Below are 55,254 nucleotides of genomic sequence, written 5' to 3' on the forward strand. Positions count from 1 at the left end.
TGGAGGACCACACCACCACCGACTCCACCCTCGCCATCGCGCGCGAGCTGCGGGCCGACTTCCCCTGGCTGGGCGTCGTGCTCCAGGCCTACCTGCGCCGCACCGAGGCCGACTGCCGCGAGTTCTCCGGCCCCGGCTCGCGCGTGCGCCTGTGCAAGGGCGCCTACAAGGAGCCCGAGTCGGTCGCCTTCCAGGGCAAGCACGACGTCGACCTCGCGTACGTCCGCGCGCTCAAGGTCCTGATGGCCGGCGAGGGCTACCCGATGATCGCCTCGCACGACCCCAACATGATCAAGATCGCCGGCCAGCTCGCCCAGTGGAACGGCCGCAAGCGCGACTCCTTCGAGTACCAGATGCTGTTCGGCATCCGCCCCGAGGAGCAGCTGCGCCTCGCCGGCGAGGGCAACACCATGCGCGTGTACCTGCCCTACGGCCAGGAGTGGTACGGCTACTTCATGCGCCGCCTCGCCGAGCGCCCGGCCAACCTCACCTTCTTCCTGCGCGCCATGGCCACCCGCGGCTGACCCGCGCGCACCCGCACGACGACGGCCCGCACCCCCGGTGGAAGGGGGGTGCGGGCCGTTTGTCGCGTTTCCGGGACTTCTAGAGGAAGTCCTTGGTGTCCAACTCGAACTCGAACGGGGCGGGGAGGGCGAGCGGTTCGCCGAAGGCTGCCAGGTGCACCTCGGTGTACTCGTCGCGGTGGGGATTGCTGAAGAGGCTGACCTGGGCCCGCTCGCGGTCGATCAGGAGGTACAGCGGGATCGCGGCGCGGGCGTAGCAGTGGCGTTTGGCGATGCGGTCCTGGTCGGGCTTGCTGGAGGTGACCTCCGCGACCATCGCGACGCCGTCGGGCTCCATCCAGGGCGGCGCGCCGCGGAAGAGGCGGAGTTCCCTTGGAGCGAAGGTCGTGTCCGGAATGACGTGGTTCTTCGGGCAGAGGCCGCCGCTCACCAGACGGAGGCCCTTATGGCCCGATGCCTGCATGTGGACCTGGGACTTTGCTTTCACCTGGTCGATCAGCAGGTCGATGTAGTCCTCGTGGTTGCCGTCCGGCGGTGGTGCCACGATGATCTCTCCCTCGATGAGCTCGGCTCGGAAGCCTTCGGGGGAGTGCAGGCTCAGGAAGCTCTCCAGCAGGATGTCAGCCTGCGATGGGGAGTCCGTGATCGGTTGCTCATGCGCCACAGCACTCATGATGCCCCTCCTTCAGATATGCGTCACGCTATTCGGTGCTCGACGGAGTTATGCCGTGCACGGTTGGTTTTCACTCGATGGCGTGAGTTTGAGGCCTGGCATAGCATCCCGATGCTGATGAACTGGGGCTTTGGCGGGAGGAGTTGGGGATGCTGAAGGAGTTCGCGGGGTTGTCGACGCCGTTGGTGGCGGATGCGTGTGTGCGGTTGGGGGTGGGGCTCAGGGCGGCGCCGGTGGGGGTGGCGGCGGTGGTGGCCGGGGGGCGGGTCGCGGGGCGGGTGCTGCCGGTGCGGCACTACGGGAGCGTGGACGTGTTCCTGGAGGCGTACGGGGCGGCCCGGGACGGTGACGTGCTGGTGATCGACAACGGCGGGCGGACCGACGAGGCCTGCATCGGGGACCTCGCGGTGCTGGAGGCGCGGGCCGCCGGGATCGCCGGGATCGTGGTGTGGGGGCTGCACCGGGACACCCCCGAACTGGTGGAGATCGGGCTGCCGGTGTTCAGCTACGGCGCGCTGCCGCTGGGGCCGGTTCGGCTGGACGGGCGGGAGCCGGAGGCGCTGGTGACGGCGCGGGTCGGGCCGCACCTGGTGGGCGCCGGGGACGTGGTGTTCGGCGACGCGGACGGGGTGCTGTTCGTCCCGGCCGACCGGGCCGGGGAGGTGCTGGAGGCGGCCGCCGCGATCGCCGGGACCGAGCGCGCGCAGGCCGGGCGGATCGCCTCCGGTGACACGCTGCGCCGGCAGACCGCCTTCGACGAGTACCTGGAGCGCCGCGCCGCCGACCCGTCGTACAGCTTCCGGCAGCACCTGCGGCGGGTCGGCGGGGCGATCGAGGAGTAGCGAACTCCCTTACAGCGACCGGTGCATGACGTGCAGGCCGACGTAGCCGTCGACGGGGTGGTGGAAGGCTTCGGGGACGGTGCCGACGATGTCGAAGCCGAGGGATTGGTAGAGCTTCACGGCGTGGTGGTTGTTGGCGACCACGGCGTTGAACTGCATGGCGCGGTAGCCGTTGGTACGGGCCCAGTCGAGGGTGTACTCGACCAGGGCCCGCCCGATGCCGCGGCCGTGGTGCGCCGGGTCGACCAGGTAGCTGGCGCTGGCCACGTGCGCGCCGTTGCCGGGGCGGTTGCGGGTCATGTTGGCGGTGCCGACGACCGTGCCGGCCTCGTCCACCGCGACCACCGTGCGATGGGGCGCGGCGAGCATCCACCACTCCCGGCCGAGGTCGGAGGAGAGGTCGAGGGGGTAGGGGAACGTCTCGCCGGCGGCGATGACGGTGTGGAAGAAGGGCCAGACGGCAGGCCAGTCCTCGGGGGTGGCTTCGCGGATGAGCATCCGCTCAGCATGATCCGCGGCGGGAGGGGCCTGCCACTGGTTTTCGACTGGTTCTCGGTACGTGACCGTTTGCGGTGCGGCTGGTCAGCTCAGGACGGCGTCCTCGACCAGGGCGGCCGCGTGGGCCTGGCCCTTGGCGTTGGGGTGCACCAGGGCGTAGCGCAGCGGGATGATGCTGGTCAGCACTCCGTCCAACCAGTGGTCCTGGTCGCACACGCTGTGGCCGGTGGTGGAGGGGTAGAGGTCGACGAAGGCGTCGCCGCGGGCGGCGGTCCGCTGGGCGATGATCGCGTTGAGCGGTTCCAGGATGGCCGTCCGCGCCCAGGCGAGGTCGCCGGTGGTGAAGGTGGCGAACTGCTCCAGGTTGCCGTAGGTGCAGCGGGTGGCGTCCTCGGGGACGAGGTGGGGGTAGCCGACGGTCAGCAGCCGAGCGGACGGGGCCTTGGCGTGCAGGGCGCCGAGCATCTGGTCGAAGTCGCCGCGCAGTTGGTTGAAGCGGTCGGGCAGGCTCGCGTCGAACTTGTCCTTGCAGGGCGTGCCCTGGCCGAGGACCGCGGCGCCGAGTTCGATGCAGCCCTTGAGGATCTCGGCGAAGCCGAGGGTGTTGCCGCCGATCTCGACGGTGATCACGTCGGCGCCCGGGGAGACGGCGTCGATCTGCGACGGGACCGGTGGGAAGGGGGCGCCGGGGTTGGTCCCGAGCGGCGGGAGCGGGCGGCCGGGCGGGGCTTCCTTGGTCTGGTAGACGTCCTTGACGGTGGCGCCGGCACAGCTGACGTTGCGCAGCTCGACCAGGGGGCCGAGGCCGCGGCGGATCAGCTCGGGGTAGGAGCCGGTGGTGCGGGCGCAGCCGTCGCGGGGTTCGGTCTCGTCGCCGGCGGCCTCGACGAAGCCGGCCGTGTAGGAGTCGCCGAGTGCGGCCCAGGCGAGCGTCCGGACGCGGCCGGCCGGTTCGGCGGCGGCCTGGGCGGCGGACGGGGTGATCAGGCCGGCGGTGAGCGCGACGGCGGTGCCGGCGACGGCGAGGCGGGACAGGAAGCGTGGCACGGTCTCTCCCTCAACGAGTGCGCGGGAGAGCGCGATTCACCCCCCTAGAGGTAGATCGAGTCGGCGGGTGGACGACTTGATCCCTCAGGAGGGTGAATTCGCGTGTGCGGCCGTGACGTTGGACCGATCGGCCCTGGGCGTCGGGGTGGGTCGGCGAGGGGTGGGGCGAGACGGTTCAGAGCAGGGCGGCGGACGGATCGACCATCGCCCGGGCGGTCTTGGCGTCGACGTACTCGCCGAGCGCGGTCATCACCCACTCGCCGGACGACTGCCGGACCAGCTTGCACATCACCACGCCGGTGTGCGGCTCGGAGTGGGTGAGGTCGAAGCGGACCAGCTCCTCCTCCGTCCGGGCGTCCAGCAGGCGGCAGTAGGCGTTCTTGACCTCGGTGAACCGCTGGCCGGAGAAGGAGTTGACGACGAAGACCAGGCCGGTGACCTCGGCCGGCAGGCCGTCCAGGTGGACGGTGATCGACTCGTCGTCGCCGGCTCCGCCGCCGGTGAGGTTGTCGCCGGAGTGGGCGATCGCGCCCTTGAAGACGGTCAGCTTCATGAACCAGGCCGTCTCCAGCTTCTTGCGCTGGGCGTCGAAGGCGAGGCAGGAGGCGTCCAGGTCGACGCTGCGGCCGCGGCCGGCGGGCTCCCAGCCGAGCGCCATCCGGACCGAGGAGAGGAACGGACGGCCGTTCTTCACCAGGGAGACCGAACTGCCCTTGACCAGGTTGACCCGGCCCTTGTCCAGGGTGACCTTGGCGGGGGCGGACGGGGCCGGCGGGGCGACCGGGGGCGCGGGGGGCGCGGGCGGGGTGGCGGCGAGGGCGATCCGCGGGTCGACGGGGGGAGCCGGGGGAGCGACCGGAGGGGCCGCGGGGGGAGTGGCGGGGGCGGGGGCCTGGGCGGCCGGGGCCGGGGAGTCGTCGACGGAGACGCCGAAGTCGGTGGCGATGCCCGCCAGGCCGTTGGCGTAGCCCTGGCCGACCGCTCGCACCTTCCAGGCGCCGCCGCGCTGGTAGACCTCGACCACGATGAGCGCGGTCTCCTGGCCCAGCTGCGGCGGGGTGAAGGTGACCAGGGCCTGCCCGGTGTCGGCGTCGCGGACGGTGGCGGTCGGCTCCATCCCGGCGAAGGTGGAGGACTGGTCGGCGGGGCTGGCGGTCACCACGATCTTGGTGATGCCGGCCGGGACGGCCAGGGTGTCGACGGTGATCGCGTCCGGCGCTCCGGCGGCGGCCGGGCGGTGGCTGACGCCGGGGCCGTGCGGGGCGTTGAAGAAGACGAAGTCGTCGTCCGATCGCACCTTTCCGGCGTCGGTCAGCAGCAGACCGGAGACGTCCAGCGCCTTGGGCGCGGTGACCTCGACAGTCACCCGCGCGGCGGTCAGCGGGGCGTTGCCGCCTTGGGTCAGGACGGTGGACACGGACTCCTCCTCGGGTGCGGAACGGCGGCCGGCCGGGGCCGCTGGGACCGCCGGGCCGGGTGCTGCCCACAGTAACGAACGGGCGCGTCGGGATGAGCCCGGCCGGTGCGGTGACCTGTCGGATCGTCGGACGGTACGGCCGGGCGGCGGGGTTGGGCGGCAGGCCCCGGCAAGGCCGTACGGTGGCAAGGCGGCAAGGCGGCGGGTCAGTGCGGCCGGAGGTCAGCGGGGCGCGAAGGCGGTCGGCGTGCCGGGGCGCGGCGGGAGCCCGGGTGCCTCGGGCACGACCGGCGGCGGTGCGACGGGCTGCGGTGCGACCGGGCCGAAGGCGCCGAGGGCGGCGACCGCCCGGGGCCGGTCGATGCCGAAGGCGGCGGCACTCCAGCTCTCCGCCGCGGCGGCCTTGCGGACCGGGCCGGACGAAGCGGGCCGACCGGACGGGAGCGAGGGGCCGGATGGGCCGGTGGGCCCCGAGGGTTCGGCGGTGGGGCGGGTGCCGCGCACGCCGAAGGCGTAGTGGCCGGGCGGGACGTCGGTGCCGGCCGGGGTGGTGAAGCGGTAGACCAGGGTGCCGCGCTCCTGTTGGGCGGTGACGACCGCGCCGGGCAGGTCGGTCCAGGCGGTGCCGCTGCCGGGGGCCAACTCGCCTGGGGCAAGCCGGAATTCGGTCTGGAGTGCGGTGAGCGGCTCGGTGACGGCGAGGTCGAGCTGGTGCCGGAGGCCGTCCCGGTCGAGCGGTGTGACCGTGGCGACGCCGGTCAGGGCCTGGTCGGTGTCCGGCTCGGTGTCCGGGCCAGGGGCGCCGGCGGTCGGGCCGTCGGTGCCCGGGGCGATTGCGCCGGGCGGCGGCGGCGGTGCGGGCTGGGCCGGGGCGGCCGGGCGGGGTCCGGGTGCGTGCGGCGTGGTCGGCGAGGGGGAGGGCGAAGAGGGGTCGGCCGGCTGCTCGGCGACGGGCGCGACGGGCTGGGCCGACGGCGAGGGCGCGGCGGCGGCGTCGGCCGGCGTGGCGGGCTCGCCGGTGCCGGCCGGCCGGGCGCCGGGGCCGTGGTCGGCCATGGGTTCGGCCGCAGCCTGTCCGCCGGTGGGCTCCGGGAGCGCCGACCGGGTGCCGGGTGCGTGGGGAGAGGCGCTGGGCGAGGCGGCTGCGGCGGTCGTGTCCTCCGCCGCCCCGGGGTGGTGCGCCGAGGGGCTCGGTGCGGGCGGCCGGCCGGTGGCCGGGAGGTCGGCGGGGTTCGGCGCGGTGGGGTTGGGCGCGGTCGGGGCCCGGTCGGCGGCGGCCTCGGCCTGGTCGCCCGCGGCGGGGGTGGGCGGCGGGGTGGTGCCGACGCGTGCGACCCCGGCCCGCCGGCCCACGCCCTGCTGCTCGTTGAGCAGGAGGGTGGTGGCGATGCTGATGCCGACGACGGTGGACATCGCCATCGCGGCACCGGAGAAGCGCAGGGTGGGCAGCCGGAACCGGCCGCCGAACGGGCGTGGCCGCCCGTGCCGGCCGTGCCGTTCGGGCTCGTGCCGAACGTCCCGCGCAGTGTCCTCGCGCGCAGCCACCGGACCCCTCCCTCCCCGAAGTCGCCGTCGCGGTCGCGGTATTCTCCCATGCGCTGCCACCGGGCCGGCATCGGCCGCCCGGGGTCGGTCGGCCGGGGTCCGGGTGGGGCCCGCGCCGGGAGGGGGAGAGCGTACCAGCGGCTCGTCGTGGCCTGGACGGTTTTGATCCATTTCGTGGACACCCGTTCGACGGAAGGAAGTTGACGATCCGTCTGATAAGTCGGCGATGGCGGCCGGGCTGCCCGGACAGGGATTAATGCAACCTCCTTGCAACCCTTGCCCGCCCGGACGGAAGTGGCCCAGGCTGAGGTCATCCCACGCCGTCCCGGAGAGACCGTCATGCCGCCCGACCCGCTGTCCGCAGCCTCCAGTGCACCCCTCGCCGCCACCCCCACGGGCGGCGATGGGGACGGCTCCACCGCCGCTCCGGCGGCGGTGGAGGAGGTGCTGATGCTGCGGATCTCGCTGGGCGAGGAGGTGGTCGGCGAGGTGCGCACCCGGTTCCGGTTCGAGGCCGCGCGCCCGTACGAGGTGCTGCTGACCTTCCATCTGGGGCGGCCGGACGAGGCCGACTGGGTGTTCTCGCGCGAGCTGCTGCGCGACGGCCTGCAGGCGCTGAGCGGCCAGGGCGACGTCAAACTGTGGCCGGCGTACTGCCCGTGCCACGGCTCGACGCTGCACCTGGCGCTCGAATCACCGCACGGCAGCGCCCTGCTGGAGGTCTCCAAGCCCCGGGTGCAGGCGTGGCTGGACCGTACCTACGCGCTGGTCTCCGCCGAGGCGGAGCGCGTCTGCGGCCCGACCGACGCCCAGCTGGCCGCGCTGCTCGCCGGCGGCTGAGGCCCGGTCGGGGCACCGGCGGGCCCGCGCGGCGGCGGGACGGGCGCCGCGCTCGGCAGCCGCACCGTCCCCGCGGCCAGCCCGGCCCGCAGCCGCCGGACGGCCGGGGCCGAGGAGGCCGGCAGCAGGTCGTACGGGTCGTCCGGCCCGTCCACCGTGACCAGCACCGACTCGGCGATGCGGTACGGCCGGTGGGCCAGCAGGCCGCCCAGGTAGCGGCGCAGCCGGGACAGCTCGGCGCGGACCGTCACCGTCCGGCCCGGGTCGCCGAACAGTGCCTCCGCGAGCTGCGCGGCCGTGCTGCCCTCGCGTCCGGTGGCGAGCAGGAGCAGCAGTTCGGCGTGGCGCGGGCTGAGCGGGTGCGACCAGCTGCCGGCCGCGCCCCGGACGGTCAGCTCCGGGCGGTCCTGGCGGCGCAGGTCGAGCCGGAGCCGGGCGCCCTCGGCCTGCTCGGCCTGTTCGGCCGTCACCGTGCCGGAGCCGTCCGCCTCGGGCGGCCGGACCGGTCGCACCAGCCAGCCGTCCGCGAGCGGCTCCAGGGCGCATTCGCCGAGGCCCGGCACCCAGTGCACGGCGGCGGTTCCCCAGCCGCCGACCGGCACCCGCAGCCGGCCGGGCGGCGGCAGCCCGGCCGCGGCGGCGGTCCACCCGGCGGAGTCCACCACCAGGGCCGGGCCGGCCACCCGGGCGAGCATCGGGGCGGCCAGGGTGCGCAGTTGGTGCAGCGCCTCCAGCCGGTGGGCGCGCAGCTCGGTCTCGGCGAGCCGGGCGGCGGTGGCGGTGAGCTGCAGCAGGTACGGGCGGACGTTGCGGGCCGGGCCGCTGAGGTTGATCGCGCCGACCAGCCGCCCGGTGCCCGGGTCGTGCACGGGGGCGGCGACGCAGGTCCAGGAGTGGTGGCTGCGCAGGTAGTGCTCGGCGGAGTGGACGTGCATCGGGCGCTGGGCGCGCAGTGCGACGGCGATGCCGTTGGTGCCGACGCTCTCCTCGATCCAGCGGGCGCCGGTGAGGAAGCCGATCCGGTCGGCGCTGCGGCGCAGGGCGTGCTCGCCCTCCTGCCACAGCACGTGGCCCTCGGCGTCGGCGATGGCGAGGATCAGCGGACTCTGGCCGACCGGCTGGAGCAGGGTGTCGCGCAGCACCGACAGGACCGCGTCCAGGCCGCTGGTGCGGCGGCGCTGCTCGATCTCGGCGGGGCCGAGGTGGACGGCGGCGGCGCCGGCGTCGGGGTCGAGCCCGAGGCGGCGCAGCCGGGCCCAGGAGTCGCCGATCTCGGGGCGGGGTTCGAGCCGGCCGGGGGAGCCGGGGTCGGGGTAGGGGGGCTGGACGAGTTCGCGGGCGGCGGCTTCGGCGAGGGTGCGGTCGTGGACCCTGGCCAGCTCGGCCGCGCTCGGCGCGGTGCGGCGTTCTGGTCGTCGGGACTGCCGTCCGGTCTGCCGCACTCGCGTTGCTCCTCGCCGCCGTTCGAGGCCGCGCCGGGGTCGACGCGCTGACGAAAGCGTACGGGGGCGGTGAGGGTCTGGGGACGGGGTCTGCCAACTCGGCATACCGGACGGTATGACCGTGGACATGCCGAGGTGTGATGACTAGCGGGGGGCCTGGTGTTGGCCTGGTGTGAGCCCGACGCGGGCCTGGTGCGAGGCCTGGTGCGGGACCTGATGCGGGCCTTGCGTGGGCCTGGTGCGGTGCTGGTGCGAGGCCTGATGTGGGCCTGGTGCAGGCTCGGCGGTCAGCGTTCCGCGCCGGTGCCGCGCTGGGCCGCCTCGACGGTGTGGTGCAGGTCGGCGGTGGCCTCCAGGGAGGCGGCGGTGCTCAGCGCCAGGCAGGCGGCCAGCGCGATCGCCACCGCGCGCAGTCGGGTGCCGGTGGCGGTGGCCGCCGGGCGGGGCTGGAGCAGGGCGGCGACCCGGCGCGGGACCGGCCCGGAGTGGGCGGCGGGGACGAGTCGGGGCCGGGCCGGCCAGGGGGAGCGGCTGGCGGCCAGGGCGGCCCGGCCGACCGCGCGGGCGGTCACGGTGCGGTCGCCGACCCGGGCGGCCGCCACCTCGTCGGCCCAGCGCTCCAGGTGGTACCCGAGGGGCGCGCGCAGCGGCCGCAGCGCCGGGTGGAGGTCGGCGGCGTGCTCCGCGAGGGCGAGGAAGACGTGGTGGCGGGCGGTCAGGTGGGCGCGTTCGTGGGCGAGCAGGGCGGCCCGCTCGGGCCCGGTGAGGATGCGCAGCATGCCGGAGGTGACCACGATCCGGCCGGGCTCGCCGGGCCGGCCGGGGAGGGGCAGGCGCCCCGGCAGGGCGAAGGCGTCGGCGCGCTCGTCGTCGAGGACGGCGAGCGGGTGCTCGCCCGGCTGGAGCAGGGTGCGGGCGCCGGCCAGGACGGCCTGCGGGGTGCGTGCCCGGCGCATGGTGGCGTGCCCGGGGCGCGCGTCCGGATGCCGGCCCTCGGCCGGCGCGGGGCAGGCCGTCGCGGCGCAGGCCGGGAGGGCGGCCCGGGCCTCGCGCAGTTCCAGCCGGTGGCGGCGGGCGGTGCGGACGGCCTGGGCGGTCAGCGCGGCGAGCACCAGGCCGGCTGCGGCGGCCGCCACCGGTGCGTCGGGTGCGGCGGCGGTGAGCCAGGGCAGCGACAGGTGGCCGATCGCGGCGACCGGCGGCAGCTGGAGCAGCCCGGCGGCGGCGAGCAGGCCGAGCGAGCAGAGGGTGCCGCCGGCCAGCACGGCGGACGTCCCGGCGAGCATCCAGGCGGCGGCCCGGGGCGGCAGCGCGTCGGCGAGGCGGCGGGCCAGCGGGGCGGCCAGGAACGGCAGCAGCAGCGGGGCCCAGACGGCGATCATCACGATCCGGCCGCCCCGGGGGTGCGGTGGCCGGGGGCGGGGGCGGTGCCCGGGAGGGGGCCGAGACCGGGGGTGCCGCCGTCGGTGCCCGGGGCGGAGCCGAGGCCCGGGGCGCCGTCGCCGAGCAGGTCGCGCAGCAGCTGCTCGTCCTCGGCGGAGAGGTCGGAGACGAAGCGGGCGAGCACGGTGGAGCGGTCGGCCTCGCGGCCGAGCTCGGTGTGCATCCGGCGGGCGGCGAGGCCCGCGGTGTCCTGGACGGTCGGGATGTAGGCGTAGGCGCGGCCGGCCCGGGTGCGCTCCACGGTGCCCTTGTCGTGCAGGCGGGCGAGGATCGTGGCGATGGTGGTGCGGGCGAGGTCCCCGCCGAGTGCCGACTGGACGTCCTGCGGGGTCATCGGCTGCCGGGCCGACCAGAGCGCGGCCAGCACCTCGGCCTCCAGCTCCCCGGCAGGCCGGCGGGCGGACGGTACGTCGGACATGGCGGCGCTTCCTCCAGGTTTCGTCTACAGTCATGTAGACCGTCTACGTCACTGTAGACGGTCGGGGCGGGTTCCGCTGTGAACCGCCCCCCAACGTACGGGAGGTCCGCCAGCCTTGCTTCAGTTCCTCGCCGATCCGGCCGCTCACCTCGCGGTGAACCCGCTGGACGCGTCCTCGCTGCTCGCCGCCTTCGGCGCACTCGGCATCGCCGTCGTGCTCTTCGCCGAGACCGGCCTGCTGGTGGGCTTCTTCCTGCCCGGAGACTCGCTGCTGTTCACCGCCGGCCTGCTGTGCGTGCCCGGCGCCACCAAGGGCCCGCAGCTGGAGCTCTACCAGGTGCTGCCCGCCGCCCTGGTCGGCGCGCTGGCCGGCGCCCAGGTCGGCTATCTGATCGGCAAGCGCGGCGGCCGCGCGCTGCTGCGCCGCACCGAGCGCAAGAGCCTGCTGCAGGGCGTCGAGCGGGCCGAGGAACTGCTGGGCAAGTACGGCCACGGCAAGGCGATCGTGCTCGCCCGCTTCATCCCCGTGGTCCGAACGGTGCTGAACCCGCTCTGCGGAGTGCTCGAAGTGCCGGTCCGCTCGTTCACCTTCTGGCAGGTGACCGGCGGCGCCCTCTGGACGGTCGGCGTCGTGCTCGCCGGGTACGGGCTCGGATCGTCGATCCCCAGCATCGACAGATATCTGCTCCCGATCATCGGTCTGGTAGTAGTTGTCTCCGTGCTCCCCATTGTTCTCGAACTGTTCCGCGCCCGTAAGGCGCACCGTCACGGAGGTGACAAGTGACGTCCTCCCGGGCTCTCGCCGTCTACGACGGCAGCGGCATCGACGGCAGCCTCTACACCCGGGTGAACGGGTGGGCGCAAGCCGCCCCGCACTGGCTGGACGAGCTGATCAAGGTCTGGTCGGCGCTCGGCCTCGGCCTGTTCGCGGTCTTCATGCTCTACGCCTGGTGGCGGGCGCGCGGCGCCGACTCGGCCGTGATGGCCAAGGTGCTCGCCTCGCCGGTGATCGTGGTCGTCGCGTACGGCGTCAACTCGGTGCTCAAGGGCATGGTCGAAGAAGTCCGGCCGTGCGCCCAGATCCCCGGCAGCATCTCGCTGGAGACCTGCCCCGGTGCCGGTGACTGGTCCTTCCCCAGCAACCACACCGTGATCGCCTTCGCCGCCGCCACCGCACTCTGGTTCGCCGACCGGCGGCTCGGCTGGATCGCCGGGATCTTCGCGGTGCTGATGGGCGCCTCCCGGGTCTGGGTCGGCGTGCACTACCCGCACGACGTGGCCGTCGGCGCGCTGGTCGGCCTCCTGGTCGCGGTGGTGCTGGCGCCGCTCGCCGGCCGCTGCGGGCCGCTGGTGGACCGGATGCGGGCGGGTGCGCTGCGCCCGCTGCTCGGTCCGGGCGCGGTGCCGGCGACGGTCGGTCGCCACGCGGCGTACGGGACGCGGCAGTACTGACGGCGACGGCCGACAGTACTGACGACGGGTGTCGGCAGCGCTGAACGGCGGGTGCCGGCAGTACTGGCGGCGAGACCCGACAGCGCTGATTCCGTAGCCTCCCCGTAGCCCGTCCGACCCTTGTCTGGCCGGGGTGGCGGGTAGAGCATGTGAGCCGGGCGTGGGGCCCCTTCGCGGGGAACCCGCCCGGCTCAGTCGTGCCGGGGCGCGGGAGCGCCGGGCGTGCCAGCGGAGGGAGTGCCAATGCCGTACCGACTCGACATCACGCAGGGGGACTGGCCGGGCGAGTCGCCGCACAAGGGCGTCGAGGGCCTGCTCGCCGAGGCCATGGTGCTCACCCTCGCCACCGCCGGCCACGAGCACGGCCCGCACGCCAACCTGGCCTTCTTCGCGTACGACGACGACCTCGTCCTGTACTTCGTCAGCGAGCGCTCCACCCGGCACAGCCACCACCTCGCCGAGGAGGCCCGGGCCGCCGCCACCGTCTTCCTGCCGCCGCCGGTCTTCGGCGAGCAGCTGCGCGGCCTGCAACTGACCGGCGGCGCGAGCGAGGCCTGGGGGCGGCAGGCCGAGGCGGCGCTGGCCGCCTACCAGGGGCGGTACCCGTCCTTCGCGCAGGACGAGCAGGTGCGGCGGCAGTTCCTCACCGGGGGCGGGGCGGCGGCGCTGTACCGGTTCCAGGTGGAGGAGCTGACGGCGGTGGACGAGCCGAACTTCGGGCGGCGCAACTACCTGCGGGCGCGGGTGCTGCGGCCGTAGGCCCTACCCGGTCCCCAGGGTTGTCTGTACAACTTTTCGGGTGATTCATCTGCGGGACGCTACCGGGACGCCCCCAGGACACCTGGGCGCACCAGCCTGGCCGCATGAGAGTCATCGTCGTAGGAGCAGGCGTGCTCGGCACCATGCACGCCTGGCAGGCCGTCGAACGCGGCCACGAGGTCGTCCACCTGGAGCGCGAGACCGAGGCGCGCGGCGCCTCCGTGCGCAACTTCGGCCTGGTCTGGGTCAGCGGCCGCGCACAGGGCGAGGAACTGGACACCGCGCTGCGCGCCCGCGAACTGTGGGAAGGCATCGGCGCCCGCGTCCCCGACCTCGGCTTCCGCGCCAACGGATCGCTCACCGCGATCCGCACCCAGGCCGAACTCGCCGTCGCCGAACAGGCACTCACCCTGCCCGACGCCGCCGCCCGCGGCTACCGGCTGCTCGACGCCGACCAGACCAGGGCCGCCAACCCCGCCCTGCGCGGCGAACTCCTCGGCGCCCTGTGGTGCGAGCGCGACGCCGCCGTCGAACCCCGCACCGCCCAGCCCGCGCTGCGCGCCGCCCTCCAGGCCACCGGCCGCTACACCTTCCTGCCCGGCCGCGAGGTCCGCGACGTGATCGGCGAGAACGCCGTCCGCGACGACCACGGCGACATCCACACCGGTGACCTCGTCATCCTCTGCACCGGCGCCTGGCTCGGCGGCCTCGTCCGCGAACTCGCCCCCTCGCTGCCCGTGCGCAAGGTCCGGCTGCAGATGATGCAGACCGACCCGCTCGGCGAGACCCTCACCACCTCCGTCGCCGACGGCGACAGCTTCCGCTACTACCCGGCCTTCGCCGGCACCGCCCTGGACCGCCTCCGCGACACCCAGCCGCAGCCCGACGTCGCCGCCGAACACAAGATGCAGCTGCTCATGGTCCAGCGGCGCGACGGCGGCCTCACCATCGGCGACACCCACGAGTACGACCAGCCGTTCGGCTTCGACGTCGTCGAGGACCCGTACGACCACCTGGTCGGCGTGGCCGAGGACCTGCTCGGCCGCCCCCTGCCGCGCGTCCGCCGCCGCTGGGCCGGGGTGTACGCGCAGTGCGTCGACACCACCCGGGTCGTCCACCGCGAACAACTCCGCGACGGCGTCTGGCTCGTCACCGGCCCCGGCGGCCGCGGCATGACCTGCTCCCCGGCCATCGCCGAAACCACCGCCGAACTCGCAAACCTGTAAGGGTAGTTGACATGTCCTTTGATATCCGCCTGGTCGTCCTCGACATGGCTGGCACCACCGTGGCCGACGACGGCCTCGTCGAACAGGCCTTCACAGCCGCCGCCCGGACGCTCGGCGTCGAGGCCGGCAGCCCGGGCTTCGGCCCCATGCTGGACCACGTCCGCGCCACCATGGGCGAATCCAAGATCTCCGTCTTCCGGCACCTCTTCGGGGACGAGGACAAGGCCCAGCGGGCCAACACCGCCTTCGAGGCCGCCTACCACGACCTCGTCGACGCCGGGCACTGCGCCGCCCTGCCCGGCGCCGCCGACGCCATCGCCGAACTGCGCGGCCAGGGCCGGAAGGTCGCCCTCACCACCGGCTTCTCCCGGGCCACCCAGGACCGCATCCTCACCGCCCTCGGCTGGCAGTCCGTCGCCGACCTCACGCTCAGTCCCGCCGAGGCCGGCCGCGGCCGTCCCTACCCGGACCTCGCGCTCACCGCGCTGCTGCGGACCGGAGTCGAGTCGGTGCGGCAGATCGCCGTCGCCGGCGACACCGGCTACGACATGCTGACCGGCGTACGGGCCGGAGCGTCCGTCGTCGCCGGCGTGCTCACCGGCGCCCACGACGAGGCCCGGCTGCGGGCCGACGGGGCGACGCACGTGCTCGGCTCGGTCGCGGAACTGCCCGGACTGCTGGGCTGAACGATCCCCCGGTGAGCAGGAAGTCGGCCCGGCCGACTTCCTGCTCACCGGGGTCAGGTCAGGACACCGGCCCGGCCGCTCCGCCGCCTCGCCGCCGGGCCGACTCGCGGCCCAGCCAGGCGACGGCGAGCATCAGGGCGGCCGTCAGCCCGACGGCGAGCCCGAGATCCCGGGGAAGACTGATGTCCCCCGGGCGCTGCGGGTCGGCGCGGCCGGCCGGATCGAAACGGACCGTCACCCGGTCGCCGACCGCGAGCGCGCGCAGCCCCGTCGACAACTCGCCGCCGGGCAACGCAGTACCGTCCTCGGCCGCGAGGTCGTACATCGAGGACGGGTGCTTCCCGGCGAGACGGTCCGTCTCCCCGGTGACCCGGGCCGTCACCGTCTCGCCGGACAGCCGCAGGATCACGTCGTCCCGCGCCATGGCCACGGCCCCCGTCGCCAGGCCCGCGAGGAGAACGGCGAACAGCGCCACCCAGCAGCCCACCCACCGCCCCAGCAGCCGCACCAGACCCACCACCCAGGCCACCACCAGCACCAGCCCGAGCAGCGACGCGGCGCCCCCGCCGAGGTAGGTGCCCGCGAGCACCAGCCCGAACGTCCCCACGGGGACGCCCAGGACCAGGACAGCGCTCAGCACGGTGGCCCGGCTACGGTCCCTGGTCGTACCCATGACTCTCCCCGCGTGCGTCCGATCGGGCTGGAAGAGTACGACGCGTCCCCTCGCCCCCGGACACGGGGGCTGGCCGGGCGGGAGGGGGACTTCCTCGGGGCCGAGGGAGAAGCAGGCGTGGGCCTTCTACAGGCATGGCGCAGGGCAGCGAGCATCGAGCCAGAGCGCGGCCCGTCGGAAGTACTCCTTCATGAGCGCCGCGCGAGAAAAGGCCCTCCGCTCCCCCTCCCGATAGGCCGTCCACTGGATGGCTTTGAGGCGGTCGACCATCAACTGAACATTTTCCGTGCTCACTTGAGATCGCTTTCGCGCGGAGTGGGGATTCAGTGGCATCGAGCCCGTAGCGCTTTCAGTGGTCGAGTGATCCGTCCGCTGACGGCGGCGACGTTCTTCAGGACACTGTGTGCACCACGGGGTCGGAGGGGTCGTGTGGCGGTGTGGGTCTGCGTGTGGACCAGAGCAGGGTGCCGCCGATCAGGGCGTTGCAGGCGAGGAATGTCAACAGGTAGGCGGTGGAGTCGACTTCGCCGGGGAGTTTGGGGGCGACCTGGCCGGCCGGGTCGATGCGGACGGTGATGACGTCGCCGGGTTTGAACCGGGTGGAGCTCTCTTCGAGGTCGCCGCCGGGGATCTCGCCGGCCGGGTCGGTCGAGGCGAGGGCGTAGGCCCGTCCGGAGCCGTGGAGCGAGTCGGTCGTCTTCTCGTTGAGGACCACGGCCTGCACCGTCCGGCCCGATCCCAGGATCAGGTTGGTCCAGGCGACGGAGCCCGACAGGTAGGCGACGAAGGCGACGGCGGCGATGCCTGCGCCCCAGGCGAACGCCTTGCGCTGGAACGCGGGGTTGCTGTCGGCGTCGCGCCGTAGGGCGAGGGCGAGCAGCATGACCACGGGGTAGGCGAAGCCCACGATGGTGGCGACGAACGAGTTGACGTACACGTTCAGTGCCGTGACGCCGATGAGGATGGCGGTGGAGAGGGCGATGAGGGCCAGTGTGCCGCGGAGGCGGCGGAGCCCGTCGGGCGGGGCCGAGTTGGTGGTGGTCGTCATCCGAAGGCCTTTCGGATGTTGTCCCACTGGTCCGGTGGCAGCGCGTCGGCGCTCTCGTCCCGGGGTGGGTGGAAGGAGATGCCGCGGAACGCGGTGGCCAGGAGCGGCAGCCACTCGTCCCAGTGGTCGAGGTCCTCGGTGGTGAAGACGGCGGCGACCACGTGCGGGCTCCACGGGTGCGGGATCAGCAGTTCGAGCTGGCGCACCGTGTTGACGGTGGAGTCGGGCACGCCGAACACCGCGCCGGGCACCGGGACGGCCAGGTCGCGGGCGGCGAGCGCGGCGCGGCCGGTCGGCAGGTCCACCACGCCGACGTCGGCGTCCGGCCAGGCCTCGGCCAGTTGTTCGGCGATTCGGGCGGGGTAGCTGCCGGGCGCGCCGAGGTCCTGCGGGCGGACGAAGACGGTGAGCATGCCGTGGATGGGTTCGCCGTCCTCGGCCCGGACGAGGCAGCTGGAGACGTGGACCGCGCCCTCGCGCAGTTGGGTCTGCAGCGCGGTCTCGGCGGCGATCACGGCGCTGAGCTTCTGTTCGGGCCGGGCGTCGGGGAAGGCCGCGTCCAGGCCCTCCGCCGTGCGGGCCATCCGGTCGCCGAGGTCCTCGTCGAGGTCGAGGGGGGTGAAGCCTGCGGGCAGGGTGAGCCAGAGCGGCGGAATCCCGGTGGTCTCAACGGCCATAGCCGGCCGCCCATCCGCCCATGCCGAGCAGGTTGCCGACGGCGGACACGGTGCCGATGACGGCGGAGCCCTTGCCGCCGGCGGTGCCGACGCCGACGGACCCGATGACGTTGTTGCCGCCGGTGGTGTAGTTGACGGCGTCGGTGAGGCCGCCGCTCGGATTGTCCTGGCTGAGGGCGTACGCCGTCGGGACGTTGAGCCCGAAGGTGGTGGCGGCCTGGACGCCGTCGGAGACGTTCATCGCGGTGGCCTTGGAGACCCCGAGCTTGATGGCGGGCTTCTCGATCGCGGTGGTGAAGATCGGGTTGGCCGGGTCGACGGCGCGGGCGGCGGCCCGGACCTCGGTCGTACCGGCGCTCATGGCGCCGCGTACGCTCCCACCGGCGGCGCGCGCCCCCCGGGTGGCGTTCAGGCCCTTGGCCGCTACGCCCACCCCGGGGATCGCGCCGATCACGTCGCCGCCCAGCGTCAGCCAGTTGCCGATGTTCTTCTGCGGCGGCCACAGCTTGCCCTCAAGGGCGTACTTGGTCGCGTGCGTGCCTGCGGCGGCGGCGCTCAGCAGGAGGGCCGGCAGCGCGAAGGCGGGGAAGAAGATCGCCGCGACGCCGCAGAGGCCGGCGGCGACGGTGAGCATGTCGGCGCCGTGGTTCTTGAGCCAGGTGCCGACCTTGCTGAGCCAGCCGGGCTCCGGCGGCGCCTTGCTGTCGGCGGCCTTGCGGATGGCGGCCGCGGTCTTGTGGGCGTCGGACTTGTGGCCCCCGGCGAGTTCGTGGGCCTGCTTCTGGAGCTCGGTGAGGTCGTTGGCGGCGCTGCCGACGAGTGCGGCGGCCGCGTCCAGGTGGTCCTTCGCCTTGGCGTAGCGCTGTTCGGCGGCGGCGAGGCCGGCGTCGTCGGGGAAGGTCTGGCCGGCGAGTTTGAGGTCGGGGGCGGCGGCCGCGGCGGTGTGCGCCTGTTCGGCCTGCTCCTTCTGCTGCTTGGCGGCGACCGCGGCGCGGGCCAACCCGGCGGCCTTGGGCTGGTGTTCGGTCAGTGCCGTGTACCAGACGTCGAGGGCCTGGTAGGCGGCGGTGATCGAGTCGGCGGCGTCCTGGAGGTACGTGGGGAGCTTGCCGAACTGGCCGGCGAAGGCCTTGGCGGCCTCGCCGGTCCACTGGCCCTGGTTGGCGGAGAGCTGCGAGAGCGTGGTGTGGACGTCGGTCAGGTGCTGGCCCACCCGGCGCAGGCTGCCGCTGAGGCCGGTGACCGCGGCGGTGTCGCCGGGGGTCGGGTTGAAGCCGAGGCCGGACCAGTCCGGCGTGGGGGCGGTCACGACCGCCCCTGGGGGGTGAGGGCCTTGGTGGTGTCCTGTTCGGTGCTGTCGTAGCCCTGTTGCACCTGCTCCAGGCCGTCGTCAAGGATCTTGACGCACTCGCGGACCTTCTTCAGCCCGTACTCCCACGTGCCCTGGAAGTGTCCGCAGGCCTCGTCGAGGAAGTCGTAGCCCAGTCCGCTGCGACTCGCTTCCTTGAGCGCCTTGAGTCCTTGGTCGAGTTCGTCGCCGCAGCCTTTGAGGTCCTTGGCCAGCTTGGCGAGGAACTCGGTGCTGACCGTGAAGTCGGCCACTGCTCCCCCGATGTGTCGATGGCGTGACCGGCCGAGCATAGCCGCAGTCGGTGCGCGGGCGATCTGTTGTGACGGGCGCTTCACGTTGCGGTGACGGGATCTTGACGATGCGCCAGCGTGCGGCGGCGTCGGCGGCGGCCGGGAGGCGGCCGGGCGGCGTCGGGGTCAGCGGCGCCAGAAGCCGCGCTTCTTCGGGGCGACGAGCTTCGCCACCGCGGCGACGAACAGTTCGGCGACGGGGGAGGGGCCTTCGCCGTGGTTGAGGTGGCCTTCGGAGGACCACTCGCCGAGGACGGTGCCGGGGCTGCCGTCGAAGGGGTTGAGCGCGTGCTCCAGGGTCACGTAGCGGACGGTCTTGGCGCCCTGGGGGTGGACGGCGGCGACGAAGTGGGCCTCGGTGGCGCCGGTCGGGGTGGGGAGGGTGACGAGCAGCAGGGGGTGGCCGTCGGCCCGCAGGTGCCGGCAGTCCAGGCCGTGGCTGGGCAGCCGGTCCTCGGGCGGGAGGGTCTGGCCGAGGTTGTCCCAGATGCCGGTGAGGACGGGCAGGAGGCTGCCGCCGGCGTCCGGGACGGTCAGCCGCGGGCCGAATTCGAGGACCTGGCGGGCGAGCTCGCGGTGGACGAAGCGGTAGTGGTGGGGCCGTGGTTCGGTCATGGGGCCCACGGTAGCGAACCACTCGGAGCGGGCGGTCGGCACATCCGACTTCCCGCTCCGAAAGGGCAGTTGACCAGCACCGTGGGTCGCGGTGGCGGCCCGTCAGTGACTGTTCTTGAGGTTGAGCACGACCACTCCGACGATCACCAGGGCGATCCCCAGCCACTGGAGGCGTCCCAGTGATTCGCCGAAGGCGACCACGCCTATTCCGGCGACCGCCGCCGTCCCGGCCCCCGACCAGACGGCGTAGGCGACCGAGACCGGGATGTGCTTGAGCGCGCGCCCGAGCAGCACGAAGGACAGCACGTAGCCGACCGCCACCCCCAGGCTCGGCCAGAGGCGGGTGAACCCCTCGGTGAGCTTGAGGCAGCTGGTCGCGCAGACCTCGCTCAGGATGGCGAGGGAGAGCAGGAGATAGGGCATGCCGGTCAAACGGCCCGGGCGGCGCCGAGCTTCCCCAGCAGGGCGAGGTCGGCCTGTTCCAGGCTGGCGAGCAGGGTGATCCGGCCGCCGTCGGGCATCGGCGTCGCGGTGGACGGCACGGCGAGCACGGCGCAGCCGGCCGCGGCGGCGGAGGCGACTCCGGTCGGGGTGTCCTCGACGGCGACGCAGGCGGCCGGGTCCAGGCCGAGCCGTTCGGCGGCGGCGAGGTACGGGTCCGGTGCGGGCTTGGTGCGCGGGGTGTCCTCGGCGGCCAGGGTGACGGCGAACCAGTCCCGGCCGATGGCGGCGAGGACCAGGTCGACCACCTGGCGGGGGGAGGCGGAGACCAGGGCGGTGGGCACCTGCGCGTCCCGCAGGGAGGCCAGCAGGGCGAGCGCGCCGGGGCGCGGGACGGTCTCGGCGGCGACCTTGGCGGCGAAGGACTCGCCGAGCCGGGCGGCGAGTTCGGCCTCGGTGAGGTTGGTGCCGCTGACCTTGTGCAGGTGGGCGGCGGTGTGCTCGACGGCCTGGCCGAGCACTTCGGGGGCGTCCTGGTCGGTGAGCGCGTGGTGGAGCTCGTCGGCGAGTTCGGCGGCGGCCTGCCACCAGAGCTGCTCGGTGTCGACCAGGGTGCCGTCCATGTCGAACAGGACGGCGGCGGGGCGGGGGGCCTCGGGCGCCGGAGCGCCGGGGGCCAGGGGGTCGGGCGTCACGGAGGATTCGGGCGTCAGGGCGGAGTCGGGCGTCAGGGCTTCAGGCATGGCGGTACCTTCGGTGGTTCATCAGATGGTGCTACGCAGATGGGGTTCGAGGCTCTCAGACGGTGCGGCGGTCCACCAGCACCGGACGCTCCGGCAGCAGGAGCTCGGCGCGCGAGCCGGCCGGCAGCGCGGCGGCGGCCTCGGTCGGCAGGTCGGCCTTGACCTCGGTGCCGTCGTCGAGGCGGACGGTGAGCCGGGTGACGGCGCCCAGGAAGGACGCGGTGACCACCAGGGCCGGGCCGGTCTCGGACGGGGTCAGGGTGACGTTCTCCGGGCGGACCAGCACCTGGAGCTCGCCGTCGGCGGGCAGGTCGCCGTCCACCGCGTGCCGGCGGCCGAGCACCTCGACGCCGTCGGACGTGCGGGTGCACGGGATGCGGCTCATGGTGCCGACGAACTCGGCGACGAACGCGGTGGCCGGGCGGCCGTACAGCTCGGACGGGGTGGCGCACTGCTCCAGCCGGCCCGCGCGCAGCACCGCGACCCGGTCGGCCATCGACAGCGCCTCCTCCTGGTCGTGGGTGACGAACAGGGTCGTGATCCCCAGTTCCTGCTGGAGCCGGCGGATCTCCTCGCGCAGCTGGAGGCGGACCTTGGCGTCCAGCGCGGACAGCGGCTCGTCGAGCAGCAGCACGCGCGGCTGCAGGGCGAGCGCCCGGGCGAGCGCGATGCGCTGCTGCTGGCCGCCGGACATCTGGTGCGGGTAGTGCTCGGCGCGGTGCGGCAGGCCGACCAGCTCCAGCAGCTCCTGGGCGCGCTTGCGGCGCTCGGCCTTGCCGGCGCCGCGCATCCGCAGCCCGAAGGCGACGTTGTCCAGCGCGCTCAGGTGCGGGAAGAGGCTGTACGACTGGAACACCATGCCCGCGTCGCGCTTGTGGGCGGGGATCGCGGTGATGTCCTGCCCGTCGACCAGGACCTCGCCGGAGTCGTGCTGCTCGAAGCCGGCCAGGATGCGCAGCGCGGTGGTCTTGCCGCAGCCGGACGGGCCGAGCAGGGCGAGCAGTTCGCCCGGGTGGACGGTCAGGTCCAGGCCGTCGAGGGCGGTGGTGGCGCCGAACGAGCGGCGCAGCGAGCGGAACTCGACGGTGGCGCCGCCGGGGGCGAGCGCGGCACCGGCGACGGGGGCGGAAACCGTGGTCATGGCTGGTGACTCCTGGAAAGCGTGGGGTGGTTCAGGACCGTGCGGCCAGGGCGCGGGACGGCCGCGCGGCGGGGTGTCTCAGGCCCGCGCGCCCTTGCGGCCGCGGCCGACGGCGGACATCAGCAGCAGGACGAGCCAGACGATCAGCAGGCTGAGCATCGAGACGGCGACGGACATCTGGCCGTCGCTCTTGCCGTTGGAGTTGATCCACACCGAGAAGGGGGCGAAGCCGAGGATGGAGGCGGTGGTGAACTCGCCGAGCACCAGGGCGACGGTGAGGACGGCCGCGTTCAGCAGCGCGCTGCGCAGGTTCGGCAGGACGACGGTGAACACCGCGCGCAGCCAGCCGGCCCCGCAGTTGCGGGCGGCCTCGACCAGGGTGGCGACGTCCACGCCGCGCAGCCCGGCGTCCAGCGCCCGGTAGGCGAACGGCAGCGCCATCAGCACGTAGGCGATGACCAGGACGATCGGGAACTTCGGGTCCTGGATGGCCACGATGGTCTGGAACAGCGGGGTGTCCTGGAGGTAGTCCGGGCCCCAGCGCAGCACGCCGATGATGCCGGTGGTGAGCGCGACCACGGGGACGACCAGCGGCATCGAGCACATCACCTCGATCACCGGGCGCAGCTTCGGCGCACCGAGCCGGGCGGCGAGCATCGCCGGGACGAGCAGGAGCAGCAGCACCGCCACCGTGACGCCGGCCAGCTCCAGGCTCAGCACCAGGCTGTCCAGGAAGCCGGGCGCGTTCAGCAGCTCGGTGTAGGCCCGGAAGGTGGTGCCGCCCTTGTTGTCGTCGACGCTGAAGATCACCGAGGAGGCCAGCGGTACGGCGAAGTAGACGCCGCAGAGCAGCAGGACGAGGCCGCGGCCGAAACGGATGCGATTGATCAGGCGAGCCACTTGGCACTCCGGCGCTGAAGGGGCAGGTACACGGCCATCACCAGGCAGGCGACCACGATCATGTCGAGGCCGAGGGCGAGGGCGAGGTTGCCCTGGCCGACCAGGACGTTGCCGGACAGCGCGTCGCCGATCTGCATCGAGATCAGCGGCACCGAACTGCCCACCATGGCCTCGGCGGTGGCGTACGCGGCGAAGGAGGCGCCGAACAGCAGCACGAAGCCGCCGAGCAGCGAGGGCACCAGGACCGGCAGGGCCACGTGCCGCCAGTACTGCACGACGGTGGCGCCGTTGTTGTACGCGGCCTCGCGCCACTGGGTGCGCAGGCCCTCCAGGGCCGGGGTGATGGTGATGACCATCAGCGGCACCAGGAAGTACAGGTAGACCACGGAGAGGCCGGTGAAGGTGTAGAGGTTCCAGCCGTGGCTGGTGAGGCCGAACTTCTTGGTGACCTCGCCGGCGTTGCCGAGGGTGGCGACGAACATGAAGGCGAGCGGCACGCCGCCGAAGTTGGCGAGCACGCCGGAGGCGGAGAGCACCGCCTCGCGGAACACCCGGAACCGGGAGGTGGCCACGGCCTGGGCCAGCGGCAGGCCGACCACGGTGGCGATCAGCGCGGTCAGCAGGGAGAGCTTGACGCTTCCCCACAGGGCGGTCCAGTAGGCGCCCTGCAGCGAGCCGGTGAGGTTGTCGGTGGTGAAGGTGCCGCCGCCGTCGGGGGCGTCGGGCGAGGTGGTGAACGCGCCGATGGCGATCGCGACGGCGGGCAGGCCGAAGCCGACCAGGAAGAACAGGAGCAGGGGGAGGGCGGCCAGCCAGGCGCGGCCGCGGCCGGCCCGGGGCTTGCCGGGGCGGGGGGCCCTGGCGGTCTTGGCGGTCTCGGTGCTCTTGGCCGTGGTGGCCGTGGTGTCTGCGGTGTCGGTGGCCTTGGCCGTTGTGGCGTCGGCGGTGGCGGGGGTGGTTGCTGCGGGGCCGGGGGCGCCCCCGCCGCTCTGGGCGGCGGAGGCGGGGGCCGGCACCGGGGTGGGAGCCGTGGTCATCGTCAGGTCAGCCCGCGATCGCCTTGGCCCAGTTCTCGGTCACGGTCTTCTTGGCCGTGTCCGTCTGCTCCTGGGTCGGGAAGGTGGTGAAGGGCTTCTCGACCGGCGGGAGCTTGGCGGCGCCCGCGGCGTCCAGGGTGCCGGCCGTCTTCATGGCGTCGAACAGGGCCGGGGTGGCGTAGCCGCCCAGGAAGCCGTTCTGGCCCTCGGCGCTGTACAGGTACTCCTCCCACAGGCGGGCGGCGGCCGGGTGCGGCGCGTCCTTGTTGATCGCCTGGTTGTAGTACTGCGCGTAGGAGCCGTCCGAGGGGATGGTCACCTGCCAGTCGATGCCCTTGCTCCTGAACTTGTCGGCGTAGCCGGCGTTCAGGTACGACCAGTCGATGCTGATCGGGGTCTCGCCCTTCTCGATGGTCGCCGGGGTGACCTCGACCGGGTTGAAGTTGCCGGCCTGCTTGACCTTGGCGAAGAAGTCGATGCCGGGCTGGATGTTGTCCAGCGAGCCGCCGTTGGCGAGCGCGGCCGCGTAGACGGCGCCGAACGCGGCACCGGCCTTGGTCGGGTTGCCGTTCAGGGCGACCATGCCCTTGTACTCGGGCTTCAGCAGGTCGGCGAAGGTCTTCGGGCAGGCGGATACCTTCTTGGCGTCGCACGCGATCGACATGTAGCCGCCGTAGTCGTTGTAGTGCAGGCCGTCGGCGTTCTTCATGGTGGCCGGGATCTTGTCGAAGTCGGTGACCTTGTACGGGGCCAGCAGGCCCTGCTTGGCGGCGCTGAGCGCGAAGGCCGAGCCGAGGTCGACGACGTCGGGGGCGCGGTCCTGGCCCTTGCGGGAGGTGATCGCGTTGATCTCGTCCTGGCTGGCGCCGTCGGGGTTCTCGTCCTCGATCTCGATGCCGTACTTCGCCTTGAAGTCGTCCATCAGCTTGCCGTAGTTCGCCCAGTCGCGCGGCAGCGTGATGGCGTGCAGCTTCCCCTCCTTCTTGGCGGCGGCGATCAGGCCGTCCATCCCGCCGAAGTCGGCGACCGAGGTGGCGGTCTTGGCGCTCTTGCCGCCCGCGGCGTCGCCGGACTTCGCGGTGGAGGAGCCGGCGGAGCCGCAGGCGGTGAGGGACAGCGCGGCGGCGGTCAGGACCGCTGCGAAGGCGGCGGAACGGGCGCGGTGCACGGACACGGGTCAGTCTCCTGATCGGGTGTACTGCAAGGGGGTGAGCTGCGGTGGGGTTGTCTGATCGGGGGATCGTGCGAGTGGCCGTTCGGAGCCGTTCTGAGGTGCCCGGTGCCGTTCGGAGCCGCCCGGAGCCGTTCGAGGCCGTCCGAGTTGACTAGCCAACTTCGCTGACGGACGTAAGTACGCCGGAGTCCGATGACGGGAAGGTGAACGGACGGCCCAGAACCGGGGTCGGCTGCGGGAACGGTCGAATCCGGCCATCGGAGCGTGATCCGTTCGGTGCGATGCTTCAAAGGCGCAGCGGGATAAGGTCGGGCTGTCCGTGCCGGTACGGCTGCGCAGGACACCGCCCCAGGAGGGACATTGACTGACGTGGCACTTGAGCCCGGGCGCCCCGCCGAGCGCGCTCCCGGCGCCCTGTACCGGAAGGTCGCCGCCGACCTGCGCGAGGCCATCACCACCGGCGCGTACGGCGAGGCCGGCCGGCTGCCCGCCGAGGGCGCGCTCGCCGAGCAGTACGGCGTCTCCCGCGGCACCGTCCGCCAGGCGCTCGCCGTCCTGCGCTCCGACGGGCTGGTCACCTCCCGCCGCGGCACCCGGCGCGTCGTGCTCGGGGGCGCCCGGGTGCAGAGCTTCTCCGAACTGCTCAGCTTCACGCACTGGGCGTACTCGATGGGCGAGGAGCCCGGCGGCATCCTGGACTCGCTGGTCCGCCGCCCCGCCGACACCGCCGAACGCGAGCAACTGCGCCTGGAGCCGGGCGCCGAGGTGTATGTGACCGTCCGGCTGCGCACCCTCTCCGGCACGCCCGTGATGGTCGAGCGCACCATCTACCCGCCGCGGGTCGGCGAGATCGTCGCCGAGCTGCCGGCGGACGTCGTCTCGCACACCGAAGTCCTGCGCGAGCACGGCATCCTGTTCACCGACGCCGACCACACCATCGACATCGTGGCCGCCAACGCCGAGGACGCCCGGCTCCTCGGCTGCCGCCGCGGCGGCCCGCTGCTGCGCGAACGGCGGCGCACGACGGACCCGACCGGCACTCCGGTGGAATGGTCCCAGGACCGCTACCTGCCCGGGACGGTGGCGTTCAGCATCCACAACTCGCTGGCCGCGTCGGCGCTTTCGCGGCACGCCCGGGAGGGTGACTGAGCCCGGCCCTCTTCCCGGGCGTGCCGGCCGGTGCCATCAGTGCATGAGCGCGGCGAGCAGCGGGCGGTAGTGCTCGAAGCCGGGTGTCGGCGCCCCGGCCGCCTTCGCCTGCTCGTCCCAGCGGCGGACGGCCACCGCGTCGGCGGCGCCCGGGAGTTCGGCGAACGCGGCGGCCTGCCGCTCGTCCATCGGGCCGCCCTGGACGGTGAGGGTGTACTCCGAGGCCTCGGACAGCCGCTGCCGGTAGTCCGGTTCCACTGCGCACAGGTAGCGCTTGGCGGCCACGTGCAGCCGGACCGGCTCGGTCACCTCCGGGCCGAACCACCGCGCCAGCCAGTCGGCGCCGGTGTCGCTGTGCCAGTTGTCCTGACCTTCCATCAAATTCCTTCCGTGTAGCGCCCCGTGGAAGTGGCCGACGTCGTGCAGCAGTGCGGCGGCGACGAGGTGGTCCGGCGCCCCGGCCGCCTCGGCGGCAGCGGCGGCCTGGAGCATGTGCTCGGCCATGGTGACCTCCTCGCCCAGGTACTCCCCGGCGCCCTCGCCCGCGAACAGCCCGGCGATCGCGTCCAGCGCGGCGGCGCGCCGGTGCAGGACGGCGAGGGTGCTGCCCAGCGTGTCCAGGTCGGCGTAGCAGCCCTGGAGGTGGCGGTGGCCGTCCTGCTGGAAGGCCGTACGGGCGTGCAGCAGCCGGGTGTTGTCGAAGACCAGGCAGTCGCCGCGGTCGAGGCGGAAGGCGAGCTGGAGCTCGGGGCGCAGGGTGATCGCGGCGAAGCGGCGGTACGCGGCGTAGAAGGCCGTCAGTTCGCCGGAGCTCCCGCGCAGGGTGCCGATCGAGCGGTTGTTGAACCGCACCTCGCGGATCCGGCCGAGGGCGTCCACCTCGATCAGCGGGCGGTCGGCGCGCAGTTCGGTGCGGCGGTCGCGGAAGACGAACGGGACGGGCGTGCGGGTGAGCGTCTCGAAGTCCGCCGGCGCCTCGTCCCGGAGGAGCACCGCGGCCCGGAACCCGTCCACCAGGCCGGAGTCGCCGCCGGTCGCGGAGTTCTCCAGGCAGTGCAGGAGCTGGAGCGTCGGCACCGGGTCCCGGTACGGGTTGTCGGTGTGCGGCGCGATCGCGACGCTGGTGAACGCCAGGTTGTTCGGATCCGGCTCGACCCGGACGTCGAACAGCTCCCCGTAGTTGGTGACCCGGACGTAGCCGAAGCTCTCGGCCACGGTGAGGACCTGCCGCTCCACCGCCGGCACCCCGCGCAGCACCGCGAAGCCGCTGCGGCGCACGGCGGTGAGGACGGCGGCCTGCTCGGCGGGGTCGGCCAGGTACGCCTCCCACCGCGCCTCGGGGATCCCGTGTGCGAAGTCCGCCGCCGCCCAGAGCCGCTTGCCCTCCTCCGTCCGCCCGTCGCCGTCCCGCTCGGCGTCGAGCCACTCCAGCGGGTACCGCGAGCGGTGCCCGTCCGACCAGAGCACCTCCAGGCCCCCGTCGGTCTCCGTGCTCGCGGCGACCGCCAGGTCCTGCGGCAGGTCGTCGATCTGGAACAGCTTCTGCCCGTTCCTGGGGTCCCGGCACTCGGCGCACGGGCAGTTGTCGCGCAGCCAGTACGGCGGCAGCTCGGTCACGGTGGTCTCCTCCTCGGCGGCATCCCGGGTGAAGTTGTATAGCCAACTTCACCCCTGGCCGGAGCCTGCCTGCCCCCGGTGAGATCGGCGTGCCGCGCAGATGAACGCTGCGGGAACTGTGCCGGGAGCCGATGGCCGAAACCTTCCGCTCCGAGTGGGACCAGGTCCTGTCCGGCCGGTACCGCAGGGAGAGACGGAGCGGCCCCCGGGACCGGGTGTCCCAGGGGCCGCTCCGCGCGATCGGGCCTCGACGGCGCCGTGGTGTCAGCCCTGGACGGCTGCCGTCCAGGCCGCCTCCGCGGCGGCCAGGGCCGGGGCCGGGTCCGCGTCCGTCGCGGTGGCGAGGGCGGTGAGGCAGGCGCGGACGGTGGGCAGGGCGGCGGCGGGGCCGTAGTGGTTGACGCGGAGCATCGACGCGGCGAGGGGGCCGCCTCCGGGCTGGACGGGGAGGGCGGGGTCGAGGCGGGCGGCGAGCTCGGCCGCGTGCACGCCGGCCGGGGTGCGCAGGGTGGTGGCGACGGGGGCCGCGTGGGCGTCCTCGGTGACGAACGGGGCGAGGGTGCCGAGCGCGCGGGCGCCCGCGCGGGTGGCGGCGGAGGCGGCGCGGTGGCGGGCGATGACGGCGGGCAGGCCGTCGGTGGCGATCCGGTCGAGGCAGGCGCCGAGGGCCAGCATCTCCAACTGGGCGGGGGCGTGCGGGAGCACGGTGCGCCCGGCGTCCGTCCAGCGCTCCTTCCAATCGAGCAGGGACAGGTAGGAGCGGCGCGGGGCGGCCGGGTTGGCGGCGATCCGCTCCCAGGCGCGCTGGGAGACGGAGACGGCGGAGACCCCGGCGGGGCCGCCCATGGCCTTCTGGCCGCCGATGACGCACAGGTCGACGCCCCACTCGTCGGTGAGCAGCGGCTCGGCGGCGACGGAGGCGACCGCGTCGAGCATCAGCAGGGCGCCGTGCTCGCGGACGGCGGCGGCGATCCCGGCGACGGGGTTGGTGTTGCCGGTGGCGGCCTCGGCGTGGACGAGGGAGACGAAGTCGACGGCCGGGTGGGCGGCGAGGGCGTCGGCGACCTGCTGTGCGCTGACCGCGCTGTCGAAGGGGACGGCCAGGTCCACGACCTCGACCCCGCACGAGCGCAGCCAGTTGCCGAAGGTCTGCCCGTACGGGCCGGTGACGATGTTGAGCGCGGTGGAGCCGGGGTGCGCGGCGCCGCGGATCGCGGCCTCCAGCGGCAGCAGCGCCTCACCCTGGGTGACGATGACGTCCGCGGTGGTGTGCAGCAGTGCGGCCACCTGGTCCTCGATCGCCGCGAACTCGGCGGCGCTGAGCGGGGGGAGGTCGAGGAAGGGGCTCACGGTGGCGGCCTTTCGGGCATGAGGTGATGGGTGTCGGCACGAGTCTGCCGCATTCTTGCTGCTTACAGGGAACACGCCCGTCGGTAGAGTGCGGGCCATGAGCGATGGCGCGGTGCTGCACGTCCGGGGTCGGGTGCTGGTCGGTCCGGAGGACGTCCGGGACGAACTCTGGGTCGTGGACGGCCGGGTGAGCTTCACCCGCCCGCCCGGCGCCGAGGACGTCCGGACGGTGACCGGCTGGGTGCTGCCCGGTCTGGTGGACGCGCACTGCCACGTCGGCCTGGACGCGCACGGCGCCGTCGACGCGGAGACCAGCGAGAAGCAGGCGCTCACCGACCGTGACGCCGGCACCCTGCTGATCCGCGACGCCGGCTCGGCCGCCGACACCCGGTGGATCGACGAGCGCGAGGACCTGCCCCGGATCATCCGCGCCGGGCGGCACATCGCCCGCACCCGCCGCTACATCCGCAACTACGCGCACGAGATCGAGCCCGGCGACCTCGCCGCGTACGTCCGTGCGGAGGCCCGGCGCGGCGACGGCTGGGTGAAGCTGGTCGGCGACTGGATCGACCGCGAGCGCGGCGACCTCGCCGCCTGCTGGCCCGGCGACGCGCTGGCCGAGGCGATCGCGGCGGCGCACGAGGAAGGCGCGCGGGTCACCGCGCACTGCTTCGCCGCCGAGTCGCTGCCGGACCTGCTGGCGGCCGGCATCGACTGCATCGAGCACGCCACCGGGCTGACCGAGGAGCTGATCCCGGCCTTCGCCGAGCGCGGCGTGGCGATCGTCCCGACGCTGGTCAACATCGCCACCTTCCCGGGCCTGGCGGCCGGCGGCGAGGGCAGGTTCCCGGCCTGGGCGGCCCACATGCGGCGGCTGCACGAGCGCCGCTACGCCACCGTCGGCGCCGCGCACGACGCCGGCATCCCGGTGTTCGTCGGCACGGACGCGGGCGGCTCGCTGGCGCACGGGCTGGTCGCGGAGGAGGTGGCGGAGCTGGTGAAGGCGGGGCTGAGCCCGGCGCAGGCGCTGTCGGCGGCCAGTTGGGGTGCGCGGGAGTGGCTGGGGCGGCCGGGGCTGGAGGAGGGGGAGTCGGCCGACTTCGTGGTGTACGGGGAGGACCCGCGGGCGGACGTCCGGGTGCTTGCCGACCCGCGGCTGGTGGTGCTGCGCGGCCGGCCGGTGGGGTGAGCGGGTGGCCGGTGGCGGGCGATCCGTCGTGGTCGGCCGTGGGCCGGGCGGTCCCGGGTTCGTATGCATGATCATCCGCTGAACGCGCTGTCGGTGTAGGCCGATAGGGTGGCCACCATGGCACCGCGTCCACTGAACGAGATCGTCGAGCCCGGTTGGGCCACCGCCCTGGAACCCGTCGGCGGGCAGGTCGCCGCCATGGGCGACTTCCTACGCGCCGAACTGGCCGCCGGCCGCACCTACCTGCCGTCCGGGCCGAACGTGCTGCGGGCCTTCCAGCAGCCCTTCGCCGACGTGCGGGTGCTGATCGTCGGACAGGACCCGTACCCGACCCCGGGCCACGCCGTCGGGCTCAGCTTCTCGGTGGCGCCGGAGACCCGGCCGATCCCGGCCAGCCTGATCAACATCTTCCAGGAGTACGGCAGCGACCTCGGCCTGCCCCAGCCGTCCAACGGCGACCTCACCCCGTGGACGCAGCAGGGCGTCCTGCTGCTCAACCGCGCGCTGACCACCGCGCCGCGCAAGCCCGCCGCGCACCGGGGCAAGGGCTGGGAGGAGGTCACCGAGCAGGCGATCCGGGCGCTGGTGGCGCGCGGCGGCCCGCTGGTGGCGATCCTGTGGGGGCGCGACGCCCGCAACCTGCGGCCGCTGCTCGGGGAGATCCCGGCGATCGAGTCGGCGCACCCGAGCCCGTACTCGGCGAGCGGCGGCTTCTTCGGCTCGCGGCCGTTCAGCCGGGCGAACGAGCTGCTGGCGCGGCAGGGGGCGCAGCCGGTGGACTGGCGACTGCCGTAGCAGACCGGAGTCAGCGACAGACGTCAATCTCACTCCAACGAGTGAAATGACGTTCTGTGTGGCTCCTGTGACGGACTGTTCGAGAAGACTGGCGGCTCACCGTTCGGAACGCCGGCCCCTCCCCGCCTGTCGCGGGTGACGTCTGGGCGCGCTCCGGATCAACAGCACCTGTGGGGGTACCGCCATGTCTTCTCGTTCCACCAGCTCCGCCCGTTCCGCCGGTTCCACCCGTTCGGCTTGTTCCGTTCGCCGAGCCGCTTCCGCCGCCGCCGTGGTCGCGGCCTGCACGCTGCTCACCGTCCCGCCCGCGTACGCGGCCCCGGCCGCGCCGGCGGCCACCCCGGCGGGCACTGCGTCGTCCTCTCCGTCGTCCTCGCAGCCGTCCGCCGCCTCGCCCGGCAAGGCGCGCGCCGTCACCGCCGAACTCGCCCTGGACGTCAGCCTGTTGAACAAGACGGTCGACGTCCCGGTGGACCTCGCGCTCAACAAGGTGGAGACGCCGGCCCAGCGCGAGGGCTCACTCCTCACCGCCAAGGTCGACGGCGTCGACCAGCAGGGCCCGGTGACCCTGGTCAAGGCCGACATCGGCACGGCCGTGACCCGCATCGACGCCAAGGGCACCGCCGCCTCCGTCAAGCTGGTCAACGCCGACGTGCACGCCCCCGGCCTGCCCGCCACCACGCTGATCGGCCTGGAGGCGATGAGCGCCGAGGCGACCTGCCCCGTCGACGGGCAGCCGACCGCCGACGTCGTCGCGCCCGCCAAGCTGACGGTGCTCGGCAAGCCCGTCACCATCGGCCTGTACGGGCCGACCAAGGTGGATGTGCCGCTGATCGGCAGCGTGTCGGTGGAGCTCTCCAAGAAGAGCACCACCTCGACCACCGCCGCCGCCTCGGCCCTGGAGGTCCAGGTGGAGGTGAACCCGCTGAACCTGAACGTCGCCAAGGTCACCGGCAAGATCACCGTGGCCTCGGTGAGCTGTGAGAAGCCCTCCGCGCCGGCTGCCGGCGCGACCCCGACCCAGGCCCCGACGTCGCCCGCGCCGACCGGCACCGCCGCCGCCACCACCGCCCAGCCGGTCGCGGACACCAGCACCACCGCCCGCGCCGTCGTCCCGCAGGCCGCCACCGAGAAGCCCGGGCCGTCGGAGAAGCCGGCCGCCGGCCTCGCCGCGACTGGCGGTAGCAGCGCCACCGGCCCGCTGGCCGCCGGGGCCGCCGCCCTCGTCGCCGGCGGGGCCTGCGCCCTGTGGGCCACCCGGCGCCGCCGGGCCGCGCACGCCCGCCGGAGCTGAGCCCCGGTCCCTCGCGGTGCGGGAGCGCCATCCCGGGTGCGACCCCGGTGCCCTGGGTGCCATCCCGGCACCCCGGGTGCGACCCCGGCACCCCGGGTGCCGCTCCCGCCACTCCGGGCGCCGCCCTGGCACTCCCGCACCGTGACCGTGCCAATACGGAGGGTTGGTTCACATCCGCGTTACACAAGAGGAACAACCGGGAAACGGCGGCTTGCGACGCTACGCGGGCACCCACCACCCAGCAATGCGAGGTACACCGCCGTGGCAATCAAGGCCGAGTACATCTGGATCGACGGCACCAAGCCGACCGCGAAGCTCCGTTCCAAGACTCGGGTCCTGCCCAACGCGGACAAGATCCCGACCTGGGGTTTCGACGGCTCCTCGACCAACCAGGCGGAGGGCCACGCCTCGGACCGCGTGCTGGACCCGGTGAAGGTCGTGCCGGACCCGATCCGCGGCGGTGACAACATCCTGGTCCTGTGCGAGGTGCTGGAGACCGACGGCACCCCGCACGCGTCCAACACCCGCGCCCTGCTGCGCGAGGTCGACGAGAAGTACGCGGCCCAGGAGTCGATCTTCGGCATCGAGCAGGAGTACACCTTCTTCAAGGGCTCCCGCCCGCTCGGCTTCCCGGAGGGCGGCTTCCCGGCCCCGCAGGGCGGCTACTACTGCGGCATCGGCGCCGAGGAGGTCTTCGGTCGCGAGATCGTCGAGCTGCACCTGGACCGCTGCATCGACGCCGGCCTGGCGATCTGCGGCATCAACGCCGAGGTCATGCCCGGCCAGTGGGAGTTCCAGATCGGCCCGGTCTCCTCGCTGACCGTCTCGGACGACCTGTGGATCGCCCGCTACCTGCTGTACCGCACCGCCGAGGAGTTCGGCATCGACGCCACCCTGGACGCCAAGCCGGTCAGGGGCGACTGGAACGGCGCGGGCGCGCACACCAACTTCTCCACCAAGGCGATGCGCGAGGGCTACGACGCCATCATCACCGCCTGCGAGTCCCTCGGTGCCTCCCAGGACAAGGTGCTGGAGCACGTCAGCCAGTACGGCGACGACATCCAGTCCCGCCTGACCGGCAAGCACGAGACCGCTCCGTGGAACGTCTACAGCTACGGCGTCTCCAACCGCGGCGCCTCGGTCCGCATCCCGTGGCAGGTCGAGGTGGAGCAGAAGGGCTACATCGAGGACCGTCGCCCGAACGCCAACATCGACCCCTACGTCGTCACCCGCCTCATGATCAACACCTGCTGCGAGGCCCTGGAGAAGGCCGGCCAGGTCTGATCCGCCCCCGCTGCGCACCGGCCGCCGGTCCTCCCGTGCAAGGGAGGGCCAGCGGCCGTCGTCGTCGGGCATAATCGCTCGCATGACCGCTTCCGCCCGCCGTGTCCTCGTGCGACGTCTGCACGTGGACCTGGTGCGGGTGTGCGCGGCCGCGTGTTGCCGGTGAGTGTCTCCGTCCTCATCCCGCAGGCAACCCGGCGTAGGAGTGTGTCCGTCCATGTCGCTCGTGTTCCACTGGTTCCTTCCCACCAACGGTGACAGCCGGCAGATCGTCGGGGGTGGGCACGGGTCCACACCGGGGGTGGCGGGGGCGGACCGGCCGCCGAGCCTGGGGTACCTGGGGCAGGTCGCCCGCAGCGCCGAGCAGTTGGGGTTCGAGGGGGTGCTGACGCCGACCGGCGCGTGGTGCGAGGACGCCTGGCTGACGACGGCGATGCTGACGCAGGTGACGGAGCGGCTGAAGTACCTGGTGGCGTTCCGGCCCGGACAGATCAGCCCGACGCTGGCCGCGCAGATGGCCGCGACGTACCAACGGCAGTCCGGCGGGCGGCTGTTGCTGAACGTGGTGACCGGCGGCGAGTCCGCCGAGCAGCGCGCCTACGGGGACTTCCTGGACAAGGACGCCCGGTACGCGCGGACCGGGGAGTTCCTGGACATCGTCCGGCGGCTGTGGGCGGGCGAGACGGTCGACCACCACGGGCCCCATTTGCGGGTCGAGCGGGCCCGGCTGAACCGGCTGCCGGAGCCGGCGCCGACGGTGTACTTCGGCGGCTCGTCCCCGGCGGCCGGCGAGGTCGCGGCGCAGTCCGCGGGCGTCTACCTGACCTGGGGCGAACCGCCCGCCCAGGTGCGGGAGAAGGTCCGCTGGATCCGCGAACTCGCCGCCGCCCGCGGACGGGTGGTGCGGTTCGGGATCCGGCTGCACGTGATCACCCGGGACACCGCCGCGCAGGCCTGGGCGGAGACCGAGCGGCTGCTCGCCGGAATGGACCCGGGGCGCGTGCGCCGGACCCAGCGGGCGCTCGCCGAGAGCGAGTCGGAGGGCCAGCGGCGGATGCTCGCGCTGCACGGCGGCTCGGCCGAGCGGCTGGAGGTGTACCCGGGGCTGTGGGCCGGGATCGGCCTGCTGCGCGGCGGCGCCGGGACGGCCCTGGTGGGCAGCCACCGGGAGGTCGCGGACCTGATCACCGAGTATCACGAGCTGGGGATCGACGAGTTCGTGCTGTCGGGCATGCCGCACCTGGAGGAGGCGTACTGGTTCGGCGAGGGCGTGCTGCCGCTGCTGGCCGCCCGCAACCTGTGGCACCGGCCGTGAACCCGCAAACCGCTGGTCAATCCGCCGGGGCGGCCGGAGAATTCACGGCATGACGCTGCCCCTGCTCCTCCTCGACGTGGACGGACCGCTCAACCCCTACGCCGCGCCGAAGACCCGGCGGCCGGAGGGGTACGACACCCACCGCCTGCTGCCGACCTGGTGGGCGGACCGGCAGGCACGCTACTCCCACGCGCGGGCGAAGCCGCTGCGGGTGTGGCTGAACCCGGCGCACGGGCCGGAACTGCTCGGCCTGCCCTACGAACTGGTGTGGGCCACTGGCTGGATGGGCGAGGCGAACACCCACATCGGCCCGAACCTCGGCCTGCCCGAACTCCCCTACATCCAGTGGACGGACCTGTTCGGGGAGGATCCGGACGGCCTGCACTGGAAGACCCGGGACGTGGTCGCCTGGGCGGACGGCCGCCCGTTCGTCTGGGTGGACGACGAACTCGGCCCGCAGGACACCGCCTGGATAGCCGCCCACCACCCCGCCCCGGCACTCACGTTCCACGTCAACCCCCGAATCGGCCTGCTGGCCGCCGACTTCGTGGCCCTGCGCGAATGGGCGGTCGCGGCATGAGGGTCGGGACGGTCGAACGGCTGCGGCGCTACCCGGTGAAGTCGCTGCTGGGGGAGGAGTTGGCGGCGGTCGGGGTGGACGGGCGCGGCCTGGAGCGGGACCGCGGCCGCGCCCTGCTCGACCTCGACACCGGGAAGGTCGCCAGCGCCAAGAACCCGCGGCTGTGGGCGGGCCTGCTCGGTTACACGGCGGCGACCGCGGCGGGCGGCGTGGTGATCACCGGCCCGGACGGGCGGTGCGTGGACGAGGAGGAGCTGTCGGCGGCGCTCGGCCGCAAGGTCGCCCTGATCGCCGAGCGCCCGCCCGGGGCGACGATCGAGCGGGCCGTGCCGGAGGAGGTGCTGGCGCACGGCATCGAGGCCGAAGTCGACGTCACCGTCAACGAGTTGGGCCGGGCCGCGCCGGACGGCGGCTTCTTCGACTTCGCCCCGCTGCATCTGGTCACCACCTCGACGCTGGCCGCGACCGGCGCCGAGGCGGAGCGCTACCGCCCGAACCTGGTGATCCGCACCGAGGGTGAGGGGTACGTCGAGAACGCGTGGGTGGGGCGGGAGTTGGCGATCGGGCCGGTGCTGCGGCTGCGCATCGTGGTGCCCACGCCGCGCTGCGCCGTCCCGACCCTGCGGCACGGCCCGCTGCCCCGGAGCACGTCCGCCCTGCGCGTTCCGGCCGAGCGGAACCGCCTGGTCCCGCTGGAGGGCATGCCCGCGCTGCCCTGTGCGGGGGTGTACGCGCAGGTGCTGGTGCCCGGCCGGGTCGCGGTGGGGGATGCGATCAGGCTGGGCTGAGGCGGGGCAGGGAGGGGGGCGGTGGGGTGAGAACGGCGGCGAGGGCGTCCAGGAAGCGGTCGGTGGTGGCCTCGTCCCGGACGGCGATCCGCAGCCATTCCTCGCCCAGCCCCGGGAAGGTGTCCCCGCGCCGGACGGCGAAGCCGCGCCCGCGCAGCCGCTCCCGGACGGCCGCCGCGTCCGGCAGCCGTACCAGGACGAAGGATGCGGCCGGCTCGCCGTACACCCGAAGAGTCGGGAAGGCGGCCAAGCCCTTCAGCAAGTAGCTCCGCCACAAGGCCAGTTCGGCGGCGGCCTCCTCCGCCTCGGCCAGCGCGGCCGGGCCGCTGCACGCCTCGGCGGCGGCCAGCGCGGGGGTGGAGACCGGCCAGAGCGGCTGGGCGGCGCCGAGCGCGGCGATCAGCGGTGCGGGCCCGAGGACGTAGCCGATCCGCAGTCCGGCCAGGCCCCAGGTCTTGGTGAGGCTGCGCAGGACGACGACCTGGCCGGGCAGGTCCCGGGCCGGGGCGAGGGACTCGCGTTCGCCGGGCACGGTGTCCATGAACGCCTCGTCGACCACCAGGGTGCGTCCGGGGCGGGCGAGTGCGGCGACGGCGTCGGCGGGGTGCAGGACGGAGGTCGGGTTGGTGGGGTTGCCGAGGACGACCAGGTCGGCCTCCTCCGGGACGGCCCCCAGCCGGAACCCGTCCTCGGGGGACAGCAGTACCCGGTGCACCTGGTGTCCGGCGTCCCGCAGCGCCGCCTCGGGTTCGGTGAACTGCGGGTGCACCGCGACGATATGACGTACCGTCAGGACGCGGGCCAGCAGGACGAAAGCCTCCGCCGCCCCCGAGGTGAGCAGCACCTCGTCGGCGGGCCGCCGGTGCCGGGCGGCCACCGCCGCGCGGGCGGCGCCCTGGTCGGGGTAGGCGGCGAGGTCGCCGAGGGTGGCCGCGAGCCGGTCGCGCAGCCAGGCCGGGGGTGTGCCGGTGCGGACGTTGACGGCGAGGTCGACCAGGCCGGACCCGTCGGCGCGCACCTCGGCGTCGCCGTGGTGGCGCAGGTCGGGTTCGGGGGCGGTCACGCGGGGTCTCCTTGTGGGTGGGCGGGCACATCGGGGGCGAGCGGCTGGAGGGGCAGCCCCGGGACGCGGTGGACGTCGTACGCGCCCGGCGGCACGCGCAGCGCCGCGCCGTCGCCGAGGGTGACCAGCGCCACGGCGTGCCCGTGCGCGGCCAGGTCGACAGCCAGGTCAACAGCCATGTCGACGGCCAGGTCGACGGCCGCGCCGGTGGCCGCTCCGGCGCCGTCGTCCGTCGCGATCCGCCTGGTCCCGGGCCGCAGCAGCTCGGCGACCGCCTCGACCGCGCCCGGCGCGCCCACGACCGCCGACGCGCGCCGCAGTTCCGCCAGCGCGCGCGGCACCAGCAGGTCGTGCGCGCCCGGTCCGAGTCCGACGACGGCGAGGCGTCCGCGGACCGCCGCCCGGGCGATCGCGACCGTCGCCGCGGCGGACTTCCGTTTGGTGGCGACGAGCTCGCCACCGGGGGCGCTCGCCAGGGCGGCCGCCTCGGCGACGCTCGCGGTGCCGACGGCGGCGCCGACCAGGTCCGACGGGTTCGGCACGGCCACCGCGGCCAGGTCCGCCGCCGGGTGCTCGTCCACCGGCACCCCGCCGAGGCAGAACGCGGCCCAGCGCACCTCCGGGTGGTCCGCCTTGCCGGCCACCGTCGCCAGCCGGGCGATCGAGGCGCGGGCCAGGCCGTGTTCGGCCAGGGTGTCCGTGATCAGCCGCATCAGCTCGGAGTCCGTGGCGCCGCCGCCCGCGCCGACCCCGACGACCAGGGTGCGCGGGTGTACGAGGAGCACGTCCTCGTCGGGGTGGGTGCGGTCGGTGACCCGCAGGACGGGGGCGTCGGCGGGCGCGTCGGCTCGGGCGGAGGGCGGCAGGGCGGGCAGCGGGTACGCCAGGTCGCTCTCCAGCCGGACCGGCCGGCCCTCGGCGAGCGCCCGCGAGGCCGCGGAGCCGCGCGGCCCGCGGGTGTACGTCGACGCGTGCCCGACCAGGTGCGCGAAGGGCCGGGCGGTGGCCGGGGGAGGGCTGCCGGTCAGGACGGCCCGGACGCCGAGCAGGGCGGCGAGTTCCTCGGCCAGTTCGTCGGCGCCGCTGTCGCGGCCGGTCAGCGGGACGGCGTAGCGCAGGTTCAGGTCCAGGCTGACCAGGCCGGGCCCGCCCGGGCGCAGGTGCGAGCCGTCGATCAGCAGTTGCGCGGTGGCCGCGACCGGCGCGAGGCAGACCACCAGGTCGTTGCGGCCGAGGGCGTAGTCCAGGGCCTCGGTCGGACCGAAGCAGGCACTGGCCACCGCGGTGTGGATGCGGGTGGTCTCCGGCCAGGCGGCGTGGATCTCGTCGGCCAGTAGGCGGCCCGTCCCGTTGAGGGCGACCAGTCCGATCACGTCCCGCTCCTTCACCCAAAGCCCCGCGAGCCCGGTGACCCCCGCACACGAGCATCCGTGATCCCGCCACAAGGGCCCCCGTGATCCCACCACGTCCGGTCGGAACGGGTCAATCGGGGCGGCTGTGGCGTGGACCGCCGACGGGCGGCAGCTGTTCGCCTGTTCTTCACTTGTCTTGTGCGGTACACGACACGGCGCGATCCTACTGTTCTCGGCGCTCCAACCAGGCAGCCCCGACGCACGGAGGACCCGATGGCCTTCGCACGACTCCGCACCCCCGGAACCACGTCCCCCCGCCGCCCCTTCCGCCGCCCGCTCCGCCGGCCCCTCACCGCCCTCGCCGCCGGGCTCGGCCTCGTCGGCGGCTCGCTCGGCCTGTGGGCCGCCGGCGGCAGCGCGGCCGCCGACACCGCCGGCGGGCTGCCCTCGCCCGACCACGTGATCGTCGTGGTGATGGAGAACCACGCCTACTCGCAGGTCATCGGCAGCAGCTCCAGCGCGCCGTACATCAACAACACGCTGGTCGCCGGCGGCGCCACGCTCACCCAGTCCTTCGCGCTCACCCACCCCAGCCAGCCCAACTACTACATGCTGTTCTCCGGCAGCGCGCAGGGCGTCACCGACGACAGCTGCGTCGACGTCGGCGCCCTCCAGCAGCCCAACCTGGGCTCCGAACTGCTCGCCGCCGGCCAGACCTGGGCCAGCTACAACGAGGGCCTGCCCGCCCAGGGCGCCACCGACTGCCGCGTCGACAACTACGCGCAGAAGCACAACCCGTGGTTCGGCTTCGGCAACGTGCCCGCCTCCAGCGCCTACGGCATGGACGCCTTCCCGACCGACTACACCACCCTGCCCAAGGTCTCCTTCGTCATCCCGGACCTGTGCAACGACATGCACGACTGTTCCGTCGGCACCGGTGACACCTGGCTGCAGACCAACCTCGCCGCCTACGCCACCTGGGCCAAGAGCCACAACAGCCTGCTCGTGGTCACCTTCGACGAGGACAACCGCCTCGCCGGCAACCGCATCCCGACCGTCGTCTACGGCGCCCACGTCACCCCCGGCAGCAGCACCGGCACCACCTACAACCACTACAACGTGCTGCGCACCCTGGAGGACCTCGCCGGGCTGACCACCCACGCGGGCAACGCCGCCAACGCCACCGACATCACCGGCATCTGGAACTGACGCCCGTGTACGTCGCGGACTCCCGCAGCTCCAAGGCCCCCGCCGCCCCGGCCTCCGCAACGGAGCCGCCGGGGCGGCGCGGCGCCGCCCTGCGCGCCGTACCCGGGACGGTGCTCGCCCTCGGCGCCGTCAGCCTGGTCACCGACATCTCCTCCGAGATGGTCACCGCCGTCCTGCCGCTCTACCTGCTCACCGGCCTCGGCCTCTCCCCGCTCGGCTTCGGGCTGCTGGACGGCATCCAGAACGGGTTCAGCGCGCTCGTCCGCCTCGCCGGGGGCCACCTCGCCGACCGCCGCGGCCGCGACGGCGCCGCCCGCCACAAGACCGTCGCGGCCGTCGGCTACGGCCTGTCCGCGCTCTGCAAACCGCTGCTGCTGCTCGTCCACACCGTGCCGCTGATCGGCGCCGTGATCGCCGTCGACCGCACCGGCAAGGGCCTGCGCACCGCACCCCGGGACGCGATGATCTCGCTCTCCACCGAACCCGCCCACCGCGGACGGGCGTTCGGCGTGCACCGGGCGATGGACACCGCCGGCGCCCTGCTCGGCCCGCTCACCGCCTTCCTCGTGCTGCGCCTGGCGGGCGGGCCGATGCTCGCCGACGGCGGCGAACGGCACGGCTACAACGCTGTGTTCACGGTCAGCGCGTGCGTCGCCGCCCTCGGCGTGCTGGTCCTGCTGCTGTTCGTGCCGAACCGGCCGTCGACCGACGATCCGTCAACTACCGCTCCATCGCTGCGCGACAGCCTCGCCCTGCTGCGGCTTCCCGGGCTGCGACGGCTCACGCTCTGCGCCGTCCTGCTCGGACTCACCACCGTCAGCGACTCCTTCCTCTACCTCCTCGTCCAGCGCCGGCTCGGCCTCTCCGTTGACCTGTTCCCGCTGCTGCCGCTCGGCACCGCCGCCGCCTTCCTGCTGCTCGCCGTCCCGCTCGGCGCCCTCGCCGACCGGATCGGCCGCCGCCGGCTCTTCCTGGGCGGGCACGTGCTGCTGCTGCTCGCGTACGGGCTGCTGCTCTCACCGGCCGGCGGCCCGGCGGTGGCCGTCTGCGTCCTCGTGCTGCACGGCGCCTTCTACGCGGCCACCGACGGCGTGCTCGCCGCCGCCGCGGCCGACGCCGTCCCGGCCGGGCAGCGGGGCGCCGGGCTCGCCCTGGTCGGCACCGGGCAGGCGCTCGCCCGGTTCGCCTGCTCGCTGCTGTTCGGCGCGCTGTGGAGCGCGGTCGGCGGCACCGGCGCGCTCGGTTGGTCGGCGGGGGCGCTCGCGCTCTGCGTGCTCGGCGCGGCCGCCGTCCTGCGTGAACCCGCCGCCACCACCGTCGAGGAGAGCACGTGAACCGACTCCAGAACCGGACCAGGGTGATCATCCTCCTGGTCGCCGTCCTGCTGCTCGGCGCCGTCGGCACCGGGGCCGTCCTCCACGCCGCCGACCGCACCGCCCGGCGCGACCAGGCCCAGCCCGGCGGCCCCGCCGTCACCGAGGGCGCCGTCACCCTGCAAAAGCCCTCCGAGGGGCGGAAGCTGGTCTTCCGCAACATGGCCTGGGGCCCGCACCGCGACGAACTCACCGCCGTCCCCGCCGACCGCCCGGACGGCCCGCGCACCGCCTCCGGCGTCCAGTGCCTGCGCTTCTACGCCGCCGCCGGCACCGGCATCTGCCTCCAGGCCCAGCACGGCGCCCTGGAGGACACCTACCGCGCCGTCGTCCTCGACGACCACCTGCGCGAACGGCGCTCCTACCCGGCGGCCGGCATCCCCACCCGCTCCCGGGTCTCCCCGTCCGGGCACCTCGCCGCCTGGACGGTCTTCGTCAGCGGCGACTCCTACGCGGGCACCGACTTCTCCACCCGCACCTCCATCGTCGACGTCCGCGACTGGAACCTCCGGGACAACCTGGAGACCTTCGACGTGATCAAGGACGGCCACCCCTACCAGGCCCACGACATCAACATCTGGGGCGTGACCTTCGCCGACGACAACACCTTCTACGCGACCCTCGCCACCGGCGGACACACCCACCTCGTCCGCGGCGACCTCGCCGCCCACACCCTCACCACCCTGCACGAGAACGTCGAGTGCCCCTCGCTCTCCCCGGACGGCACCCGCATCGCCTACAAGAAGCGCGTCCCCGGCCTGTCCCCCGACGCCCCCTGGCGCCTGTACGTCCTCGACCTCGCCACCATGACCGAGACCGCCACCGCCGAACAGCGCAACATCGACGACCAGGCCGTCTGGTCGGACACCGGTACCCTCCTCTACGCTCTGCCCGGCGACTACGGCGCCGACCTGTGGACCGTCCCCGCCGACGGCGGCGGCGCCCCCCGGCGGGTCACCCAGGCCGCGGTCGCCCCCGCCTACCTGGGCTGAGGAACTCTCGGCTACGGTCCCTCGTCGAGCACAATGACGTCCTGATCGAACGGGGGAACGACAAACGTGGACGGCATCCCGCCCGAGCGCGCGGTCACCGACTCCTGGCCGGCCCTGCACGGCCGACCCGTCCTGCGGCGCACCGTCGCCGTCGGACTGGTCCTCTGCGTGTCCGTCGCGGCCGCCCTCGTGGTGCGCGGCGTCAACTCGCTCACCGCCGGCCGCGTCGGCCGCGAGACCGACCGCGACCGGGCCGAACTCCTCGCCGGCCTCCACCCCTCCCAGCACCCCGGCGTCGGCCGCTCCTACGTCCCCGTCGGCGCCATCTACACCCACACCCCCGACGGCGCCCCCATCGCGTACCTGCACTACCGCGTCGCGGGCAAGGACGTCGGCCTCGGCGACTTCCTGCGCGCCTACGACCTCCCGGCCCCCGGCCCCACCGCCCCCCTCCCCGCCGACCTCACCGCCGCCCTCGGCGGCGACGGCCCGGCCGAGGCCCCCGAACTCCCCCCGGACCCTGAGCCCACCCCCACCCCGTCACCCACCCCCGACGCCACCACCGCAGACCCGGCGCCCCCGGCACCCGCTGGCCTCCAGGCCGCCGACCCCGAGGCCGAACCCGACCCCGACGCCGACCCCACCCCGGACCTCGACGACGACACCCCCGAGCCCACCCCCTCCGTCACCCTCCCCCCGACCCCAACCCCCACCCCTTCCCTCACCCCCACCCCTTCCCTCACCCCCACCCCGCCCCCCACCCACCCCCAGACCACCCGCCGCATCTACGTCGCCACCATCCCCGGCGCCGCCCCGGGCGCCGCCGACATCTACATCCGCGCCACCGGCTGAGGCCGCAGCCCGCCGGGTGCCGATGACGAGCCGGAGCCCCGCCGGTGGGGCTCGGCGGGGCTGCGGTGTGTTGCTGTGTTGGTGGGTGGGGGCGGGGGTGGGGTCAGGCGGGTAGGCCGGGGACGGTGGTGATGGTGACGGGGTGGCCCATGGTGGTGATGCGCCAGGTGGCGAGGGCCTGGTAGGCGGGGGAGTGGTACCAGCCGTCGGCGTCGGCCGCGGTGGGGAATTCGAGGATGGCGGTCTTGGTGTAGGCGGTCTCGCCTTCCAGGCGGGCCGGGGTGTCGAAGGCGAGCAGGCGGCCCTGGTAGGGCTCCATGGTGGCGCCGACGTTGGCGAGGTAGTGGCCGAGGGCGGCGTCCGGGGAGTGGTCGGTGCGGGTGATGAGGACGTAGTGCATGGTGTGTTCCTTGTCCGGGCGGTCGGTGGTCAGCGGGTGGCCGGGGCGAGCGTGGGGGCGTCGGGGACGGTGGCGGTGTCGGGGTCGGGGTCGGGAGCGGGAGTGGGCTTTCGGGTGGGGGCCTGGCCGGCGAGCATGGCGCCGAGGGCGAGCAGCAGGCCGAGGAGTTGCCAGCGGGTGAGGGTCTGGCCGAGGACGACGAGGCCGCCCACGGTCGCGACGACCGGGTTGATCAGGCCGAGGAAGGAGGCCGGTCCGGCGCCGAGGCGGTCGATGCCGCGGAACCAGAGGACGTAGCCGAGCGCGGTGCTGAACAGCCCGAGGTAGGCGAACCCGGCGAGGTTGGCGCCGCTGAGTGCGGGCGGCGCGCCTTCGACGACGGCCGCGAGCGGGACGAGGAACAGTGATCCGGCGAGCAGCTGCCAGGCCGTCAGGTCGAGCAGGGTGGCCCCTTCCGGGCGGCCCCACCGGCGGGTGAGGACGGTGCCCGTGGCCATCAGTGCGATCGCGCCGACCATGGCGGTGATCCCGGTGCCGTCCAGTCGTGCGCCGCTCTTCAGTACCAGTAGGGCGACGCCGCCGACGCCGGCGAGCCCTGCGAGCAGTGCCCGCCGTCCGGGCCGTACGCCGAGGACGCCGATCGAGAGGCCGGTCACGAGCAGCGGCTGGATCGCGCCGATGGTGGCGGCGACGCCGCCGGGCAGGCGGTAGGCGCCGACGAAGGTGAGCGGGAAGAACAGCCCGATGTTGAGCATCCCGAGCACGGCTGCGCGCCCCCACCAGCGCCCCTTGGGCAGTTTGCGGCCGATGAGCAGGAGGAGCAGTCCGGCCGGGAGGGCCCGGAGGGCGGCGAGCAGCAGTGGACGGCCTTCGGGCAGGAGCTGTGTGGTGACCAGGTAGGTCGTGCCCCAGGCCGCCGGGGCGAGTGCCGCCGTGACGGCCACTCCTGCGCGTGTTCCACCCATGACATCCCCCTCAACGTTGATTATCTGAACGTTGAGATAATTAGTACGCCCCTGGGTGAGTGAACGTCAAGTATGTGAATGTTAAGATAGTTGCCTGCCAGTCCAGCCGTGAGCCGCGGCGAGCGGCAACCGAGGAGGCGTCAGGCCATGCAGCAGCGCGACACCGTCGACGAGATCGTCGAGCAGTGGACCAGGACCCGCCCCGACCTGAACACCGAGGCCATCGGCCTGGTCGGCCGGCTGCGACGCCTCAACGTCCGCGTCGACGGCGCCCTGCGCGAGTACTTCGGCTCCTGTGGCCTGGACTCCTCCGAGTTCGACGTCCTGGCCACCCTGCGCCGCTCCGGCGAACCCTACGAGCTCAACGCCCGCGCCCTCCTCAAGGCCGCCATGGTCACCTCCGGCGCCATCACCAACCGGGTCGACCGTCTCTCCGCCAAGGGCCTGGTCGAACGCAACCCCTGCCCCGACGACCGCCGCGCCGTGCTGGTCCGCCTCACCCCGGCCGGCAAGGACCTCATCGACGCGGCGCTGGCCGGCCACGTCCGCAACGAGGAGCACATCCTCGCGGGCCTCGACGCCGACGAGCGCGCCCAACTCGACACCCTGCTGCGCAAGCTCCTCATCGCGCACGGCGACACCGAGCCCCTGCTGGGCTGAGCGCGGCCCCGGCGTCTGCGCCTGAACCGCCGCGCGGCCCGGCGCTTCGGCGTACGTTGGGGGGCCGGGGCGGCCCCGCGGTGACGGTCGGTCCGGGCGTGCGCGGGCGGCGGCAGCGGCAGGTGGCCGTAGTGGTCGGGCAGTTCGCGTGTCCACGGCCTCCCCGGTGGCGTTAACCCGGCGGGAACCGCACCGGAGGAGGAGCCCATGAAGGACAAGACCCCCAGGGACATCGCCGTCGACGACCAGCTGCGGGCGGCAGGGGTGGAGGGGGCCCAGTGGCTCAGTGCCGCCGGGTGGGGGCCGCCGGTGACGGTCCCGGTGCAGAAGGCCGCCAGGTGGCAGCAGGAGACCAGGGCCCGGATGCTGGCGGCGCAGGTGGACGAGTCCTGCACGTGGTGCGTCCATCTGCTCGACGGAGGCCCCCAGCCCGTGGTCGTCCACGCCGAGCACCCGACCCACCTGCTCTGCCGCGCCTGCTCCATCGCCGCCCGCCCCCGCCGCGCCTGCCTGGACTGTGGCGGACCGGCCGCCTCCGCCTCCCCGGCGGACGGCCGCGAGGACGTCTTCATGGGCCCGGTGGCGATCTACACCCGCCTCCGCTGCGCCACCTGCCACCGCGCCGACCGCCCCGACCCCCTGACCGGCACCTTCGGCAACGGCCCGTCCTGAGACGGGCAGGGCGCGGCCGGGCGGCCCGTGCGATTGACTTCGGAACGTATTCCGAACTAGCGTCGAGCCATGTCGACTCTCACCGTGTCGTTCTCCGATCTGTCGAAGAACTCCAAGCGCGTCGCGGACAGTGTGGAGCGAGTCCAGCGCGTGCACGTCACGCGCCGCGACGGGGAGGACCTGTACCTCACCACCGAGCGTCACGACCGTCAGCGCGAGCAGACCGCGGATGTCGCCGCTCGCCTGTTCGCCGCGTTGATCAGCAGCGATGAGGGCACGCAGGCGGTGCTCCTGGCCCTCCCCGCCGTCTTCCCCTGGGTCCGGCACCTGTCGGCCGCGGAGGTGCGCGAGTTCGTCGTCGACCTCGTGGACGCGACGCGCGATGCCGTGGACCTGGATGTGCACGCCAATCTGCACCGGGTGATAGTCGAGTGGCGCGCCACCGCGAGAGTGCTGGCGGACCCGGAGCTGGCGGCAGAGCTCGCCAGGCCCCTGCCCGGCGACGATCACGGCGAGGTGATCGAGCCGTGAGCCCGAAGCGCGGTGATGATGTGCCGCCCCCGCCCGTCGGGACGGAGTGGCGGCTGCGATTCGGTACGACGGAGGCTGCCAAGGGGTGGGGAGAGCTGTGTGCGGAGGCGGCCGGGAACGCCCGCCGCTGTTTCGAGGCGCTCCGGGCGAACCCCCTGTCCACGGGGGATCCGGATCGACAGCACCGGCTGCGGGGCCGGCTGGCCGCCCGCGTGTTCGGCGGTGTCGAGCTGCCGCAGTGGGAGTACGAGGTGACCGCCGGCGGCCGGGTGCGGTACGTGGTGGACGAGGCGGCCCGCGTCGTCCACCTCGTCTATGCCTCGCCCAGGCATCCGAAGGACACCGAGGCGTAGCGGACAGGCGTCCGGCCCTCGGGCCCTGCCGACGCAGGGCCGGGCGGTCCGCCGAGGGGGGTTACGGTGACGCGGGCTTGCCGGGGGTTGTCTGGTGGGCGGCTGCGGCGGAGGCGAAGGAGGTGGCCAGGGACGGGGCTCCGGCCCAGTGCAGGTGCAGGTAGGAGGCGTGGACGTGGCTGCCCGCGAAGCCCTCGGTGCGGGGGCCGGTGGGCAGGCGCCAGCCCCAGGCGGGGTGTTCGCCCGCGCCCGGTTCGCAGACCGTGCGGTGGAACTCGTGGCCGCGTACCCGGGTGCCGGTCCGGGCGAGCGGGGAGTCGTGCAGGGCGACGGCCTCCCGGTAGCCGAGGGTGAGCCGTTCGGTCATCCGGGCGCCGGTGTCCAGCACGCCGCACATCGGCAGGCCGTCCAACTCGCGCCCCAGGTAGAGCAGTCCGGCGCATTCGGCGGCGATCGGGCCGCCGCCGGCGGCGAACGCCGCGATGGCCCCGCGCAGTGCCGTGTTGCCGCTCAGCTCCCGGACGTACAGTTCGGGGAAGCCGCCGCCGATCACCAGGCCGGCCGTGCCGTCGGGCAGTGCCGTGGCGTGCAGCGGGTCGAAGGGGACGACCTCGGCGCCTGCGGCGGTGAGGAGTTCGGCGTTCTCGGCGTACGAGAAGGAGAACGCGGCGCCGCCCGCGACCGCGATCCGCGGCGTGCCGGCCACCGGGTCGACCTCGGCCGACGGGCTCCACGGTTCGGCGGTCAACTCCGGTGCCGTCCGGGCGAGTTCGAGCAGGGCGTCCAAGTCGACCGAGGCGGCGACGAGTTCACCCATGTCGGCGACGGCGCGCAGGGCCTCCGCCGAGCGCTCCACGGCCGGGATCAGCCCGAGGTGGCGCGACGGCGTGGCGACCGTCGTGGAGCGGCGCAGCGCGCCCAGCACGGGCACGCCCGAGCCCTCCTCCAGGGCCTCGCGCAGGAGTTGCTCGTGCCGGTCGGAGGCGACCCGGTTGAGGATCACCCCGGCGAGGCGCACCTCCGGGTCCCAGGAGGCGAAGCCGTGCACCAGCGCGGCCACCGACCGGGACTGCGAGGAGCCGTCCACCACCAGGACCACGGGCGCCCGCAGCAGCTTGGCGACGTGCGCGGTGGAGGCCAGCTCCCCCCGCCCGGAGGCCCCGTCGAACAGGCCCATGACCCCCTCGACCACCGCGACGTCCGCTCCCGCCGCGCCGTGCAGGAAGAGCGGGGCGATCCGCTCCGGGCCGCACATGAAGGCGTCCAGGTTGCGGCCCGGGCGCCCGGCGGCGAGCGCGTGGTAGCCCGGGTCGATGTAGTCGGGGCCGACCTTGTGCGGGGACACCGCCAGTCCGCGCGCGGCGAGCGCCGCGATCAGGCCGGTGGCGACGGTGGTCTTGCCGGCGCCCGAGGAGGGCGCGGCGATGACGAGGCGGGGGATGGCGGCCAACGGCCTGCCGGCAGTGCTCAACGGTCTACCACTCGATACCGCGCTGGCCCTTGCGGCCGGCGTCCATGGGGTGCTTGACCTTGGTCATCTCGGTGACCAGGTCGGCGAATTCGGTCAGCGGTTCGGGCGCGTACCGGCCGGTGATGACGACGTGCTGGCTGCCCGGGCGGTCCTTGAGCACCGACACGACCTCCTCCGGGTCGACCCAGCCCCAGTGCATGGGGTAGGTGAACTCGTCCAGCACGTAGAAGCGGTAGGTCTCGGCCGCCAGGTCGCGCTTGACCTGCTCCCAGCCCTCCTTGGCGGCCGCCTCGCTGTCCATCTCCATCTCGCTGGAGCGCTGGATCCACGACCAGCCGGAGCCCATCTTGTGCCAGTCGACCGTGCCGCCCTCGCCGGAGGCGCCGAGCACGCGCAGCGCGTTCTCCTCGCCGACCTTCCACTTGGCGGACTTCACGAACTGGAACACCCCGACGGGCCAGCCCTGGTTCCAGGCCCGCAGCGCCATGCCGAACGCGGCCGTGGACTTGCCCTTGCCGGGGCCGGTGTGCACGGCGGTGATCGGCTGCGTGCGGCGCTGACGGGTCGTCAGGCCGTCGTCGGGGACGCTCTCGGGGACACCCTTGGGCATGTCGGCTCAGGCCGCCTTTCGCATGGTGGTGGCACGGTTCTCACGACGGTTCTCCTGCCGGCTGTCGCGCCGGCCGTCGTGGCGGTTCTCGCGGACGAGCGAGGCGACGCCCTCGGGGCGCAGCTCGTCCAGACTGACGGCGGTGCCGCCGAGCAGTCCGGCCAGGGTGCGGGCGAGGCCGAGCCGGACGGGGCCGGACTCGCAGTCCAGCACCACGCTGGCGGTGCCCTGCGCGGCGAACAGTCCGGCCGCGCGCTGCGACCGGGCGAGCGCGTCCCGCCCGCCGGTGGCCCGGCCGTCGGTCACCACGACCAGCAGCGGGCGGCGGCTCGGGTCGCGCAGCCGCTCCACCCGCAGGACCTCGTGCGCGCGCAGCAGGCCGGCGGCCAGCGGGGTGCGGCCGCCGGTGGGCAGCGACTCCAGCCGGGCCGCGCCGACCTCCACGGACGAGGTCGGTGGCAGCGCCAGTTCGGCGTCCGCGCCCCGGAAGGTGATCATGCCGATCTTGTCGCGCCGCTGGTAGGCGTCCATCAGCAGGGACAGCACGGCGCCCTTGACGGCGGTCATCCGCTGCCGGGCGGCCATCGAGCCGGAGGCGTCGACGACGAACAGCACCAGGTTGGACTCCCGTCCCTGGCGGACCTGTTCGCGGAAGTCGTCCTTGCGCAGCACCAGCGCCCGGCCGGCCCGCCCGCGCGCCGCCTGGTGCGGCGCGGCGGCCTGCAAGGTGGCGGTCAGGTGCAGGCGGCTGAGCGTGCCCTGGGGGCGCCGGGCGCGCACGGTGTGCCCGCCGGTGGTCTCGGCGGGGGAGCGGCGGCCCTGGGCGCCGTGGCCGGTGCCCTGCACGGTGAACAGCTTGGTCCGGTACGGGTCGCCGGCCGCGACCGGTGCCGACTCCCGGGCGGGGGCGGGGTGTTGGGCCGGTACGGGCTGCTGGAGCGGCTCGTCCGGCTCGGCGGCCGATGCCTGCGGGCCGGAGGCGGGCTCGGGGGCCCCGCCGCCGTCCGGGCCGCCGCCGGGGCCGCCGTCCGGGCCCGGACCGTCGTCCTCGGGGCCGTCGCCCTCGCCGTCCCCGTCGCCCTCGGTCTCTCCTGAGCCCCCGAGCTCCCCGGACCCCTCGGGCTCCGAGGGCTCGGAGGGCTCCGATGGCTGCGCGGGCTCCTCCGGCTGCGCGTGCTCCTCCAGCGTCCGGTCGAGCTGCTCCTCGTCCAGCCCCGGCGCGTCGAAGGGGTTGCGGCGGCGCCGGTGCGGCAGCGCCAGCTGGGCGGCCTTGCGGACGTCCTCCTCCAGCACCTCGGTCCGCCCGTCCCAGGCGGCGAGCGCGACGGCGGTGCGGGCCATCACGATGTCGGCGCGCAGCCCGTCCACCTCGAACGCGGCGCACACGGCGGTGATCTGACGCAGCGCCACATCGGTCAGCTCCACCTTGGGCAGCAACTCCCGGGCGGCGGTGATGCGTTCGGCGAGCGCCTGCTCGTCCGCGGCGAACCGCGCGGCGAAGCCGGCCGGGTCGGCGTCGTAGCCGAGCCGGCGGCGGACCACCTCGGCGCGCTCGGCCGGGTCCCGGGTGGCGGCGATCTCGACGGTCAGGCCGAACCGGTCGAGCAGCTGCGGCCGCAGCTCGCCCTCCTCGGGGTTCATCGTGCCGACCAGCAGGAAGCGGGCGGCGTGCCGCACCGACACGCCCTCGCGCTCGACGTACGAGCGGCCCATCGCGGCGGCGTCCAGCAGCAGGTCCACGACGTGGTCCTGGAGCAGGTTCACCTCGTCGATGTAGAGCACGCCGCGGTGCGCCTTGGCGAGCAGCCCCGGCTCGTACGCCTTGACGCCCTCGGCGAGCGCCCGTTCCAGGTCGAGCGAGCCGACGATCCGGTCCTCGGCCACGCCGACCGGCAACTCGACCAGCTGGGCGGGGCGTTCGGACGCCGAAGGGCGGTCGTGCGGCCCGTCCGGGCACTGCGGGTCCGGCGCGGACGGGTCGCAGGCGAACCGGCAGCCGTCGACGGCCGCGAGGGTCGGCAGCAGGCCGGCCAGCGCGCGCACCATGGTCGACTTCGCGGTGCCCTTCTCGCCGCGCACCAGCACGCCGCCCACGGCCGGCGAGACCGCGTTGAGCAGCAGGCCGAGCCGCAGGTCGGGCATGCCGACGATCGCGGTGAACGGATAGCGGACGTCACTCATGCATACTCCCCAGGTGCCCCGGGCGCCAGGAACGGCAGCGATCCGGCCGCCGGCACCCCGCCCTCGATCAGCTTCCACAGCGCGTCGGTGTCCGCGTGCTCCTCGATCAGGTCGCCCAGCCGGTCCAGCCGGGCCTCGCGCGCCTCGGCGAACGAGGTGTCCGGCGCCGGCACGAACGCCCGGCCCGCCAACGCGGCGACCTCGCGCAGGAGTTCACGACGGAAGCCGTCGTTCTCCAGCGCGCCGTGCCAGGTCGTGCCCCACACCGGGCCGACCCGGCAGCCGTCCAGGCCGTGCCCGTCGTCATCGGAGAAGAACGGCTCGCCCCCCTCCACGGCCACTACCCCGTGGTGGATCTCGTAGCCCTCGACCCGCTGCCCGTACGCCGTGCCGACCGGCCGCGCCAGCACCTTCTCGGCGCCGAACCGCACGTGCGTCGGCAGCAGGCCCAGGCCCTCGACCGAGCCGGCCCCGGACTCCACCTCGTCCTCGATCCCGCGCGCCAGCATCTGGTAGCCGCCGCACACCCCGAGGACCGGCAGCCCGGCCGCCGCCCGCGCCTTCAGTGTCGGCTCCAGGCCGCGTTCGCGCAGCCAGGCCAGGTCGGCCACGGTGGCCCGGGTGCCGGGCAGCACCACCAGGTCGGCGTCGGCCAGTTCCTCCGGCCGGGTCACCCAGCGCACCAGCACGCCGGGCTCCTGCGCCAGCGCGTCCAGGTCGGTGAAGTTCGACAGTCGGGGGAAGCGCACCACGGCCACCCGCAGCACGTCCGCCCCGAGCGGGCCGCGGCCGTCGACCCGGTCCACCACCGTGGACAGGTCCAGCGAGTCCTCGGCGTCCAGCCACAGGCCCGGCAGCATCGGCAGGGTGCCCAGCACCGGACGGCCGGTCAGCCCGTGCAGCATGTCCAGGCCGGGCGCCAGCAGCCGCGCGTCGCCGCGGAACTTGTTGACGAACCAGCCCGCCACGTGCCGCTGGTCCTGCGCCGACAGCAGCGCCAGCGTCCCGTACATCGCCGCGAAGACGCCGCCGCGGTCGATGTCCCCGACCACCACCACCGGCAGCCCGGCGGCCGTCGCCAGGCCCATGTTGGCGATGTCCCGGTCCCGCAGGTTGATCTCGGCGGGCGAACCGGCGCCCTCGCAGACCACCACCTCGTAGCGGCGGCGCAGATCCGCCAGGCACTCCAGCGACCGTTCCAGCAGGACGGGCTTGCGTTCGCGGTAGTCCAGCGCGCCCACCTCGGCGACCGGCCGGCCCAGCAGCACCACCTGGCTGCGGCCGTCCGCGCCCGGCTTCAGCAGCACCGGGTTCATCGCCGCCTCCGGCTCCACCCGGGCCGCCTGCGCCTGCATCGCCTGCGCCCGGCCGATCTCGGCGCCGTCGGCGGTGACGAAGGAGTTCAGCGACATGTTCTGCGCCTTGAACGGCGCGACCCGCACCCCCTGCCGGGCCAGCCAGCGGCAGATGCCCGCGGTCACCACGCTCTTGCCCGCGTCCGAGGTCGTCCCGGCGACCAGCAGTGCGTTGCTCATGCCCTTCCCCTCCACCGTGTCGTCAGCAAGCGCAGCGCGACGTGCCCCGCGACCGTCGTACCCAGGGCCAGCGCGCCCACCCGCCGGGAGAGCACGCAGGCCCGCTCGATGTCGTCCGCCGTCACCGGGCGCAACTCCGCGCCCAGCACCGGCCGGTGCTCCACCCGCTCCCCGTACTGGAGGGTCCCGCCCAGCCGGACGCCCACCGCGCCCGCGAAGGCCGCCTCCGCCTGGCCCGCGTTCGGGCTCGGGTGCGCCGAGCCGTCCCGCCGCCAGACCCGCCAGGCCGTTTTCGGCTGCGGCGCGGCGGCCACCGTGAGCAGCGCCGTCAGCCGGGCGCCCGGCCAGCCCGCCACGTCGTCCAGCCGGGCCGAGGCCCAGCCGAACCGGGCGTACCGCGGCGAGCGGTGGCCGACCATCGCGTCCAGCGTGTTCACCGCGCGGAACGCCAGCAGCCCCGGCGTGCCCGCCAGCGTGCCCCAGACCAGCGCGTTCACCACGGCGTCCGCCGTGTTCTCGGCCACCGACTCGACCACCGCGCGGGCGATCTGCGGCCCGTCCAGCGCGCTCGGATCCCGCCCGCACAGGTGCGGCAGTCGTTCCCGCGCGGCCGTCAGGTCGCCCGTGGCCAGCGACCGGCCGATGGTGCGCGCCTCCCGGGTCAGCGAGGTGCCGCCCAGCACCGTCCAGGTCGCGGCGGCCGCCAGCGCGGCCCGGCCCAGCGGACGCCGGCCCACCGTACGGTCCAGGGCCACCGCGCCGGCCGCGACCGCGCCCACGCACAGCGCCGTGTACCCGGCGCCGGCCACCCGGTCGTCCTGCCACACCCGCCGCTCCAGCCGGGTCGCCGCGCCGCCGAAGACGGCCACCGGGTGGCCGCGCCGGGGGTCGGCGAAGCGGGAGTCCGCGGCGAAGCCCGCGGCGGCGCCGAGCGCGAACGCGGCGGCGCGGGTCAGCGGGCGCACGGCGGGTTCGGCGGAAGGCCGCGTGGGGTCCGGCGGGTCGGGGCAGCCTGCATCGCGTGCGTGTCCTCACTCAGGGTCCGCGCCCTGGATCGACGTACCGGGGGCGAGAGTCTCCTGGCTTCCGGGTCGGACGCACCCCCGGGCCTTCCAGCGGCTTCTGACGGTCCGCCGTGGCAATGTTCCGAGCGTGCTCCCCGGTGACAGTGGCGGGACCGCGCCGGACTCGCACCGGCTTCCTCTGCATGCCTCCGTTTGGCCCCAGGATCCCATCACGCGGCCGAACCGGGAGTCAACCGAGGTCACGGAGGGGTTGGTCACACCTCGGAGCCCTGTCGCCGGTGCCGTTCTCGCCCGCCCGAGGCCCCGCCCGCCTGACGCCCGCCCCGCCCGACGCCCCGCCCGCCTGACGCCCGCCCCGCCCGACGCCCCGCCCGCCTGACGCCCGCCCCGTCCGACGCCCCGCCGTACCCCGGACGGCCCAGCCCGGTGGCCGCCCGCGCGGCCCCCCGGTGAACTGGTGCCCGAACACCGTCCGAGCAGCGCCCGGACACCGCCCGGACACCGTCCGGTCCAAGACCAGCCAAGACCAGCAGAGCGGGGAGCGATATGCGTTGGGGAACCGCGGCCGTCGTGGCGGCCGCCGTCGTCGGCGCCGGGGCCGCCGTCCTGGTGATCGGCCGTCGGGCCTCCGAACGGCTGGTCCACCCGGCGAGCGCCGTCCGGGAGTCGGGCCCCGTCCTGGTGCGGAGCCTCGCCGCGGGCCGGATCACCTTCAACCGCCGCCCCGAGAGCCTGCGCCCCGGCCGCTGGGCCGTGGAGTGGGACGACCACGGCCACGCCGTCGTCGAGGACGTCCTGCACAGCGACGAGAACGGTGTCACCCGTCGCCTCGTCCGCGCCGACCGGGGCACCCTCACCCCCGGCACCGAGGTCCGCTTCACCCCCCGCGTCCACCTCGGCGACCCCACGGAGGCGCTCGGCCTCCCCTTCACCGACACCGCCGCCGACGGCGAACTCGGCGCCCTCCCCGCCTGGCGCCTCGACGGCAAACGCGGCACCTGGGTGATCCTCGTCCACGGCCCCGGCGCCGACCGGCAGCAGACCCTCCCGGTCCTCCCCGTCCTCGACCGCCTCGCCCTGCCCGCCCTCGCCGTCACCTACCGGGGCGACCAGGGCGCCCCCGCCTCGCCGGACGGGCTCGGCCACTTCGGCGAGACCGAGTGGCGCGACGTCGAGTCGGCGGTCCGGCTCGCCCTCGACAGCGGCGCCGGCCGGGTCATCCTGTACGGCTGGTCCCTCGGCGCCACCATGGCCCTCCAGACGGCCTCCCGCTCCGCCTGGGCCCATGCCATCAGCGGCCTCGTCCTGGACTCGCCGGTCCTCGACCTGCCCGCCACCGCCCGCCGCGGCGCCGCCCGGGCCGGCTACACCGGCGCCGCCGCCGAGCTCGGCGCCCTCGCGGCCGAGGGCCGCACCGGCGTCGACCTCGCCGACTTCAGCCGCATCGCCGAGGGCGCCGACCTGCGTGTCCCCACCCTCCTCCTGCACAGCCCCGACGATCAGGTCGCCCCGTTCCGCGCCGCCGAGCGCCTCGCCGCCGCCCGCCCCGGCGTGGTCAGCCTCCGGCCTTTCCCGGGCGCCGACCACACCACCCTCTGGAACTCGGCCCCCACCCACTACACCGAACTCCTCCGCCGCTGGCTCACCCCCCTTCTCTGAACCCAGCCCCCCCGCACGAGAAGTCACACCGACAGGGCCTCTGTACGAAACCTGGACCTCACCCGTCAGCCACGGAGTGTGACCGGTC

General features: G+C 74.2%; 56 protein-coding genes and 1 riboswitch (1 of these 57 running past the window's edge). Of the genes, 25 read left to right on the plus strand and 31 right to left on the minus strand.

The genetic code is table 11. From position 1 onward, the window contains the following. Positions 1-524, plus strand: partial view of a proline dehydrogenase family protein gene (locus A6F73_RS23130; RefSeq protein ID WP_063349537.1) — the 3' portion only. 406 nt of this gene lie to the left of the window's left edge; 524 of the gene's 930 nt are visible here — the last part of the coding sequence; its start codon lies off the left edge, out of view; the stop codon is at positions 522-524. Between the two features lie 79 nt (positions 525-603). Here the strand turns inward: A6F73_RS23130 and A6F73_RS23135 are convergent, their stop codons facing one another. After that, complete coding sequence (locus A6F73_RS23135; protein ID WP_063349538.1) at positions 604-1,197, minus strand: Uma2 family endonuclease; 594 nt, start codon at positions 1,195-1,197, stop codon at positions 604-606. A gap of 149 nt (positions 1,198-1,346) precedes the next feature. Here A6F73_RS23135 and A6F73_RS23140 point away from each other — a divergent pair, with 149 nt between their 5' ends. Then, positions 1,347-2,039, plus strand: coding sequence for a dimethylmenaquinone methyltransferase (locus tag A6F73_RS23140; protein ID WP_063349539.1), 693 nt, complete (start codon positions 1,347-1,349; stop codon positions 2,037-2,039). A 9-nt stretch (positions 2,040-2,048) separates the two neighbouring features. Here A6F73_RS23140 and A6F73_RS23145 read toward each other — a convergent pair whose 3' ends face one another. The 4 genes from A6F73_RS23145 to A6F73_RS23160 all read right to left on the minus strand — a co-directional run bounded on the left by A6F73_RS23145 (position 2,049) and on the right by A6F73_RS23160 (position 6,546). After that, positions 2,049-2,537 (minus strand): GNAT family N-acetyltransferase, encoded by a 489-nt coding sequence (locus tag A6F73_RS23145; RefSeq protein ID WP_063349540.1) that lies wholly within the window; start codon positions 2,535-2,537, stop codon positions 2,049-2,051. Between the two features lie 84 nt (positions 2,538-2,621). Continuing rightward, positions 2,622-3,584 carry an SGNH/GDSL hydrolase family protein gene (locus A6F73_RS23150; RefSeq protein ID WP_063349541.1) on the minus strand — a complete coding sequence of 321 codons (963 nt, stop codon included), beginning with the start codon at positions 3,582-3,584 and terminating at the stop codon, positions 2,622-2,624. A 175-nt stretch (positions 3,585-3,759) separates the two neighbouring features. Then, positions 3,760-4,989 carry a TerD family protein gene (locus A6F73_RS23155; protein WP_063351450.1) on the minus strand — a complete coding sequence of 410 codons (1,230 nt, stop codon included), beginning with the start codon at positions 4,987-4,989 and terminating at the stop codon, positions 3,760-3,762. Between the two features lie 234 nt (positions 4,990-5,223). After that, positions 5,224-6,546, minus strand: a complete 1,323-nt coding sequence (locus A6F73_RS23160) for a hypothetical protein (RefSeq protein WP_063349542.1) — start codon at positions 6,544-6,546, stop codon at positions 5,224-5,226. A 339-nt stretch (positions 6,547-6,885) separates the two neighbouring features. Here A6F73_RS23160 and A6F73_RS23165 point away from each other — a divergent pair, with 339 nt between their 5' ends. Continuing rightward, positions 6,886-7,386 (plus strand): SsgA family sporulation/cell division regulator, encoded by a 501-nt coding sequence (locus tag A6F73_RS23165; protein WP_063349543.1) that lies wholly within the window; start codon positions 6,886-6,888, stop codon positions 7,384-7,386. Here A6F73_RS23165 and A6F73_RS23170 read toward each other — a convergent pair. The 3 genes from A6F73_RS23170 to A6F73_RS23180 form a co-directional block, all read right to left on the minus strand. Beyond that, a complete protein-coding gene (locus A6F73_RS23170) occupies positions 7,305-8,828 on the minus strand; it encodes a helix-turn-helix domain-containing protein (RefSeq protein ID WP_063349544.1) in 1,524 nt (507 codons plus the stop codon). The genes A6F73_RS23165 and A6F73_RS23170 overlap by 82 nt on opposite strands. A gap of 287 nt (positions 8,829-9,115) precedes the next feature. Continuing rightward, on the minus strand, positions 9,116-10,210 hold the full coding sequence (locus A6F73_RS44105; protein WP_063349545.1) for a M56 family metallopeptidase: 1,095 nt from the start codon (positions 10,208-10,210) through the stop codon (positions 9,116-9,118). After that, positions 10,210-10,689 (minus strand): BlaI/MecI/CopY family transcriptional regulator, encoded by a 480-nt coding sequence (locus A6F73_RS23180; RefSeq protein WP_063349546.1) that lies wholly within the window; start codon positions 10,687-10,689, stop codon positions 10,210-10,212. The genes A6F73_RS44105 and A6F73_RS23180 overlap by 1 nt, the downstream gene beginning before the upstream one ends. 115 nt (positions 10,690-10,804) lie before the next feature. Between A6F73_RS23180 and A6F73_RS23185 the strand changes: the two genes are divergently transcribed. From A6F73_RS23185 to A6F73_RS23205, 5 genes are all read left to right on the plus strand, one after another. Continuing rightward, positions 10,805-11,473 carry a DedA family protein gene (locus A6F73_RS23185; protein WP_063349547.1) on the plus strand — a complete coding sequence of 223 codons (669 nt, stop codon included), beginning with the start codon at positions 10,805-10,807 and terminating at the stop codon, positions 11,471-11,473. Beyond that, positions 11,470-12,141, plus strand: coding sequence for a phosphatase PAP2 family protein (locus tag A6F73_RS23190; RefSeq protein ID WP_063349548.1), 672 nt, complete (start codon positions 11,470-11,472; stop codon positions 12,139-12,141). Before A6F73_RS23185 ends, A6F73_RS23190 begins: the two co-directional genes overlap by 4 nt. 243 nt (positions 12,142-12,384) lie before the next feature. Beyond that, positions 12,385-12,900 carry a pyridoxamine 5'-phosphate oxidase family protein gene (locus tag A6F73_RS23195; RefSeq protein ID WP_063349549.1) on the plus strand — a complete coding sequence of 172 codons (516 nt, stop codon included), beginning with the start codon at positions 12,385-12,387 and terminating at the stop codon, positions 12,898-12,900. 104 nt (positions 12,901-13,004) lie between these two features. Further along, positions 13,005-14,126, plus strand: a complete 1,122-nt coding sequence (locus A6F73_RS23200; protein ID WP_063349550.1) for a TIGR03364 family FAD-dependent oxidoreductase — start codon at positions 13,005-13,007, stop codon at positions 14,124-14,126. Between the two features lie 11 nt (positions 14,127-14,137). Next, positions 14,138-14,812: a phosphonatase-like hydrolase gene (locus A6F73_RS23205; RefSeq protein ID WP_063349551.1), complete on the plus strand. Its 675-nt coding sequence runs from the start codon at positions 14,138-14,140 to the stop codon at positions 14,810-14,812. A 58-nt stretch (positions 14,813-14,870) separates the two neighbouring features. On the opposite strand, the gene A6F73_RS41615 is transcribed toward A6F73_RS23205, so the two are convergent. The 12 genes from A6F73_RS41615 to A6F73_RS23265 form a co-directional block, all read right to left on the minus strand. Then, the gene (locus A6F73_RS41615) at positions 14,871-15,485 is read right to left on the minus strand and encodes a hypothetical protein (RefSeq protein ID WP_063349552.1); all 615 of its coding nucleotides are present in this window, start codon (positions 15,483-15,485) and stop codon (positions 14,871-14,873) included. Between the two features lie 391 nt (positions 15,486-15,876). Continuing rightward, positions 15,877-16,533, minus strand: a complete 657-nt coding sequence (locus A6F73_RS23215; RefSeq protein ID WP_063349553.1) for a hypothetical protein — start codon at positions 16,531-16,533, stop codon at positions 15,877-15,879. Beyond that, on the minus strand, positions 16,530-17,210 hold the full coding sequence (locus tag A6F73_RS23220; protein ID WP_063349554.1) for a hypothetical protein: 681 nt from the start codon (positions 17,208-17,210) through the stop codon (positions 16,530-16,532). The genes A6F73_RS23215 and A6F73_RS23220 overlap by 4 nt, the downstream gene beginning before the upstream one ends. Further along, on the minus strand, positions 17,200-18,519 hold the full coding sequence (locus A6F73_RS23225; RefSeq protein WP_063349555.1) for a putative T7SS-secreted protein: 1,320 nt from the start codon (positions 18,517-18,519) through the stop codon (positions 17,200-17,202). The genes A6F73_RS23220 and A6F73_RS23225 overlap by 11 nt, the downstream gene beginning before the upstream one ends. Beyond that, positions 18,516-18,812, minus strand: coding sequence for a hypothetical protein (locus tag A6F73_RS23230; protein WP_063349556.1), 297 nt, complete (start codon positions 18,810-18,812; stop codon positions 18,516-18,518). The genes A6F73_RS23225 and A6F73_RS23230 overlap by 4 nt, the downstream gene beginning before the upstream one ends. A gap of 165 nt (positions 18,813-18,977) precedes the next feature. Further along, entirely contained in the window at positions 18,978-19,466 is a 489-nt protein-coding gene (locus tag A6F73_RS23235; RefSeq protein ID WP_159398522.1) for a hypothetical protein, read from the minus strand. 102 nt (positions 19,467-19,568) lie between these two features. Then, positions 19,569-19,889: a multidrug efflux SMR transporter gene (locus tag A6F73_RS23240; RefSeq protein WP_063349558.1), complete on the minus strand. Its 321-nt coding sequence runs from the start codon at positions 19,887-19,889 to the stop codon at positions 19,569-19,571. A 5-nt stretch (positions 19,890-19,894) separates the two neighbouring features. Continuing rightward, positions 19,895-20,650: an HAD family phosphatase gene (locus A6F73_RS23245; protein ID WP_079135924.1), complete on the minus strand. Its 756-nt coding sequence runs from the start codon at positions 20,648-20,650 to the stop codon at positions 19,895-19,897. 55 nt (positions 20,651-20,705) lie between these two features. Continuing rightward, positions 20,706-21,791, minus strand: a complete 1,086-nt coding sequence (locus A6F73_RS23250) for an ABC transporter ATP-binding protein (protein ID WP_063349559.1) — start codon at positions 21,789-21,791, stop codon at positions 20,706-20,708. A 78-nt stretch (positions 21,792-21,869) separates the two neighbouring features. Then, a complete protein-coding gene (locus A6F73_RS23255; RefSeq protein ID WP_107452935.1) occupies positions 21,870-22,691 on the minus strand; it encodes an ABC transporter permease subunit in 822 nt (273 codons plus the stop codon). Next, the gene (locus A6F73_RS23260) at positions 22,679-23,728 is read right to left on the minus strand and encodes an ABC transporter permease subunit (protein ID WP_063349560.1); all 1,050 of its coding nucleotides are present in this window, start codon (positions 23,726-23,728) and stop codon (positions 22,679-22,681) included. Before A6F73_RS23260 ends, A6F73_RS23255 begins: the two co-directional genes overlap by 13 nt. A 7-nt stretch (positions 23,729-23,735) precedes the next feature. Further along, positions 23,736-24,902 carry an ABC transporter substrate-binding protein gene (locus A6F73_RS23265; RefSeq protein ID WP_063349561.1) on the minus strand — a complete coding sequence of 389 codons (1,167 nt, stop codon included), beginning with the start codon at positions 24,900-24,902 and terminating at the stop codon, positions 23,736-23,738. A 369-nt stretch (positions 24,903-25,271) separates the two neighbouring features. Here A6F73_RS23265 and A6F73_RS23270 point away from each other — a divergent pair, with 369 nt between their 5' ends. Next, complete coding sequence (locus A6F73_RS23270) at positions 25,272-26,051, plus strand: GntR family transcriptional regulator (RefSeq protein WP_063349562.1); 780 nt, start codon at positions 25,272-25,274, stop codon at positions 26,049-26,051. Positions 26,052-26,087: 36 nt separating this feature from the next. Here A6F73_RS23270 and A6F73_RS23275 read toward each other — a convergent pair whose 3' ends face one another. Continuing rightward, entirely contained in the window at positions 26,088-27,668 is a 1,581-nt protein-coding gene (locus tag A6F73_RS23275; protein ID WP_063349563.1) for a phosphonate degradation HD-domain oxygenase, read from the minus strand. A gap of 264 nt (positions 27,669-27,932) precedes the next feature. Further along, positions 27,933-29,018, minus strand: coding sequence for an aminotransferase class V-fold PLP-dependent enzyme (locus A6F73_RS23280; protein ID WP_063349564.1), 1,086 nt, complete (start codon positions 29,016-29,018; stop codon positions 27,933-27,935). 97 nt (positions 29,019-29,115) lie between these two features. Between A6F73_RS23280 and A6F73_RS23285 the strand changes: the two genes are divergently transcribed. From A6F73_RS23285 to A6F73_RS23315, 7 genes are all read left to right on the plus strand, one after another. Next, positions 29,116-30,207 carry an amidohydrolase family protein gene (locus A6F73_RS23285; protein ID WP_063349565.1) on the plus strand — a complete coding sequence of 364 codons (1,092 nt, stop codon included), beginning with the start codon at positions 29,116-29,118 and terminating at the stop codon, positions 30,205-30,207. Between the two features lie 117 nt (positions 30,208-30,324). After that, positions 30,325-31,002, plus strand: coding sequence for a uracil-DNA glycosylase (locus A6F73_RS23290; protein ID WP_063349566.1), 678 nt, complete (start codon positions 30,325-30,327; stop codon positions 31,000-31,002). Positions 31,003-31,273: 271 nt separating this feature from the next. Beyond that, positions 31,274-32,296 carry an SCO1860 family LAETG-anchored protein gene (locus tag A6F73_RS23295; protein WP_079135926.1) on the plus strand — a complete coding sequence of 341 codons (1,023 nt, stop codon included), beginning with the start codon at positions 31,274-31,276 and terminating at the stop codon, positions 32,294-32,296. 261 nt (positions 32,297-32,557) lie between these two features. Beyond that, the gene (glnII, locus tag A6F73_RS23300) at positions 32,558-33,580 is read left to right on the plus strand and encodes a glutamine synthetase (protein ID WP_063349568.1); all 1,023 of its coding nucleotides are present in this window, start codon (positions 32,558-32,560) and stop codon (positions 33,578-33,580) included. Between the two features lie 217 nt (positions 33,581-33,797). Further along, positions 33,798-34,895 (plus strand): LLM class flavin-dependent oxidoreductase, encoded by a 1,098-nt coding sequence (locus A6F73_RS23305; RefSeq protein WP_063349569.1) that lies wholly within the window; start codon positions 33,798-33,800, stop codon positions 34,893-34,895. 49 nt (positions 34,896-34,944) lie between these two features. Next, on the plus strand, positions 34,945-35,475 hold the full coding sequence (locus tag A6F73_RS23310) for a hypothetical protein (RefSeq protein WP_063349570.1): 531 nt from the start codon (positions 34,945-34,947) through the stop codon (positions 35,473-35,475). Beyond that, the gene (locus tag A6F73_RS23315) at positions 35,472-36,263 is read left to right on the plus strand and encodes an MOSC N-terminal beta barrel domain-containing protein (protein WP_063349571.1); all 792 of its coding nucleotides are present in this window, start codon (positions 35,472-35,474) and stop codon (positions 36,261-36,263) included. Before A6F73_RS23310 ends, A6F73_RS23315 begins: the two co-directional genes overlap by 4 nt. Here A6F73_RS23315 and cobC read toward each other — a convergent pair. Both cobC and A6F73_RS41620 read right to left on the minus strand, forming a co-directional pair. Then, positions 36,250-37,326: an Rv2231c family pyridoxal phosphate-dependent protein CobC gene (cobC, locus tag A6F73_RS23320; RefSeq protein WP_063349572.1), complete on the minus strand. Its 1,077-nt coding sequence runs from the start codon at positions 37,324-37,326 to the stop codon at positions 36,250-36,252. The genes A6F73_RS23315 and cobC overlap by 14 nt on opposite strands. After that, positions 37,323-38,699 carry a cobalamin biosynthesis protein gene (locus A6F73_RS41620; protein WP_063349573.1) on the minus strand — a complete coding sequence of 459 codons (1,377 nt, stop codon included), beginning with the start codon at positions 38,697-38,699 and terminating at the stop codon, positions 37,323-37,325. Before A6F73_RS41620 ends, cobC begins: the two co-directional genes overlap by 4 nt. A 252-nt stretch (positions 38,700-38,951) precedes the next feature. On the opposite strand from A6F73_RS41620, the gene A6F73_RS23330 reads away from it, so the two are divergent. The 4 genes from A6F73_RS23330 (at position 38,952) to A6F73_RS44110 (ending at position 43,104) form a co-directional block, all read left to right on the plus strand. Beyond that, a complete protein-coding gene (locus tag A6F73_RS23330; protein WP_063349574.1) occupies positions 38,952-39,887 on the plus strand; it encodes an alkaline phosphatase family protein in 936 nt (311 codons plus the stop codon). 5 nt (positions 39,888-39,892) lie between these two features. After that, positions 39,893-41,221 (plus strand): MFS transporter, encoded by a 1,329-nt coding sequence (locus A6F73_RS23335; RefSeq protein ID WP_063349575.1) that lies wholly within the window; start codon positions 39,893-39,895, stop codon positions 41,219-41,221. Next, positions 41,218-42,252, plus strand: a complete 1,035-nt coding sequence (locus tag A6F73_RS23340; protein ID WP_063349576.1) for a hypothetical protein — start codon at positions 41,218-41,220, stop codon at positions 42,250-42,252. The genes A6F73_RS23335 and A6F73_RS23340 overlap by 4 nt, the downstream gene beginning before the upstream one ends. A gap of 66 nt (positions 42,253-42,318) precedes the next feature. Next, complete coding sequence (locus tag A6F73_RS44110) at positions 42,319-43,104, plus strand: hypothetical protein (protein WP_063349577.1); 786 nt, start codon at positions 42,319-42,321, stop codon at positions 43,102-43,104. 103 nt (positions 43,105-43,207) lie between these two features. On the opposite strand, the gene A6F73_RS23350 is transcribed toward A6F73_RS44110, so the two are convergent. Together A6F73_RS23350 and A6F73_RS23355 are read right to left on the minus strand one after the other, a co-directional pair. Beyond that, positions 43,208-43,504: a DUF1330 domain-containing protein gene (locus tag A6F73_RS23350; RefSeq protein ID WP_063349578.1), complete on the minus strand. Its 297-nt coding sequence runs from the start codon at positions 43,502-43,504 to the stop codon at positions 43,208-43,210. Positions 43,505-43,533: 29 nt separating this feature from the next. Next, entirely contained in the window at positions 43,534-44,469 is a 936-nt protein-coding gene (locus A6F73_RS23355; RefSeq protein WP_079135927.1) for an EamA family transporter, read from the minus strand. A gap of 147 nt (positions 44,470-44,616) precedes the next feature. Here A6F73_RS23355 and A6F73_RS23360 point away from each other — a divergent pair, with 147 nt between their 5' ends. From A6F73_RS23360 to A6F73_RS23375, 4 genes are all read left to right on the plus strand, one after another. Continuing rightward, entirely contained in the window at positions 44,617-45,129 is a 513-nt protein-coding gene (locus A6F73_RS23360) for a MarR family transcriptional regulator (protein WP_063349580.1), read from the plus strand. 207 nt (positions 45,130-45,336) lie between these two features. Then, the gene (locus A6F73_RS23365; protein WP_063349581.1) at positions 45,337-45,801 is read left to right on the plus strand and encodes a hypothetical protein; all 465 of its coding nucleotides are present in this window, start codon (positions 45,337-45,339) and stop codon (positions 45,799-45,801) included. Positions 45,802-45,870: 69 nt separating this feature from the next. Continuing rightward, complete coding sequence (locus tag A6F73_RS23370; protein WP_063349582.1) at positions 45,871-46,332, plus strand: hypothetical protein; 462 nt, start codon at positions 45,871-45,873, stop codon at positions 46,330-46,332. Beyond that, positions 46,329-46,685, plus strand: coding sequence for a hypothetical protein (locus A6F73_RS23375; RefSeq protein ID WP_063349583.1), 357 nt, complete (start codon positions 46,329-46,331; stop codon positions 46,683-46,685). Before A6F73_RS23370 ends, A6F73_RS23375 begins: the two co-directional genes overlap by 4 nt. Before the next feature lie 61 nt (positions 46,686-46,746). Here the strand turns inward: A6F73_RS23375 and A6F73_RS23380 are convergent, their stop codons facing one another. The 5 genes from A6F73_RS23380 to A6F73_RS23400 are packed head-to-tail and all read right to left on the minus strand — an operon-like array spanning position 46,747 to position 53,447. Further along, on the minus strand, positions 46,747-48,135 hold the full coding sequence (locus A6F73_RS23380; RefSeq protein ID WP_063349584.1) for a cobyrinate a,c-diamide synthase: 1,389 nt from the start codon (positions 48,133-48,135) through the stop codon (positions 46,747-46,749). 25 nt (positions 48,136-48,160) lie between these two features. Further along, a complete protein-coding gene (cobO, locus tag A6F73_RS23385) occupies positions 48,161-48,766 on the minus strand; it encodes a cob(I)yrinic acid a,c-diamide adenosyltransferase (protein ID WP_063349585.1) in 606 nt (201 codons plus the stop codon). A gap of 6 nt (positions 48,767-48,772) precedes the next feature. Then, complete coding sequence (locus tag A6F73_RS23390; protein ID WP_063349586.1) at positions 48,773-50,947, minus strand: putative cobaltochelatase; 2,175 nt, start codon at positions 50,945-50,947, stop codon at positions 48,773-48,775. Continuing rightward, positions 50,944-52,482, minus strand: a complete 1,539-nt coding sequence (locus A6F73_RS23395; RefSeq protein WP_063349587.1) for a cobyric acid synthase — start codon at positions 52,480-52,482, stop codon at positions 50,944-50,946. Before A6F73_RS23395 ends, A6F73_RS23390 begins: the two co-directional genes overlap by 4 nt. Further along, entirely contained in the window at positions 52,479-53,447 is a 969-nt protein-coding gene (locus A6F73_RS23400) for a cobalamin biosynthesis protein (RefSeq protein ID WP_079135928.1), read from the minus strand. Before A6F73_RS23400 ends, A6F73_RS23395 begins: the two co-directional genes overlap by 4 nt. A 107-nt stretch (positions 53,448-53,554) precedes the next feature. After that, positions 53,555-53,687: riboswitch (cobalamin riboswitch) on the minus strand. A 366-nt stretch (positions 53,688-54,053) separates the two neighbouring features. Between A6F73_RS23400 and A6F73_RS23405 the strand changes: the two genes are divergently transcribed. After that, positions 54,054-55,166 carry an alpha/beta hydrolase gene (locus A6F73_RS23405; protein WP_063349588.1) on the plus strand — a complete coding sequence of 371 codons (1,113 nt, stop codon included), beginning with the start codon at positions 54,054-54,056 and terminating at the stop codon, positions 55,164-55,166. Positions 55,167-55,254 lie beyond the last annotated feature (88 nt).

The organism is Streptomyces sp. MJM8645, from assembly GCF_001625365.1.
Classification (GTDB): Bacteria; Actinomycetota; Actinomycetes; order Streptomycetales; family Streptomycetaceae; genus Kitasatospora.

What these genes read in the sequence shown, in the direction of transcription:
- A6F73_RS23315 (WP_063349571.1), top strand. Translation starts at nt 35,472, where the DNA reads ATGAGGGTCGGGACGGTCGAACGGCTGCGGCGCTACCCGGTGAAGTCG.
- A6F73_RS23135 (WP_063349538.1), bottom strand. Translation starts at nt 1,197, where the DNA reads ATGAGTGCTGTGGCGCATGAGCAACCGATCACGGACTCCCCATCGCAG.
- A6F73_RS23395 (WP_063349587.1), bottom strand. Translation starts at nt 52,482, where the DNA reads ATGAGCAACGCACTGCTGGTCGCCGGGACGACCTCGGACGCGGGCAAG.
- A6F73_RS23195 (WP_063349549.1), top strand. Translation starts at nt 12,385, where the DNA reads ATGCCGTACCGACTCGACATCACGCAGGGGGACTGGCCGGGCGAGTCG.
- A6F73_RS23140 (WP_063349539.1), top strand. Translation starts at nt 1,347, where the DNA reads ATGCTGAAGGAGTTCGCGGGGTTGTCGACGCCGTTGGTGGCGGATGCG.
- A6F73_RS41615 (WP_063349552.1), bottom strand. Translation starts at nt 15,485, where the DNA reads ATGGGTACGACCAGGGACCGTAGCCGGGCCACCGTGCTGAGCGCTGTC.
- A6F73_RS23240 (WP_063349558.1), bottom strand. Translation starts at nt 19,889, where the DNA reads ATGCCCTATCTCCTGCTCTCCCTCGCCATCCTGAGCGAGGTCTGCGCG.
- A6F73_RS23260 (WP_063349560.1), bottom strand. Translation starts at nt 23,728, where the DNA reads ATGACCACGGCTCCCACCCCGGTGCCGGCCCCCGCCTCCGCCGCCCAG.
- A6F73_RS23290 (WP_063349566.1), top strand. Translation starts at nt 30,325, where the DNA reads ATGGCACCGCGTCCACTGAACGAGATCGTCGAGCCCGGTTGGGCCACC.
- A6F73_RS44105 (WP_063349545.1), bottom strand. Translation starts at nt 10,210, where the DNA reads ATGATCGCCGTCTGGGCCCCGCTGCTGCTGCCGTTCCTGGCCGCCCCG.
- A6F73_RS23245 (WP_079135924.1), bottom strand. Translation starts at nt 20,650, where the DNA reads ATGCCTGAAGCCCTGACGCCCGACTCCGCCCTGACGCCCGAATCCTCC.
- A6F73_RS23305 (WP_063349569.1), top strand. Translation starts at nt 33,798, where the DNA reads ATGTCGCTCGTGTTCCACTGGTTCCTTCCCACCAACGGTGACAGCCGG.
- A6F73_RS23215 (WP_063349553.1), bottom strand. Translation starts at nt 16,533, where the DNA reads ATGACGACCACCACCAACTCGGCCCCGCCCGACGGGCTCCGCCGCCTC.
- A6F73_RS23370 (WP_063349582.1), top strand. Translation starts at nt 45,871, where the DNA reads ATGTCGACTCTCACCGTGTCGTTCTCCGATCTGTCGAAGAACTCCAAG.
- A6F73_RS23285 (WP_063349565.1), top strand. Translation starts at nt 29,116, where the DNA reads ATGAGCGATGGCGCGGTGCTGCACGTCCGGGGTCGGGTGCTGGTCGGT.
- A6F73_RS23145 (WP_063349540.1), bottom strand. Translation starts at nt 2,537, where the DNA reads ATGCTCATCCGCGAAGCCACCCCCGAGGACTGGCCTGCCGTCTGGCCC.
- A6F73_RS23355 (WP_079135927.1), bottom strand. Translation starts at nt 44,469, where the DNA reads ATGGGTGGAACACGCGCAGGAGTGGCCGTCACGGCGGCACTCGCCCCG.
- A6F73_RS23330 (WP_063349574.1), top strand. Translation starts at nt 38,952, where the DNA reads ATGGCCTTCGCACGACTCCGCACCCCCGGAACCACGTCCCCCCGCCGC.
- A6F73_RS23405 (WP_063349588.1), top strand. Translation starts at nt 54,054, where the DNA reads ATGCGTTGGGGAACCGCGGCCGTCGTGGCGGCCGCCGTCGTCGGCGCC.
- A6F73_RS23205 (WP_063349551.1), top strand. Translation starts at nt 14,138, where the DNA reads ATGTCCTTTGATATCCGCCTGGTCGTCCTCGACATGGCTGGCACCACC.
- A6F73_RS23220 (WP_063349554.1), bottom strand. Translation starts at nt 17,210, where the DNA reads ATGGCCGTTGAGACCACCGGGATTCCGCCGCTCTGGCTCACCCTGCCC.
- A6F73_RS23390 (WP_063349586.1), bottom strand. Translation starts at nt 50,947, where the DNA reads ATGAGTGACGTCCGCTATCCGTTCACCGCGATCGTCGGCATGCCCGAC.
- A6F73_RS23200 (WP_063349550.1), top strand. Translation starts at nt 13,005, where the DNA reads ATGAGAGTCATCGTCGTAGGAGCAGGCGTGCTCGGCACCATGCACGCC.
- A6F73_RS23350 (WP_063349578.1), bottom strand. Translation starts at nt 43,504, where the DNA reads ATGCACTACGTCCTCATCACCCGCACCGACCACTCCCCGGACGCCGCC.
- A6F73_RS23235 (WP_159398522.1), bottom strand. Translation starts at nt 19,466, where the DNA reads ATGACCGAACCACGGCCCCACCACTACCGCTTCGTCCACCGCGAGCTC.
- cobO (WP_063349585.1), bottom strand. Translation starts at nt 48,766, where the DNA reads ATGCCCAAGGGTGTCCCCGAGAGCGTCCCCGACGACGGCCTGACGACC.
- A6F73_RS23250 (WP_063349559.1), bottom strand. Translation starts at nt 21,791, where the DNA reads ATGACCACGGTTTCCGCCCCCGTCGCCGGTGCCGCGCTCGCCCCCGGC.
- A6F73_RS23360 (WP_063349580.1), top strand. Translation starts at nt 44,617, where the DNA reads ATGCAGCAGCGCGACACCGTCGACGAGATCGTCGAGCAGTGGACCAGG.
- A6F73_RS23310 (WP_063349570.1), top strand. Translation starts at nt 34,945, where the DNA reads ATGACGCTGCCCCTGCTCCTCCTCGACGTGGACGGACCGCTCAACCCC.
- A6F73_RS23180 (WP_063349546.1), bottom strand. Translation starts at nt 10,689, where the DNA reads ATGTCCGACGTACCGTCCGCCCGCCGGCCTGCCGGGGAGCTGGAGGCC.
- A6F73_RS23365 (WP_063349581.1), top strand. Translation starts at nt 45,337, where the DNA reads ATGAAGGACAAGACCCCCAGGGACATCGCCGTCGACGACCAGCTGCGG.
- A6F73_RS23165 (WP_063349543.1), top strand. Translation starts at nt 6,886, where the DNA reads ATGCCGCCCGACCCGCTGTCCGCAGCCTCCAGTGCACCCCTCGCCGCC.